Raw genomic sequence first — 57671 nt, 5'->3', positions numbered from 1 at the left:
GTTCGTGAGGTTCGCGATCGCGGACACGTAGGAGTGCGGAAATGCGTACGTGCCTTCGAGATACGTCGTCTGCGTAGCCGCTTGCGGCGCGCTTAAATTGTATTGATACGCGTACACCTGCGTAAACGTCTGGAGCTGCAGGCGGTCGCTCAAGCGATCGTAGAGCTGCAGGTTGTAAAACTTGCCGGCGCGCGTCGCCGGATTGACGGAGAAGATCGCGTACTCGTGATCGCCGACGATATGCTGCTCGAAGGCGGCGTACAGATAGTTTTGCGTGTCGTACCGCAGGTGCATAGCCGAGAGCGTGTTGGTGTTGCCGGCAAAGTTCCAGGTTAGGTCCGCGGTCGCGCCCGATAGCGAGTTCTGCGCGAAGTACTGATTGGGCGAGAAGTTGACGACGTAGGAACCCATCGGAATCGATGCGCCGCCGAATTGGGCCTGCGCGCCGAGAAACCGTACGTAGGTCTTCGTGCCGATGACGGCGCCGGTCGCGGTGAGGCTCGGATACTGCGGAAGCTGCGGAAAGTAAAACGCGTCGCCCGGCATGATCCGACCTTTGACCGGATGCGCGAGATCGCCGCCCAGAAACGTCCAGCGGTCGGGCTCGCTCGCGACCGGCACGAAGTAGATGCGATCGAAGTCCAAAAAGTCGGCGATCGCAGCGCCGCTCGCGCTGCCGCTCGACGTGCTTAGCGTAACGTGTCCCGCAAGTACGTAGCGGTTGAGCTTGAGATCCATCGAAAACGCGTCGCCGGTGGCAACGAAACCGTTACTTGCCTGCACGCGCACGTGTCCGTCGGCTTCGACGAGAAACCGATCGTAATAGAACTGGACGCGGTCGGCGCTCAAGCGGACGAGCACGGGTCCGGCAGCGTACGCCGGCCGTGCGAGCACGACGAAGATCGTAAGGGCAAACAGCGCCCGAAGAAAAATCCGCATGAGCCAGGCGTCGGTTTTCGGCTATGGTCCTTCTATCCTATCTATGCGCGTTCAGGAAGGCGGGTGCCTCATCAAACGCCAATCGCGACGAGGCGTGCGTGTGGTGGCGATCGTCATTGATTCCGGCGGCGTCGGAGCGCTTCCCGATTCCGGCGCCTACGGGGATTCATCAGGTGTTGATACGATCGGAAACGTCGCACGCAGCGTTGGAGCTTTGCGTATGCCGAACTTCGAAAGCTACGGGCTGGGAGCGCTGACGACGATTCGGGGCTTGACGCCGCCGGCTCGGCCGCGGGCCCGCGTTGGGCGCCTTCGCGGCCGCAGCGCCGGCAAAGATACGGTGACGGGCCACTGGGAGATGACCGGGATCCTGACCGCCCAAGCGTTTCCCACCTACCCCAAGGGCTTTCCGCCCGAGGTCATCGAGGGGTTTGCAGCCATCACCGGACGGCAGCCGCTAGGGAACAAGGCCGCCTCCGGGACCGAAATTATCGAGGAACTTGGCCCCGCCCACTTGTCGAGCGGCCGCCCCATCCTCTATACTTCCGCCGATTCGGTCTTTCAGGTTGCCGCCCACGAAGAGGTAGTTCCTCTTTCGACCTTGTACGAGTGGTGTGAACGCGCGCGAGGGATGCTGGTGGCGCCGCATAACGTCAATCGAGTCATCGCGCGTCCGTTCTTAGGTAAGCCGGGGGCTTTCCAGCGAACGCCGAATCGACGCGACTACGCTCTCGAACCGCCCGCGTGCGTGCTCGACGAGCTGGCCGCCGGGGGTGTTGAGGTGCACGCCGTAGGAAAAATCTGCGACATTTATTGCGGACACGGCATCGCCTCGTCGTTACGCGCCGTCGACAATCGCGACGCGATGGAGAAGACGCTGGACTTGCTGCGCACGGTAAACGGGGGCTTCATTTTTACGAATCTGAACGACTTCGACTCCAAGTACGGGCACCGTCGCGACGCACGCGGCTATGCCGCCGCATTGGAAGAGCTCGACGCGATGGCGCCGCAGCTGGAGTCGCTCATGCGCGCCGGCGATGAGGTCGTGTTTACGGCCGATCACGGCTGCGATCCGACCGCACCCGGTACCGACCACACCCGCGAGTACGTGCCCTTCGTCCATTTGAGCGGTTCGGCCGGAGCCGTGCTCGGGGACATCGAGGGGCTCGACATGGTCGGCGCCACCGTCAAAGCGGCGTTTGCGGGACGATAACGAGCATGCAGATCGCCGTCGCCGCGCCGCCGCTCGAACGCACCGTGCCCCAGACGTGGCGCGCGGTCAAACGATTGACCGACGTGGTGCTGGGAATGGTGCTGCTGCTGCTCGTGTCGCCGATCGTCGCAATCGCCGCCATCGGCATCGTCTGCGTCACCGGCGGATCTCCGTTCTACGCGCAGGAGCGCGTCGGTATGGGCGGCCGGCGATTCAAGATGTACAAGCTGCGCACGATGGTCAACGGCGCGCACGCGATGCGTGACGACCTGATGCACCTCAACGAGGCGTCCGGTCCGGTCTTCAAGATTCGCAACGATCCGCGCTTGCATCCATTGGGACGGCTCTTGCGACGATCCTCGATCGACGAGTTCCCAAACTTTCTCAACGTCGTGCTGGGCGACATGTCGCTGGTCGGACCGCGTCCCGCGCTGCCGTGTGAAGTGGCGCACTACGACGCGTTCGCGCGCCGGCGCCTTACCGTTCCGCAAGGCATTACCTGCCTGTGGCAGGTCAACGGCCGCAGCGAGGTTTCATTCGAGCATTGGATGGAGCTGGACAACCACTACGTCGACACGTGGTCGCCGATGGGGGATCTCGTCTTGATCGCACGCACGATTCCGGCCGTCTTGCGTAAGGACGGAGCCCATTAAGCAGCACCTCCGGGTCGTTCCCGAGTCCCATCGTCCGCACCATCCTCGGTTTTCGATTGCGGCTTCGACCATGTTCATCGTCGGCGCCACCTTCGCATCGACGGTGCTCGGCTTCATGCGGGAGGTCGTCAGCGCAAAATATTACGGCACGCGCTGGGAAATGGACACCTTCCTCGCAGCGGCCACCATTCCGACGATTCTCTTCGGCGTCTTCAACGGCGCGCTGGTCAGCGCGCTGCTCCCGACCTTCTCGGAGTATCTCACCCACAAAAAAGAAGATGAAGCGTGGCGCCTGGCAAGCACGGTGCTCAACGTTTTGGCGATCGTATTAACGTTCGGAGCGGTTCTCGGATATTTCTTGGCGCCGTATTACGTGCCGGTGATCGCGCACGGTTTTCCGGCTCCGCAAATGGGCGTCGCGATCCGAATGACGCGTTGGCTGATGCCCAGCATCGTTGCCGTCAGCTTGAGCGGCGTTCTTTCGGCGATGCTCAACGCGTATCACCGGTTCCGCGCGACCGCGATGATCGGCGTCTCGGTCAATATCGTCACCATCGCCTGCGTGCTCGCGCTCAATCACGAGATCGGGATCTACGCGCTCGTCCTGGGAACGACGCTCGGTCTCATCGCGCAAATGGCCGTGCAGCTGCCGTCGTTCTTGGCGATCGGCAAGTACCGTCCGATCATCGATCTCAAGCACCCGGGGCTGGCAAAGATCTGGCTGCTGCTCGGCCCGATCATCGTGGGCTCGGCCGCCGGACAGCTCGCGCTGTTCTTCGACCGTTTCTTCGCCTCGACGCTGGCGCCGGGTTACATCGCCGGCATGAACTATGCCGTCAAGCTCGTGAACTTTCCGCAGCAAATTTTCGCCGCCGCGATCGCCACCGTGATCTTTCCGCTGCTCGCCGCGCAGTTTGCCCAGGAGAACCGCCGCGGCGTCGCGCGCAGCCTCGTTACCGGCCTGCGCTTGGTGAACTTCATTACGATCCCGGCGTGCTGCGCGCTCATCGTGCTCGCGCATCCGATGGTGCAGACGCTCTTCGAGCGTGGGACGTTCCAGGCGACCGCGACCGATCTCACCGCGGGTTTGCTGCCGTACTCGGCCGTTGGATTGATCGCGCTCGCCGCCAACGTCGTCCTGACGCGCTGTTGCTTTGCGTGCAAGGAGTCGCTCTGGCCGGTGACCATCTCGGTCGGAACGGTCGTTCTCAACGTCTTGCTGTCGCTGGTGTGGCTGCAGCCGCTCGGCGCGAAAGGCCTGCTGCTCGCCAATAGCGTCAGCCAGGCCGTGCAGGCTGTGCTGTTGCTGATGCTCGTGGCGCGGCTGGTTTCCGGAATCGATTGGGGCGCGCTAATGATTCCGCTGTGCAAAACGATCGTCGCGTCGCTCGCGATGTTTTCGGCGCTGCACTGGATCGGAACGCTCGGCGTCGTACCCGAAGCGACGCTCGCATCGCGCGCGTGGTTCCTCTTCGGTCAAATCGCTATCGGGGCTGCGGTTTTCGTCGCCGTCGCGCGCCTGCTCGGCATCGAAGAACTCGAGCTGGCTCGGCGCACGATCCTCGCGAAGTTCGAGCGCAATCTCTTTAGCCCGCCGGATGGGCCGCAGGCGCCGATCGCGTGACGGCGATGGTGCCGCTCTTGAAAACGGAGCCGCGCTTTTCGATTATCATCCCGGCCCACAACGAACAGGATCGCATCGAAAGCACGCTCGAGCAGTACGCGCGTGCGTTCGCGGATTCCGAGATCATCGTCGCGCTCAACGGTTGTACCGACGGCACGCTGGCCGCGGTCGAGCGCGTAGAGGCGCGCACCCTCAACGTCCGTCACGTCGAGATTCCGGAAACCATCGGTAAGGGCGGCGCCGTTCGTGCCGGATTCATGCTCGCACGAGCGTCGGTCGTGGGCTACGTCGACGCCGACGGCGCGACGGCGGCCGGCGAAATGCGGCGGCTATGCGAATCGCTCGAGACCGACGACGGCGTGATCGCGTCGCGCTGGGTGCCCGGCGCCGCGATCGACCGCAAGCAGACGCTGCTGCGCCGCGCGGCGAGCCGCACGTTCAATCTCATCGTGCGCGTGCTCTTCGGCTTGCCTTACGCCGACACGCAATGCGGAGCAAAGGTGTTTAGCCGGTCGTCGCTCGAGCTGGCGATGCGTCACGTGGAAACGTCGAACCTCGCGTTCGACGTCGACTTGCTCTTCGTGATGAAAGCGCTCGGCTTGAGCGTGCGCGAGGAGCCCACCTACTGGTCCGACGTCGAAGGTTCGCGGCTGCGTTTGGGACAGGCGTCGCGGCTGATGCTGGCAGCGGTGATCCGGCTAAGGCTGCGTCATTCGATCTTACGCCTGCTCGTGCCGGTGTACGACCGTTTGTTTCCGACCCGGCCGGTGCGCGTCAAGGATCGCTACAACATTCTGGTGATGAACTGGCGCGACCCGAAGCATCCGCAAGCCGGCGGTGCCGAGAAATATTTGTTCGAGCAGGCCAAGCGATGGCTGCGGCGCGGACACTACGTCGAGTGGCTGAGCGGTGGATTCGCCGGCGGCGCGGCACGAGACTCGATCGATTCGATTCCAATTCGCCGGGTCGGAAATGCCGTGACGGTGTACGCCGCGGTTCCGTGGACCTACGTAACGGAGTTTCGCGACCGGTTCGACGTCATTTTGGACGCCGAAAATGGACTACCGTTCTTTTCGCCGCTCTACTCGCTCAAACCGAAACTCTGCATCGTCCACCACGTTCATCTCGAAGTCTTTCGCAAGCATCTCCCGGCGTGGCTCGCCTATCCTCTGATGCTGTGCGAGCGCACGATCGTTCCGCTGGTCTATCGAAACGTGCCGTTCGTTGCCGTTTCCGAGGATACGCGCGCGGAGATGAACGCCATCGGGATGAGCAAACGTCCGGTGTCGATCGTCTACAACGGCGTCGACGGCGACCTCGTGCCCGGGCCGAAAGCACCGCTCCCAACGATACTGTATCTCGGACGGCTGATGCCGTACAAACGCGTGGATCTCCTGATCGACGCGCTGGCCGAGGTGAGGGAGTCGGTGCCGAATGCGAGCCTCGTCGTGGCCGGCGACGGACCCGAACGGCCGGTGCTGGAGAAGCGTGCCGAGCGTCTAGGCCTAACGTCCTGCGTAACGTTCGAAGGCTTCGTCGACGAACGGCGCAAGCGCGAGCTGCTGCAGAAGGCTTGGGTTCTCGTGAATCCCTCGGAAATCGAGGGTTGGGGAGTTTCGGTCATCGAGGCAAACGCGTGCGGGACCGCCGCGGTCGCGTTCGACGTCCCGGGATTGCGTGAATCCGTTCGTCATAACCAGACCGGCCTCGTCGTCCCAAAGGACGCCGAGTTGGCGCCGTCGATACTATCGCTGCTGCGCGATAGCGCGCTGCGAGAGCGCCTGGAGCGAGGGGCGGTGGCCTGGGCACGAAACTTCTCTTGGGACAGATCGGCGGACGGGATGTTAAAAGAAATGGACAAGGCGGTCGTCGGCTTCGATCGGAGTCTCGTGGAAGCGAAACGATAGTGATGAAGGAGTTGCAGTTGGTTCGGAGCGTCGTTCGAGTACTGGCGGTGGTCGCGCTCGTCGCCGCTGCGTCGTGCGGCGGCGCCAAGTCCGATGCGCCGCCTCCGCAGGCTCCGCCGAATCCGTCGGTCGTTGCCGATCTCGCGGCGTTCGATAAGAATCCCAATCAGGCGACGTGGCTGCCGGTCCACGCCGACATCGTGACGCAGCAGCCTAATACCTACGAAGGCTCGGTGGTCAGAACGCTGGGAAGCGGACGCGTTCCGGCGAACATCGTTAACGACGCAATCGTGGACATGGGCGCTATCGATTGGGGCGGCACGATCAAGTGGCTTCGCGACGTCAACATCGGCGCTCGCGCCTCGAACCCCACGATGACGCGCGAAACGGCGAAGTTGACGTGGATGATGTTTTCGCTTCGGTCGAGTTGGGCGAACGATTTCGTGGATTTGACGCGGACGGATTTGCGCGCGCCGAGCCCCTACTTGGCGGCGCAAGCGAACCTGAACAACGTCAATTTTGCCGAGGCCAGGTTGACGGGATCGTCGTGGGTCGGCGTCTCGCTGCTCAACTCTTCGTTCGGTGACGCAGTCGTCGACGGTCCGCTGAACTGCACCGGGTGCAGCTGGGGAAGCGCGATCGTTCCGGCCGCGCTGACGCTCCAGTACGGCAGGTGGGTGGCGAAGTGATCTCGATCGTTTTACCGGCCTATAACGAGGCCGCGCACATCGAGTCGAACGTGCTCGAGGTCGTCGATACGTTTTCGAGCCTCAACTACGACTTCGAGGTGATCGTCGTCGACGACGGCAGCCCCGACAGTACGTATCTGTCGGCGGTGCGCGCAAAATCCAGCCATCCCGAAAAGGTGCGCGTCGTCCGTTACGACGTCAACCGAGGAAAGGGAAACGCGCTCGTCTGCGGCGCCTGTTACGCACGCGGCGATCTGATCGCCTTTCTCGATGCGGATATGGATCTGCACCCCTCGCAGCTTCCCGTATTGATCGAGCAGCTCGAGGCGACCGGCGTCGACGTCGTAATCGGATCGAAGCGCCATCCCGCCTCCAACGTGGACTATCCGCGCCATCGCTGGGTTCTCAGCTGGGGATTCTTCGTCCTCATACGCATGTTTTTCGGGCTGCCGCTTCGCGATACGCAAACCGGCATCAAGGTGTTCCGGCGCGAGGTCGTCGAGGCGGTGTTCCCGCTCATTCTCGCCAAACGGTTCGCGTTCGACGTCGAGGTTTTGGCGGTCGCGCATCATCTGGGCTTCAAGATCAGCGACGCGCCCATCACGCTCCGCTTCGGAAGAAAGTTCAGCCGTATTCGACCGTACGACGTCTTTTACACGATGCGCGACACTCTGGCGATCTTCTACCGGTTACGCCTTCGCCGCTACTACGATCAACGCGGTCGCGAACTTCGCGAGCAAGGCCTCTCGCCATCGCGCGAGGTTCACTCCGCCGACGACGCCCCGGAGGATTCCATCGCGACCTCCAGCCCCTGCTGAAACGCCCGCGTCGTTTTCTCCCACGTGAGCTCGTGCGAGAAGTCGCGCGCCGCTTGCGCGTAACGCTCGAGCCGGCCCGAATCGTCGAGTAGCTCCTTCGCAGCGCGCGCCAGCTGCCGCGCATCCGGCGGAACGACCATACCGGTTTCTCCGTTACGCACCGCGTCGCGCAGCCCCGGGCTATCGTAAACCACCGCCGGCGTCCAATGGCGTCCCGCCTCGCTGACGACCAATCCCCAACCTTCACGCACCGACGTCATCCAAAGCAATGCCGACTGGTCGAGCAATCGTCCGCGCTCGTCGTCGTTCACCTTTCCGTGAAACACCGTCTTTTGATGAAGATCGTACGCGAGCGCCTTGAGATGGTTCAGGTACTCGGGCTTTCCGCCCCCGACGACGTGAAGCGTTCCGTTCCAGCCGAGGCGCCGCAACTCGGCGGCCGCGCGAATCGACTCCTCGATGCGCTTGGAAGGAGCCAGCCGCCCCAGGACGATGACGTCATTGGCACCGCTTTTGATCGGTTCGCTCGGCGGCCCCGGATCGTCGACGCATTCAGGAATCACCGTAACCGGTCCGCGCAACCCGATATGGCGTAAACTCTGCGAGGTGGAATCGGAAACCGTGATGGCGGGTACGTTCCGATAGCAGCGCAGGAGCCACGGCTCCATCGTATATCCGATCGCGCGCAACGCCGCGGGCGCTTCGTAAAACCACACTTCGCGCGCAAGCTGGTGGATGAAGAGCGTCACCGGGCTTTTTGCGTAGAGCGGAGTGAAGAACGGAATCGTATTGGTCTGGTCGACGACGACGTCGAACCGCCTGTTGCGATAGCGTCGATACGCGCACAGATGAACCGTCGCTTGGCTTCCCTCGCGGACGTACAGGATGCCGTCCGCCGTCTCTTGCGATGCCGCTCCGGGATACGCGCCCGAGAACCATTCGACGTCCCAACCGTAGTCGCGCGCGAGGCGCGTCAAAACGCGGTACGTCACGAGCTCGGCGCCGCCGGAGGCGGGATGCCGCTGGTCGCGCCAGTTGAGCATGAGCAGACGGCGTGACACGCTAGGGCTCGACGGTGCGGCGGCGGGAGCGCTCGAACAAGACGAGGAGCGGTATCAAAACGATCAATACGACGGCTTCGATCAGAAGCCACTTCACCACGGCCGTTTGTTCGACGTAATAGAGCTGCACCGGTCCGTCGATCGGCGCGCACGCGTTTTCGAAGGCCCATGCCGGAACCGATTGCATCGTGCGTTTGCCGCTCGCGCAGATCCAAAGCGGATCGTACGATTCGTTAAGGAGCAGACTGTGACTGGCTTCGAACGTTTGCGCGGAGCCGGGTAGAACGGTCGCCAGGGTGCGGGCCGGCGGCCACCGTCGCGGATCGACGCTGCCGGCGGTGAAGATTCTCCCCGCGAAAGCGCGCTGAAGCTCGAGCCGACGCCGCACCAGCGTACCGCGTGGAACGAGTATGGCGCCGCCGAAGATCGAGAGGCCGTAATCGTTTACGATTTGTGCGCCCAGCGGGGCGCCCGCGTCGAAGCCGGCCACCTTGTACCACGTCCATTTCGGCGAAGCCACGTGGGCTTCTTGGTAGAACGTTCCCGACGGCGTTACGACGTGAAACGCCGAAGCGGCTCTCGGCATCGGCGCGTACATGCGCACGTAGAGTTCGGCCGGCCACTGCGCGCGCCCGGAGAGCCGTAACGGGAGCGCCGCCCCGGAGGCGTTGGTGGCAAGCACGCCTCGCTCGCTATCCAACACCCAGCGCTGCGAATTCGTCGCGCGTCGCATGACGTCCCAAAAACCGCCGCCGCTTTCGAAGCGGTAGGCGAGGCGTTCCGCCGCCCAGCTTTGCTGGTAGGTCGTACCGCCGGTCGAGCTCGGATAGGTGACGCCGTAGCGGCCCATCAGCGAATACGCCGCGAGGTCCGTAAGCGTGCGATGGTCCAGAATCAAGAGCGAGGCGCGACGTATCAGATCCTCGGCGTCCTCGGGCAGCGCCTGGTCCAAGAAGAAGAGGTTTCTCGTCGACAAGCCCGTTCCGAACCGGTGCGCGAGCGATAGTACCGCGTTTAAGTCGCCGGCGAGCACGGCATACGGTCCCGATCTCACCTCCGACGGCGCGATCCCCGGAAATTCGAAGATAGCAAAGTCCGCATTTTCCAAGAGAAGCTTTGCGTGCTGACGGATCAGCGCTTGCCGCCACTCTCGGTACCACGCCTCATCTCCGATGACGTCGTGCTCCAATGCGATGTATCGCGTACCGACGACCGATGCGAGCGTTCGCGTGTATTGCGGCCCCGCGAACTTAATAAAACTGTAGAAATACGTGAACGGGTTCGTGAAGTGGTAGACTGCGAAGGTCGGAAGCGGGAACGACTTCGGGGTGACGGAGCCGGCCATATTTTGCGACGCCCATGTAAAGATCGCCTCACCGGAGTTCCATTGGCCGAGTTTCTCGTAATCGGCAATCAGCAGCACTTTCCCCGGCTTATTCTCGAGCTCGTTCGACATTTGCAAATACGCTTGCGGAATCTCGACGGGAACGTAGTGGAACAGGAGCGTCGAATAGATGACCGGGAAAAACGCGACGCCGGTGACGATTGCCGCGCCGCATGCCAGCGCGGTGACGAGCCGCGGACGTGCCAGCGATAAACGGTCCGCTCCGAGCGCGATGGTCCAGGCATAGAAAATCCACAGAAATGCGCCGAACTTCTCGGGGGCGCGGATGATCCATCCGTATCCGGGGACGACGTGGAACACCATGAACTTGTACATCGGCGCGATCGGACCGTGCGCGCCTTGCAGCAGCAGCACCAGCCCGAGGATGATCAGGAAGGCGTAGACGAAGAAGTGCCTTCGCCAGTTGAGCAGCGCTAGACCAATAGCAAAACAAAACGTCGACGGGCGCAGCACGTTTGCGATCGTGTCGAACGGTCCCGAGGCAAAAGGATTGAGAGCTTGCCACCAGACCACCCAGACGTCGAGGCCGGATATGACGTTGAAAAACGTCGAGTTTTGTGAGAATCCGACGACGTCTTCCCAGCGCAGCGTATACCCCGGCGTCAATTGGCTCACGCTGTTGATCTCGAAGAACGCGCCGATCCAATAGAGATTGAGAATGCCGTACCCGGCGAGAATAGCGACGTACCGCGATAAGAGGCGTCCCCACGAAGGGGCTCCGGCACATTGGTGGACCATCGCGAGAAAGACGAGAGACATCAGCGCGCTGAAGATCGTGTATTGCGGGCTCCCGCTGGCCAGCGTCCAACAAACGATGGCCGCGGCGGCGTAGCGCATCGCGCCCGTAAACAAGTAGCGAAGCTGCAGCGCGATAAACGGGGGAGCGAAATTGTACGCCATCTGGTAATAGGGTGCCTGAACGCGAAACAAAGCCCACGGGTTCAGGGAGAAAATGACGACGGCGAGGATCTCGACCGCGAGATTGGGCGGTCCTTCCAGACCCAAGAGAGTCGAGCGCAGGACGCGGACCGAGTAAACGATTCCCAGCGAGCCGCACAACGAGACGAGGAACGGGAACAGGCGTGAAAACGGTCCGACCCCGATGTGTAACAGCTGCGCGATCCACAGCAGCGGCTCGATGATCAGCAGCCGGTCGATCTCGTCGAAGTTCGACATCGACGGGTGCTGGTTCCAAATGGGATAGAAGTCGGCTTTGAGGTTTTCGAGCGTGGTGTTGTACGCCAGGTCGGCGTGCATGATGAAACCGGGGTGGAAGAGCACCGGCGCCCAGGAGCCGACCGTGATCATGACGGCGGCGACGTAACCGCCGTTCTTATTGAGGAAACGCGATAGCGTCATCGGCTTGTCCGTCTTGCAGCGATCGCGTCGGCCATTCCCGAGCGAAGGTCGAAGGCCGCAGACCAGCCGAGTGCTTGAAGTCGCGCGACGTCAGCCGTTACGTCCGGAGCGGGGGGGGCCGTCTCGTGCCGTTCTGGTCCGACGTCGGTTCTCGTCTGCGCTGCAATCTCGGCGGCAACGTCCCAGATCGAGACGTCGCGGCCCGTCGCGAGGTTGTACGCTCCGTTTGCGTTTGCGGATCCCAACGCGACGAACGCGCTCGCCACGTCGTTCGCGTGAACGAAGTCCAATCGGCGATGAGGTTCGCGCAAGACGAGCGGACGCCCGTCGAGCGCTGCATCTATCAACGATGGAATCAACTTCGGCGCCGGTTCTCCGGGACCGTACGCGAAGAACACTCTGCCCCAAGCGCAGCGCGCGTTGCGGTCCAAACACAGGCGCGTAAGCGATGCGTACAGCGCGGCTTTGGCACGGCCATACGGCGTCGCGGGGACGAGCGGCGTCGCGTCTTCGCGACATCGGGAGCCGTTCCACTCGTACTCCGCGCACGAGCCGGCACCGACAATCGCTTCGCCGCCGCCGCGCACGAACGCTTCGGCAAGCGCTTGCGTCGCGAAGAGCCAGTCGTCGTTTGCCGCATCGTTCCAAAACTTACCATGTTCGGTCGTCCACGCCAGCAGCATGAGGTGTGTCGGCTCGGCGCGCTGCAGCACGGAGACCGCCGCCGGCACGTCGAGCAGGTTCGCGTCTTTGCGCCCGATGCCGAGAACCTCGTCTCCGGCCGCTGCGAGCAGTCGCGCGACGCGCGCCCCAATGAAGCCGCTCGCGCCCGTAATCAGCCAGCGTCGCACGTAAAGGCCGGAAATCCGTCGTCCCGCTCCGAAATTTCGCTCACGTCCAGCGGCCACGCAATAGCAAGACGAGGGCTGCGCCAATGGATACCGCGTTGTAAATCGGGTACGAACCGTGCCGAGATCAAATAATCGACGATGCTGCGATCGTCGAGCGTCTGATACCCATGCGCTACGCCGGGCGGTGCGTAGAGCATGATGCCGGATTCGGAATCGAGCTCGAAACTTTCCCATTGCCCGTACGCCGGCGAGTCCGCGCGCAAGTCGACGAGAACGTCATAGATACGGCCGCGACTGCAGCGAACGACCTTTGCTTCCTCGCACGGATTCGCTTGGTAATGCAGGCCGCGCACCGTACCCGCGCGTTCGTTCTCCGCCCACGCGGCTTGCGCGAACGCATCGCAGAGGCCGGCGTTGCGGAAGAGCTCCGCATCGAAGTATTTAACGAACGCACCGCGCGCATCGGTCGACCGGCGGCATTGTAAGCGAAACGCGCCGGGAAGGGTCGTCCTTTCAGTCTGCATCTTCCGTCGGTTTCTCGAATGCTGGTGTGCGGCCTCCTCAAAGCGAACCGGAGTACGACCGAGGTCGTCGAAAAGCGTGAGACTCATGGGCGACCCCGCCGTTACCACGGTAATTGCGACCTATAACCGCGCCGCGCTGGTAACGCGGGCGATTCGCAGCGTTCAAGCTCAATCGTACGAGAACGTCGTGATCGCCGTGTACGACAACGCCTCTACCGACGAAACGCAGGCGGTCGTCGAGACGCTCGCGCGCGACGATCGAAGAATTCGCTATCATCGTCGAGCGAGCAACGTCGGAGCGGCAAATAACTTCTTGTTCGCGCTGCGCGACGTCGCCACGCCTTTCTTCCATATGCTCTCCGACGACGACGTGATCTTTCCCGACTTCATTTCCGAGGCCGTTTCGTGGCTGGAGCGTTTCCCGGACGCGCGATTCGCTGCGGGCGGAACGCTCGAGGTGTTCGATAACGGCGCGCTGTTGTTTGCGCCGCAGGCGTTTTGGCCCCGCGACGGGTGTTACGTGACACCGGACGGATTGACGCACATGTTGCAAGGATTTCATCCGTCCTGGACGACCGTATTGTTTCGCCGGCAGGTCCTCGAAGAAGCCGGAGAGTTCGATCCCGCGCTCGGCAACGTCGTCGACCTCGAGTATACGCTGCGCGTTGCCGCTCAATATCCGTACGTCGTCTTCCGGAAACCTTCGGGCGTTTTTAGCCGGCACTCGGCGGCCGGCGGGGAGTTCACCAGCGCCGCGATCGTCGATCAGTTCGAAGATATGACGCAGCGCCTTCTCGCGCTGCCCACGCTCGACCAGCCGACGAAGGCGATCGTCGAGTCCGAGCTCGCCGGGATGCGTCACAAGCGCGCGATGCAAGTCGCGGTCAAAGAACTGCTGCGCGCGCAACCGGTGCGTGCCGCCGAGACGCTGCGCTACTATCACCAGCGATATCCCAGGACCAACCTATCGCGCTTTTTGTCTTTGGTGTCCGCCGCGGGCGCCGTCTGTCCGCCGCTGCTGGCGACGATGCGGCCTCTGGAAGCCTTACGCCGCAGCGTTGTTGCGCGGAAATCGCGTATGGCGGCGCGCAAGCACGGAGTCGATCTGGGTCCAGGAGAGGCTTCGGCCCCGCTCGAAAGAGCCGAGCCGCACGCCAGTCGATAGAAACCAGAGGCCATACCGTGACGAACCGAACCGAAGCGACGCCCGGTGACGAAGCCACCATCCACGCTATGTCCGAAGATCCGGCTCTCAAGAGTGTCGCCCAGCAGTTTTTCGAGCAAACGATTCGCTTCAATTACTCCTACAATTTTACGTGGCTCGGACTGCCGATCATTCAATATCCTCAAGACGTGCTGGCCCTTCAAGAAATTATCTGGAAGACGAAACCGGATCTGATCGTGGAGACCGGGATTGCCCGCGGCGGCTCGATCGTTTTTTCGGCTTCGATGCTGCAGCTGCTCGGCGAAGGCAAGGTGATCGGTATCGACATCGACATCCGCGAGCACAACCGTACCGCCATAGAACGGCACCCCCTCTTCTCGCGTATCGAGATGATCCAAGGATCGTCCGTCGATCCAACGGTCGTCGCTGAAGTGAAGAAACGAACGCAGGGTGCTCGGCGCATCATGGTGATTCTCGATTCGAATCACTCGGCCGCTCACGTGACCGCCGAGTTGGAAGCTTATGCGCAGCTGGTCACACCGGGATGCTATCTCTCCGTAATGGATACCGTCGTAGAGCGGCTTCCGCAAGAACTGTCGTTTGGGCGTCCGTGGGGTCCCGGGGATAGTCCGATGACGGCGGTCGACAGCTTCCTCGCCGAGAATAAGCACTTCGCCATCGACGCGTCGTACGACCGAAAGCTTCTTATTTCGGTCGCGCCGCGCGGCTATCTCATCCGCACGCAATGAACTGTAAAGTGTGTGGGTCGGCCCACACCCTTCCCTTCCTCGAACGACTCGGCGTACCGGCCGGCCAGAACGAGGTGCTTCGCGACGAGCGTTCCGCGAAGGCCGTCGTTCTAGGCGACTTGCGCATGTTCGTTTGCCGCGACTGCGGCTTCGTCTTCAACGCCGCCTTCGATCCGAAAAAGGCGCCGTACGGCCCCACCTACGATAATAACCAACTCTGTTCGGGCGTCGTTAGCGGCTACGTGGGTGAACTGGTACGCCATATCGTCGAAGACCGCAAGGTTAAGGGCTGCCGCGTCGTCGAGGTCGGTTGCGGAAGCGGCGCCTTCATCCGGCAGCTCGTCGCCGATCCGGCTTACGGAAACACGGGAATCGGTTTCGATCCGAGCTACCAAGGACCCGATGCCGATCTCGACGGTAGGCTGCGATTCGAGCGCCGCTATTACGGAGAATCGGAATCGGAATACCCGGCCGACGTGGTTCTTTGCAGGCACGTCATCGAGCACGTCGCGGAGCCGATGCAGCTTTTGGACGGCGTACGCAGAGCGTTGAAATCCGCCGCGGAGCCGCGCGTATTTTTTGAAACGCCCTGCGTGGAGTGGATCCTGCGCAACGGCGTCGTCTGGGATTTTTTCTACGAGCACTGCAGCCTATTCTCGGCGGATTCGCTGGCGACGGCCTTCGAGCTCAACGGCTTTAACGTCGATCGCGTCGGCCACCTATTTAACGGACAATATTTGTTGCTGGAGGCGACTCTCGGCGCGAGCGAAGGCAAGCGCAGCGCGAGCGGCGGCGCCGTTGCCCGCCTGGCCGTAGATTACCAGCGTGAAGAGCCGCGGCTGCTCGGTGAAGTGGAGCAGCGCATCCGATCGTTGGCCGCCGGATCGAAACTGGCCTTATGGGGCGCCGGAGCGAAAGGCGTAACGCTTGCAAACCTTATCGATCCGGAGCGAAAACTCGTCGATTGTGTCGTAGACATCAATCCCAACAAGGTCGGTGCGTTCATTCCCAAGACCGGCCATCCGATCGTGTCCTACGAGCAACTGCCTTCAAGAGGCGTTACGCGCGCTTTACTCATGAATCCAAATTACGCCGGCGAATGCCGCGACTTGGTGGCTAAAGCCGGCGTCGACGTGGAGCTCTACGTCTAGTTAGAAGACCTCGATCGCAGGAATCGGCACGACGAACTTTCCGCCCCACTTGCGAATGTGGGCCATCTGCCCGGCGATCTCTTCGCGCAAGTTCCACGGCAAGACCAAAAGAAAGTCCGGCCGCGTCTGCTTCACGCGCTCGACGTCGTAGATGGGAACGTGGCATCCCGGCATGAATTTGTTCTGCTTGTGCGGATTGCGGTCGACGACGAAATCGACGAGGTCCGTACCGATCCCACAGTAGTTGAAGAGCGTCGTGCCTTTGGCGGCCGCCCCGTACGCGGCCACGCGCTTGCCGTCGTCGCGGGCTTGGATGAGAAACTCGAGAAGCCGGCGCTTGACGAACTCGACGCGCTCGGGGAACCTTTGGTACGTTTCGAGACGATCGAGTCCGCCCGCACGTTCCTCACGAAGCACGTCATCGACGCTCGATTCCGGTTCGATTCCCTCGGCCTCGTGCGCTACCCACACGCGCAGCGAACCGCCGTGCGTGGGCAGGTGCTGCACGCGAACGATCTTCAATGCGTGCTTTCGAAAGATTTGCGACGCCGTAAGCGCGGAGAGGTACGAGAAGTGCTCGTGATAGATCGTATCGAACTGGTTGAACTCCATCAGCCGCAGCAAATGCGGAAACTCGAACGTCGCGCGTCCGCCGGGGGCTAAGAGAATCCTCACGCCTTCGACGAAGTCGTTGACGTCGGGTACGTGCGCGAGAACGTTATTGGCGGCGACGAGGTTGGCGGAGCCGTGCGAAGCTGATAATCGTCGCGCGGTCTGCGTGCCGAAGAAGTCGACCTCGGTTGGAATGCCCTTGGCTACTGCGGTCGCGGCGACGTTGGCGGCGGGCTCGACGCCTAAGACCGGCACGCCGCGTTCGACGAAATACTGCAGCAGATAACCGTCGTTACTGGCTATCTCGACGACCCGGTGCCCGGCGCCGAGGCGCAGCTCGTCGGTCGCTTCGTTTGCGTAGCGCTTGCAGTGTTCCAGCCACGTCGTCGAATACGACGAGAAATAGGCGTAGTCCGAAAAGATCTCTTGCGGCGATTCGAACTCTTCGAGCTGCACTAAAAAGCAGTTGGAGCATACGAACGCTTTGAGGGGATAAAAGCGCTCCATCTGCGTGAGGCGCTCTGCCGTGAGCAGTGCGTTCGAAGGCGGCGACATGCCCAGATCCACGAAGACTTGATCGAGCGAACTCGCGCAGAAGCGGCAGACGGGCGCGATCACCGGCGTTCCGTCGCCAGTGCCGCGAAGCGGTCGATGGCGCGTTGCGTGAGCTCGCGTGCCCCGGTGCCGCCGTAATACCCGGTATACCAGCCTGCGAGTTCCTCGATCGCCTCGGGGGTCGCGAAACGATCCGTCCAACCTAAACGGCTGCGCGCCTTCGAGCTGTCGAGTTTGAGCAGTGCGGCTTCTTTACGAAAATCCTCGCGCGAGACCGCAACCCAACGCGCACCGTTACCCCAGGCGTCGCGGAAACGATCGGCAATCGTGCCGACGCGATACTCCGACGTGGGGCCGAAGTTCCACGCTTGCGAATACTCGCGCGGACGTTCGTAAAGACGTTCCGCGAGCGTGAGATAGCCGTCGAGCGCGTCGAGCACGAACTGCCAGGGCCGCACCGCATCCGGATTGCGGATTTCGGCCGGAACGCCGGAACGAAACGCGCGCACCATATCGGGAACGATCCGGTCTACCGACCAATCGCCGCCGCCGATAACGTTTCCGCCGCGCGCGGTCGCGAGTCCCGGACTGGAATCGCCCGAGAAGAAGCTTCTCGAGTAAGCCGAAGCGACGATTTCGGCGCAGGCTTTACTGCTCGAGTAGGGATCGCGACCTCCCAGCGCGTCGGACTCGCGGTACGGCCACACCCATTCGCGATTCTCGTAGCATTTGTCGGTGGTGACGCAAACGATCGCGCGCAGCGCATCGTTGTGCCGGGCCGCCTCCAGCACGTTCGCGGTGCCCATCACGTTCACGGAGTAGGTGTATAACGGGTCGTCGTAAGACGCGCGCACGAGCGGCTGTGCGGCCAAATGGAAAACGACGTCACAGCGCGAGGCCAGTAGGGCTTTGCCGACGGCTTCGCGATCGCGGACGTCGTCGATGTCGTTCGCGACGAGTTCTTCTAGGGCAAGCGCTTTATAGAGGTTCGGGTTTCCTTCCGGCGCGAGCGCGAAGCCGCGAACGTCGGCGCCCGCGCTGTGAAGCCAATAGCAGAGCCACGCGCCTTTGAAGCCGGTGCTGCCGGTGACGAAAACGCGCTTGCCGCGCCAAAAGTTCGGATTCAATCCCAAACCTTCCACGGCGCTTTGTTCGCATTCCACATCTCTTCGAGCGCGATTTTGTCGCGCAGCGTATCCATCGGCTGCCAAAAGCCGCGATGCACGAACGCAGAAAGGTTGCCTTCGGCGGCGAGCCGCTCGACCGGCTCGCGCTCCCAGGAAGCATCGTCTCCGCTAATATAGTCGAGCACTTTGGGTGAAAGCACGAAGTACCCGCCGTTGACCCAAGCGCCGTCGCCCTGCGGCTTCTCGTTGAACGACGTAATCTTTTGCTGGTCGAGTTTGAGCTGACCGAATCGTCCGGGCGGCTGCACCGCGGTGACGGTAGCGAGCGTGCCGTGACGTTGATGAAAAGCGATGAGATCGGCTACGTTGACGTCGCTGAGGCCGTCGCCGTACGTAAAGCAGAAGTCCTGCCCGTCGAGGTATTCGGCTACGCGCTTGAGGCGGCCGCCGGTTTGCGTGGCGTCGCCGGTATCCACCAGCGTAACGCTCCAAGGCTCGACGTTCGACTGATGCACTCGCAGAGCGTTCTTCGCCAAATCGATCGTGATGTCGGACGAGTGGAGCGAGTAGTTTGCGAAGTATTCTTTGATCATGTAGCCCTTATAGCCGCAGCAGACGATGAATTCGTGCACGCCGTGCGCGGAATACGTCTTCATGATGTGCCAAAGAATCGGCCGGCCGCCGATCTCGATCATCGGTTTTGGTCGCACGAGGGTTTCCTCGCTGATCCGTGTGCCGAGACCGCCGGCCAAAATAACGGCCTTCAACGCGTAAACTCCATAGCGGGAAAGAGCTTATAAAGGCATCCAATTGACTCCTGGCGTAGGGGAAGGGATGCCTGACCTGCAGGACACTTCGAAATCCAAGGTTTGGGATTTTGGAGCGGTCGTATTAGGCCTTTGCGCGTTGTTCATCGTTGGCGCGTTTTGCGCCCTCGTGATCGTCAACGGCCTCACGGCATCCCACGTCACGACGACGATCGTCGACGCGAAGACCACGCCCAGCCCGTCGCCCCATCCTGCGGCCCTCGCCGATCTTTCGGCATTCGAGGCTCGTCCGGATGCCGCGCATTGGACGCCGCTGCATCAGGACTTCGTCGTCGGGCCGTTTACGCCGATCATGGGCTCGCGGCTGGTCAACGTGCTGGTATCGCGCGATCTTCCGCGCCCGCTCGTCAACGCCGTTGCCGAAGATCTCTCGTCTTTCGACGAAGGGAACGCTATCCACGACCTGCGTCTGATCAACATCGCCTCGCGCGTCGATGGCGACCCCGGTACGGCAGCCGAGGTGCGCCGCTCCTCGCTGTTTATCTGGCTCATTCTCGCGCTGCGATCGAGCTACGATTCGGGCGGAGTCGATCTCACCCGTACCGATCTGCGCACGGGCGGCAACTTCGTCGGACAGGGAATGAATCTGCAAAGCGTCGATTTCACCGGCGCGATGATGGGCGGCGGTGAATGGCACGGTTCCAATCTCACGTTTGCGCAGTTCACGGGCGTGCAGCTCGAAAAACCGTTGACGTGTACCGGCTGCAGCTGGGGCAACATACGCGTTGCCGGACGCGCGAAACTCGCGGATAACGGGTGGGTGCTTCCGTAGAGCGGTTTTTCGCCGGCCGCGTGTGCGGCGCGGCGATCGTGCTGCTGCTCCTGGCCGAGCTCTGCTTCATGCCGTTCACCGGGCATCTCTTCGATACCGGCGTGTTTTTGACGCTTGCCGACTACGTGTTCTTCGCGCACACGCCGCTGGCCGGAAACTGGTCGTTCGGATCGTTGTCGTTGTTGGCCGTGCTGCTTTCGCAGGTTCCGGTGCTCATCCATCCGGCATTAGCGACGGCGTATCGCACGCGCCTCTTCCTATTGAAGATGCCGAGTTGGTTTGCCGATCTGGGAACGGCCGCGATCGTCGCCCGCTGCGCGGGCGATCCGGCGTACCGGTATTATTGGGCGCTGCGCTATTTGGCCGACCCCGCCGTCGTTTTCACGACGGTGTTCCACGGCCAGTGGGACGCGCTGCCGAACCTCGGAGCGGTCGCGGGCATCGCGTTAACGGCGTTCGGCAGATACGATCTTGCCGCCGTCGCGCTCGGTTTGGGAGCGGGAACGAAGTTCTATCCGGCGGCGTTCGTGCCGCTGCTGTTCGCCTCGGCATTCCGCGGCGCGTCGCCGCGCGCGGCCCTTCGATCGATTGCGGTCTTTGCGGTGACGGCGGTCGTCACGCTCGCACCGGTGTTCTGGGGACGGTTCGATTACGTCGTCCACTCCTACACGTTCAACAGTTTCGGACCCGGGCTGGGCGTCTTTACGACCTCCGTTTGGTCGTTGTTGCCGCCGCAAGCGTGGTTATCGACGCGCATCGAACAGTTGACCGCCGTTGCAGTGACGCTTGCGCTGGCCGCGGCCGCGCTGAAAACCGCTCCCACGCCGGTTACGGTCGCGCGTAAAGCGATGTTCTCCGCGATGGCGATCGTTTTTCTGAATCCGGGCGGGCATCCGCCGTTTTACCTTTGGGTCGCGGGACCGATCGTGTTGTACGCGGCGATTGCAAACGACGGGTTGGTGAGCTTGCTCGGCGTCGTCCTTTCGCTTGCCGGCGTATTGACGCAGTTCTGTCTCGAAGGATCCGACGAGTACTTTCTCGTGAGCATCGGCATCGCGCCGCGAACCCACGCCCTGGCGTGCGCCGGTTCGACGACATCGCTTCAGGGCGTCGTGCTGGTGGCGAGCATCGTGCTCGCGTTCGTTGCGTACCGGCCGCGCAACGGCGCGTGGTCGACCTGGTGGCGCGCGGCGGCGCAAGCCGCCGTCATCGCGTGTACGTGCGTCTTCTTCGCGCACGTGAGCACCGACGCGATTTCCGCGGCGCGCCGTCCGCATCCGGCGAACGCCGCAAATCGCCTGTCGCGGCTGTTCGATACGCTTGCGATCGTGCCGGCGGTCAAACTCGCGCGCGACGGCAGCTGCCGGCTCTATTTCAATTCCTACGGCGCCGCCTCGTTCGCGAACGATCCTTTTGCGGAGCGCTTCGTCAAGGCATCGCTCGGCTATTCGCTGTTCTCACCGGAAACGATCGACGTTCGGGGCAGCGTCGTAAGCGTGCAATCGCTGCCCGCGCGTCGTGAAGGCGTCGAGATTATGGCGTATGACGAGGGACCCGTGCGCGTTACGCGAGAGTTCGACGTTACGCCGCTTCTCAAACCGATCGTGCCCGGCGAGACGATGATCGAACGTCCGTGCGCGCTGGTCGCAAAGAACCCGCTGTTGATATATAGGTTCGACCTGGAGGCCGCGCGCGCGGCCGCGGCCCGGGAGCCGCTCCTGCAGCGCCTCGACGTCTTCAGCCAGGAAACGCCGGGGCAGGCGTCGATTAAGGCGGGATATCATGCCTGACGCGCCTGGACGCCCGACCAGCGTCGCGGTTGTTCCATGCTATAACGAAGACCGCAACCCCGCTAATCTCGTTTCCGTCCTGCTCTCCGTACCGGACCTGCACGTTCACTTTCTCGACGATGCCAGCGACGGCGCAAGCAGCGCGGTGCTGCGCGATTTGGCGCGTTCGAGCGATCGCGTCACGGTCGAGCGCAACGAGACGCGTCAAGGCAAGGCAGCGTCGCTCGTCGGAGCCATGCGCCGGCTCGATCCCTGGGTGCAACGGCTGCTGCTCGTCGATTGCGACGTGCAGCTGAGCGAACGAGCCCTCCCGGCCGTTCTCGACGAACTGCAGCGCAGCGACCTCGTCTTGGCAAATCCGAAGGCGCTCGCGCGCGCGGGAAGCTTTTGGGAGCGGGGCGCCGTGTTTAGCGCCAATCGTCACGATCGTCTGAGAGACGCGCTGGTCGATCGTTATCCGGCGCGGTGTGCGAACGGCCGTCTCTTCGGCATGTCACGACGGCTCGCCGGCGCAATCGCCGAAAGCGACGTGCCTCGACATACCGAAGACTCACATTTCATGTTGGTGTGTTTGAGCCGCGATTTTCGCTACGCATACCGGCGCGACGCAGTGCTGCACTACCGCGCACCCCAAACCTTGGGCGACTATTTGCGTCAGTCGAACCGCTTCAGCGAGGGGCGAGCGCTGTTGCGCGAGCGCTGGCCGGAAGAGATGCTGGAGCGCTACTACGATCTTGCCGGCGCCGACGTGGCACGCACGTTCGCGGCGCAAGCCTTTGCCGATCCGCTGGGAGCGTGTGCGTTCCTGACGATGCTCGTCGCCAAAGCCGTGCAGCGGCCGGGTTCGCGAACGCAGGGCGCCGCCTGGGCCGTCGCCGGAAGCACGAAGGCGCTCCAATGAAGATCGGCGTCGTCACGTCGTTTCCCGAAGCGGGAGCGAATAAGAGCGGTATCGCGTACTTTGCCAAGACCGTGCTCGATCCGTTGATCGGAAACGGCGACGATTTCGTCATCCTCGCCGACGCCAGCACCGGCAAGCGCGGTGCGACGGAGCGGTATGCTTCCAACATGACGATCCGCCGCTGCTGGACGTTCGGCTATTTCGCGCCTTTTCAGATTTTTCGCGAGGCCCTGCGCCACCGGTTCGACGTGCTGCACTTCGAGTACGACGTCTATCTCTACGGCGGCGTCGTGGCGGCCCTCATTCTGCCGTTTCTCATGCAAATTCTCCGCATGCGCGGCACGAAGATCGTCACGACCCTGCACGGCGTCGTCTCGCAGCGCGTCGTTACGCGCGAGATGCTCCGCGAGAACGGGTTCGTGCTGCCCTATTCGCGCATCGGCAAAGCCGGCTTTTACACGATCTACTCGCTCTTCAACTGGGCCAGCGACCGAATCATCGTTCTCGAGCTCAAGCTGGGCGACATTTTGGAAACCGAATACGGCGTTCCGCGGCGCAAGCTCTTCGTCTGCCCGCATCCGCTCATGTACGAGAGCGCGCGGCCGTCGCAGCCGCAGGCGCGAGCCCGATGCGGAATCGGCCCCGGCAAGGTCGCGCTGTTCTTCGGTTACGCCTCCTATTATAAGGGTCTCGATGTGCTGCTCGACGCGATTGCGATCGCGCGCAGGTCCGAGCCGGATCTCGCGCTGCACCTCGTCGCCAGCCGCCACCCGCGCTTGGCGGGCAACGATCGGTATGAAGAGTTTTACGACGCTTTCAAAGCGAAAGCGGCTTCGGTCGGCGCGACGCTTTACGACTTCGTTCCCGAGGAGAAGCTCGTCGACTTGCTGGCGGCCGCCGACGTCGTCGTGCTGCCGTACACGTCGGCATACGGAGCCAGCGGCGCGCTCAACGCGGTCTTTGCGGCGCGCCGTCCCGTGCTCGTTTCACATTACGTGCGCTTCGACGGCGCGATCGATAGCCAGGTATTCGATCCAACGCCGGAAGACTGCGCGCGCGCGATCGTCAGCTTTTTCGAAACCAGTGAGGATCTGCTCGAGGCGAAAGTCGAGGAGATCGCCGCGCTTCGCGGCGTGAACGTCATCGCGGCGCAGATGCAAGACGTGCGCTGCGGGCGCACGCCGGTAGAGATGCGCGCCCCGGCAGCTATCGCATCGTGATGAAGGCCTGGAACTCGTTGAGCCGGCTGCGTTTGTACGGCCTGCTGGTTGCGGCATGGCGCGCGATCTACCGGTATCCGTGGTTACTGTTGCTGCTGCCCCTGGCGATATTCTTCCCGCTGCTCGATAACCGCGGCCTTTACGAGTTCGGCGATGCCAACTTTCCACTCAACCCGTTCTGGCTCGACTACATGCTTCCGTGGAGCGGCGCGGCTTCGGCCGGCGCCGACAACACGTTCATCGGGGTTCCGCGTCTCGCGTATCACGTCATCATCAACGTGCTGATCGCGTCGACGCACAATCTGCAGGTCTCGCAGTGGATCTGGTACTCCGGCATGACCGCACTGGGATTGGGCGGAGCGTATTTGCTGGCGCGGCGATTGGGTGCCGGAATCTACGCGATCCCGCTCGCGATTTTCTACGCCTGCAATATCTGGTCGTACGACCGGATCGCTCAGGGCTGCATTTACCTTTCGTACCAAGCCCTTCCGCTGGCCATTTACCTGTTCTTGCGGTATCTGGGCCGCCCGACGGTCGCGCGCGCGCTGTACTTCGCTTGTGCGCTGCTGTTCATCATCCCCGCGCTGCAGATTAGCTATCTGGCCGCGCTCATCTGCGGGTTGATCGCGGTACGGCAGCTCGTCATCGGCGGATGGCGCGTGTTGCTGCACCTGGCGGGGATCGCCGCAGCGGTCGTCGCCGCCAACGCGTTCTACGTCTTTTCGATGGTCGCCGACGCGGTGCTCAACTCCGGCGGCAACATCGCGCTGGTCAACTCCCGGTTCAACCTCGGCGTTTTCGAACATTACGCGGCTCGCGTTACGATTCCCAATACGCTCGCGATGGCGAGTTTCTATTACTCCTCGATCGACCAGCAATGGCGGATCGTAGCGATAGCGTCGACGCTCGTTCCTATCTTGCTGATCGGCTTGCTCTTGCTCGCGCGGCGCCCGACCCTGCGTTCGAAGTTCTACGCCGGTCTCGGGCTGACGCTGCTGGGCGTTTGGCTCGTCGACGGCATCGTCATCAATCCCGGACTCTACGATTGGTTCCGCACCGTCGTACCGGGATTGCGGTCGTTCGTGGAACCCGATTACTTCTCGCCGGTGTATATCTTCGGAGCGTTCGTCATGCTAGCGGCTTGGGCGCGGCTGGGCGCGCGGGCGTACGCGCCGCTGTGGAACGCAGCGGTGTGGATCGTGGCGTTGGGCGGCGTCGTGGCGTTCCTTCCGATCAACGGCCCGAGCTCGGGCATGCCGCAAACGGGGCAACCGCGACAATATACGGAGTTCTCGCGCGCGCACGTGCCCGGCTATACGTTATGGATGCCGCCCGACCGCGGCGTGAAGTATCGCTGGTCGCCGTACGTGATCAACGGATTTACGTCGTTGAACTCGCCGACGGACGCGCTGGGCCCCTCGATGGCGGAATCGCTCGCGCCGGGAACCGGCCGCATCGAGGGACGCCTTTCGCAGGCGTTTCTCAACACCGAAGTGCGCACCGTCAAACGTTTGGCTCCAATCATGAACGTTGGAACCGTCGCGATCTCCGCCGACTCACTCAGCCCGTTCTTCGAATGGCCGAACTACGAGGTCGTCGGCTCGCTGGACACGCTGTCGCGTTTGGAAGCTTCGGGTTTCTTCAAACCGCGTTCCGACGAAAGCGACGTCGGCGTTCACTTGGTCACCGCGACGTCAAACCACGACGTTCCCGAACTTGGCGTCTACGACGCGCCCGTTGCGATCGACGGCTTCGACGACTTCATGTGGCGTTCGGCGGTCGACACCAACGACGACTATCGCCCGATCGTCATGGACCTTTCGCCGGCGGACGCCGCCAAGCTCGGGCTAAGAACGCTCGAAGCTCCGAACGTTTCGTCCCGTTACGTTCCGATCACGCAGTTCGACGGCACGACGCATTGCTCGGGGAGCGATCCGCTTACGCCCCTCGACAAGCCGGCGCAGCCGATGAAAGCCGAGACGTCGAGATTGCAGCTCTGCTTCGTGCTGAAGCTTCGCGATATTCGGCACATCGCCGCGCTGCAAATTCTGCCGCGCGGAGCCGGACAGTTTTTCCCGCAGCTGCGCTATCAAGGCAACCACCGGCACGACTGGGACGTCGACCCGACGGTGCCGGCACTCGAGATGCCGCCGTGGCCCGATACCGCGTGGGTTCAGCTTCGCCTACCCGAGTTTTCCAGCGCGCTGCTCGACGGCGTCGAATATAAGTGGGTCGCCACATCCCAGATGCGCCGTCTGCCGCTACCCGCGGGAACGTGTCGCGCAAGCGACGTGACCAGCAGTGAATCGAATCCGATGTCGTATGCCGTGAGTGCGAATCTCTCCGGGCGCTGTACGGTGATCTTCCGCCAGTCGTTCTCGCCGATCTGGTCGATATCGGTAGCGAGCGGAAATGCGAAGATCGGCGGCCACCTGCAGGTCGACGGTTTTGCCAACGGCTGGCTCGTCGACGGTTCGGGCCCGGCAACGTTCCGCATCGTCAATCGCGCGCTCTATCCATACGTTTGGGGAATGGCGATTACGATCGCTTCGTTGCTGCTCGCGCTCGGATTCGCGATCCGATCGTGGCTGCGCGCGGCCGCCGCCAAACGCCGCGCTACCGTACCTTCCCCGGCGTAAGATGCGCTTCGCTCCCGTTGGTCGCACGACGGTGGCGTATTTTTTGTTGCTGCTGGCCGCGTGCGTAGCCGCCGTATGGCCGGTTTTATGGTCGGGAACGATACCGGCGTTCCAACAGGATTGGACGTGGCCGCTCGCACGTCCGCAGGCGCTGCAGTGGCTGCATTCGTTCGCCGGCTTGTGGGACGATCGCTCGTTGGGGCACGCCAACGCGCTTCCGTGGCAAAGCTACGCAGTCGTTACTCAAGCCGTAAGCATTCTCGTTTTCGGACCCTCGGCCGGTCTGGCGGTGTGGCTGTGCGCGGTGCTCTTTGCGGCCGCGTGCACGTGCACGTGGATGCTTGGATCGCTCGGCGTGCGTTCTCGGCTTGCCGCATTCGCGGGCGCGCTGTTTTACGCGACGACGCCGGTCGTGTTCACGCGGGTTGCCGCCGGGCATCTCGCGTATCTGTTGGCGTACGCCCTGTTGCCGGCGGTCGTGGTGCTGGCGCGCCGCACGCTCGAGCAACGGCGCTGGTCTGCGGCGATCTTGCTCGGTCTCGCGATCGGTTTTGCCGCCAGTCAGATCCAGTTTTTAGCGATCGTATGGCTTGCCATCGTGCCGCTCGCGTTCTTCGCGACGCGCGCGGAAGGCTGGTTCGCTCGACTGGCGGCCGCACTCGGCATCGCGATTGCCGTGCAGCTCCAGTGTCTGCTGCCGCTCGCCCTGGGTTCGACGGCGAATCCGTACGCAGCGCAGCGCGCGCTGCTCAGCTTCGAATATAATAACAGCTCGCCGTTTGCCGACGCCGTCGTCATGCTCGGCTACTTCACGCACTACTACGAAACTGCGGCGCCGCCGTGGGCGTACGCCGTTCTCTACGGTATCGTCGCAGTCGCGATCGTGCTGGGCATCGCTGCGGCGCGCCGCTTCGGTTCGTACGCGGTCGTGCTCTTCGCGATCGGCGTCGTCCTGACCGCGGGCCTCTACGGTCCGCTCAGTGCGCCGCTTGCCTTTGCTTTCGGTCGCTCCGCGCTCTTTACGGTCTTTCGCGACCTGCATTACTTCGCAGCGATAACGGCGATCGGCGTCGCTTTGGCGATCGGTCTCGCGCTCGAACGCTTTCGTCTCGCGGCGCTGCCGCTGCTGCTCGCGATCGTTTGGACGGCAGTGCCGGTACTGGCCGGAAAGGATCTTCGCGGACTGCTCGTGCCGCGACACGACGTTGCGGAGACAGTCGACCAGATGCAGTTCGTGCACGCGCGCGGTGCAGGCCGCGTGCTGTGGCTGCCGGCGGAGGAACCGCTCGGAATCAAAGGCGCCCCCAACGTTGGACGAGACTTCTCGGCGTACGGTCTTGCCGGAAATCCGTCGGTAAGCGACGACCTCGACAATCCGCAGCTCGCGTACGCGTTGGCGACGTTGCGCGACGGGCGCCCGAACTGGAAGGCCTTTGCCTCGGTGGGCGTTCGCTACGTCGTGTATCGGTCGTACGTGCGATCCGCTCGCGAGCTGGATAATCTCGGTACCGGTTTTAGGCTCGCATACGGTACGGTGGACGACGCCGCGCTGGGCAGATTGCTGGGCGGCGCCCGGCGCCTGATTCCGATTCGTCGCGACGACGATGCAGTCGTTTACGAGCTAACCGGCGCGCTGCCGGTTGCGCGCCCCGCGAGTGCGGACTCCGGCGCGCTGCTGTATTCCGAACTCGGCGCGGATGACGTCGCGGTCGCGCGCACGCCGGCGAACGTTCTGAGCGTGGCGCCGTCGCTCATGACGGCCGATCCGCGGCTCGATTGGGTCGAGGGCCGGTTAGGATGGCGTTATCGCGCGTGGCTGCCCGACAGCATCTATCCGTTCGTGTGGACGGTTTCTAAGCAAACGCTCGCGTTCGCCGTCCCGCCTGCGGCGAAGTGCGTCCTGGCGGCATCGATACCGTATGCCTTTTTGCAAGTGGCCAACGCGACGGACATCGTTGACGGACCGTGGCAGCGCGTCTCGGTTTTAGGCAAACCCGCAACCGTGGGGGCACGCGTGACCGCGTCGGGCGGCGTGACGGCGATCGGTTCGCGCGGATGTCTTCAGAACGCGGCTTCCGACCCGGTGTTCGTGATGGCGAGCGGATACGACACGGGGTGGCGGGCTCTGGACGGTACGTCGTTGGTCGCACCGGCAATCGCCAACGGCTGGATGATGGCGTGGCCCGCGAGCCTCGCGAGCAGCCCCAAGATCTATCTGCCGGCGATCGCGCAGGTAATTGGAACGATCGCCGGGTGGGCGGCGATCGTTGCGAGTTATCTAGCGGCGCGTCGTCGCGACAGGGTCAGTCCAGAGGCGATCAGTATTGACGAACGTTCCGCAGTCCCGCAGCTTTGAACTTCGCCGCGACGTCGCCATCGGCGTCGGAATACAGAATGACCGCACGGCCTTCGTCGACTGCGCCGTTGAAGTTGTCGACCTCATCTTCGGGAATGGCCCACGCGGCGAAATAGCTCGGACGGGAACTATGCCGAAACGCTGCTAGCGTCGGACCGCGGCCGCCTACGCCGGGGACCTCGGTTCCGCCCGAGTCGCCCATGATGCCTTTGCCCTTGGTCATGTCGTCGGAGAGGCTGTTGTGCTCCATCGCTTCCTCGACGTCCATAAAGTGTAGGGCCGAGTCGTCCCGCTGTTCGGTTCTAGCGCGGCTCACGACTTTGACCTTGGCGAGGTCGAGCTGCTGCCCGGAGAGCGCGCTTTCGATCTCCGTGGGATCGGAGCCGGGGAAGATGCCAACGACCAGAGCTTGTGACACGCGGGACTCCTCCTAATTACCTATGATTTGGCGGAAATGAGGTGATGGCGTGGCCGAGACGTTCGATGCCCACCTTGATCATCTCTTCCGACGCATTCGAAAAGTTCAGACGCATACCGTCGTGAACGTCACGCGCCGGGTAGAAACTCACGCCGGGCACGAAGACGACCTTCAGTTCGGCGGCGCGGCGCAGCAGTTCGGCCGTATCGACGCCGGGCAGCTGAGCCCACAGAAACATGCCGCCGGCCGGGCGCGAGAAATCCAATCCCGGGAAATCCACGTTCGCTAACGCCGCGCTCATGACGTGACGCCGGCGGCCGTACGTGTGCGCGATCGCGCGCACGTGTTCGAGGAACGCCTGGTCGTCGCTGACGTACTCGTGGAAGACGTACTGCGCGAACGTGCCGCTGTGAAGATCCGCACCTTGCTTGGCAAGAACGATCTTCTCCCGTATATCGTGATTCCGAATGACCAGCCAAGCGACGCGCATCCCGGGGGCCATGATCTTGCTGCCCGTTCCCGAGTAAATAACGGGTGCCTTGCTCTCGAACGAGACCAGCGAAGGCAAATCCTTTCCTTCGAATCGGAGCTCGCCGTACGGATCGTCTTCGAAGATCGGAAGATCGAAATGCTCGCAGATGCGCACGATGCGCTCGCGCCGGTCGGCGGCCAACGTGCGCCCCGTCGGATTTTGAAAGTTCGGAACCAAATAGAGAAACTTCGGAAACGGATCGGCGTGCTCGAGCACGCGCTCCAGCGACGCCGGAACGATGCCGTCGTCGTCGGTTTCCACCGTCAGATAGCGCGCTTGATAGGCGTCGAAGGCTTGAATCGCGCCGAGATACGACGGATTCTCGAGCACGACGTGATCGCCGGGATCGAGAAAGATCTTGCCGACCAGATCGAGGCCTTGCTGCGATCCGTTGACGATCGTGACGGTCTCGGCATCAAAAGCTTTTCCGGTGCGCTTGGTCAGCCGTTGCGCCACCCAACTCCGCATCTCCGGAATGCCTTCGGTGACGCTGTACTGCAGTGCCGCGGCGCCGCGGCGCTCCATCACGCGCTTGGTGGCTTCGGCGATTGCATCGGTAGGAAAATGTTCGGGGGCGGGAAGTCCGCCGCCGAAGGAGATCACGTCGGGTTGCTGCGTGACCTTGAGCATCTCGCGAATCGTCGAGGCGCGTAGATGCGCGGTTCGCTCGGCGAACTTGGCGAGACGGGAGACGGTGGTCATCCCGTCTCCTTAGCCGACAACCATCGGGGGTCCGCTCAGCGGGGGCCGCGACCTGCTCGACCCGGGCGGTCCAACCAAGGTATCGCCCGTAAAGGCCAAGATGCTCGCACCGAGACCGATCATCGCGACGAAAACCATCACCACCGTTCCGATGATGGGGACGAGCTCGGCCGCGGTAATCAACGCGAGCCCGACGATCAGCGCCGCAAACGGCGACGGCGTGGTTCGCGGGCTGAGCACTTCCCACAAGCGGCGGCCGACCAGCAGCGCCAGCGCCGCCTTTCCGAGGAAGAGCCCGGCGATGACCGCGACGGCTTCGACCGCGATGAACGGAATCAACAGGATCGTGCAAAGCAGCAGAATCGCAAGCGGGATGACCGCGACCCACCCCACCAAGCCGATCGCAGCGCAGAGTCCGGGATGGTTCTCCAACCGGTCGATGGCCATGCGCGCGCGCATCGGAAAGATGAGGAAGAAGAGCACCGCGACCAGATCCCACACGATGCGCCAGATCAAGCGGTAGTCGCCCGAGGTATCGCGATACGATGCGGTGCCGGCCCACGGTACGACGGCGCTGGCGACGTCGCCCCCGACCATGTTGACCTGTCCGGTGATGGTCGCCCCGGGCCGAACGAACGCCGTGCCTCCGACGACGTTGACGTCGCCGTCGACCGCGCCTTCGATCGTAGCGTCGCCCGCGATCACCGTGAGATCGCCCCGAACGACTTGTCCGGGCTCGACGATTACCGAACCGACGTAGGTTCCGCCGTGATACACGCTTTGCACGCTAGCCAAGATGAGGACTGCGAGAATATGAGCGATCACGATACGCTTTCCGAAGCTGCGAGATGGTCGTTGAGGCGCGGCCGGATCGTGCGGTAGAAGACGTAAATACCGGCCAACAGCAACGCGTCGACGGCGAGCACGCTCACCACGATCGAGAACGCGATCGGCGCCACGGGCGACATCGCGTGGACGCCGTGCGCGATCGCCTGCCATCCACTCGAGCCGGCGGCGGCGATGACGTTCGTCGCGAGGTGCGCGCGCGGCCACGCGAACGCCAGCGTGATTGCGGCCGTCCACGCGCATATTAAATAGAAGAGCGCGACGATCCACAGGGAGCGGTGCGGCGCGTGGGGGACCGGCATGATACGGACCTGCGCCATGACCGACTTGCTGAAATCGGGTTCGACGTCGAGCATCTTGCGCGTATGGAGCAAACCGTCGACGATGCGCAGCTGCCGATGGAGCGCTTCGCAGTCCGGGCACTGCTGCAGATGGCGTGCCACCGCCAGCATCTTGCGCGGCGGCAGGGTCGCGTCGACGTATTCGTCGAGGACGGCTTCACACCACGAGCAGCGCACGGTGGCCCCCCTTGACGGCGCCGTGGAACGCGCCGCGCTCTTCGCGTTCGCGCATTTTCTTCGCCAGCGCGAGCTTGCCGCGATGGATCAGCGTCTTCACGTTGCCAAGCGAAAGTCCGAGCGTGCTGGCTATCGTCGCGTATTCCATATTATCGAAGTACCGCAGCGCCAGGACGGTGCGCGAGCGCTCCGGCAGCTCGGCGAGCGCCTCACGCAGTTCGCGCTCCGCTTCTTCACGCAACACGCCGCCCGAGGGGTCGCCCTCGCGCGAAGGATCGGGAAGCGCGTTTTCCAGCGTTTGATCTTCGGGGAACTGCTGGGCTTGCGGGCGCCGCAGGGATCGTCCGAGGTGCGTGCGCACCACGTTGCGCGCGATCTGGTAAATCCACGTCGAGAACTTGCCCAACTGCGGGTTGAAGGTTCCCAAATGCGCGTAGGCACGCATGAACGTCTCTTGCGTGAGGTCCGCGGCCTCGTTGGCGTCGCGCAACCCCGCGCTCACGAAGTTGGCGATACCCCGGCGGTAGCGTTCGACGAGCACTTCGAACGCTTCGGTTTGGCCTTCGCGCACTCGGCGAACTACCTCCTCATCGCTTAGATGTTGTAATGCCACCGGCTTACAGCATTTCTCTTAGCATGACGTACCGCCCCGAGGCGGCTTTGTTACGCCTTGTGGGCGATGAGGTCCGCAAGCGGCGGGTTGGCCGCGTCCCGCTCGGAGAGGATCGGCGAGCGTCCTTCGAGGGGCCACCGGATTGCCAGGTCGGGGTCGTCCCACCTCACCCCGAACTCGGCGGCAGGATCGTACAGCGCGCTCTGCTTGTAAAGGAAGACGACCTCTTCGGAAACGGCGAGAAACCCGTGAAGGCACCCCTTCGGTACGTAAACCTGCTGCCGCTCGCTCGCCTTGAGCAGCGTCCCGAACCAGCGGCGGTACGTCGTCGAGTCCTCACGCGCGTCGGCGATCACGTCGTACGCCTCCCCCGCGAGAACTTGCACCAGCTTGCTCATGCGCGGGTCGCCGTGCAGGCCGCGCAGCACTCCCCGGCGCGAGATCGAAAGATTGTCCTGCACGAACGCATCGTCGATGCCCGCGTCCGTATAGCGCGCGCTCGCGAAAATCTCAGCAAAACTTCCGCGAAGGTCCGTATATACTTTAGGTGTGACCAGCAGTGCGCCGGCAATTGGGAGGGGCTCTACGGTCATAGGTCCCAGTGCGTTCAAGAGGAGGCCGAGCGGCCCTCCCCGCAATTTGAGGTGCCCATGAATCGACGACTGCTCTCGGCGACAGCTTTTGCCGTCGCCCTTTCGCTCGCTGCCGGCTGCGGCGGCGTTCGTTCCGCATCGCCGCTGCCGTACGCGCCCACCTCGACCTTCGATTCCAACGCCGCATCGCCCAACGGTGCGGGACAGTACATCAAACACGTGATCGTCGTCATTCAAGAGAATCGATCGTTCGATAGTTTGTTTGCGACGTTTCCCAACGCGGCCGGTACGACGATCGGCAAAACGCCGCACGGCACGATCAAACTTCATTCCGTTCCGCTCGCGAGCCCGAAGTTTACGCCGCACAATGCGTATTCGGACTTCAAGAGAGAATGGGACGGCGGCAACATGGACGGCTTTTGGAACGAAGCCATTGCCGAAGGCAAGCCCGGTTCGTACCTCTACCAATACGTCGCTCCGAAAGACGTCGTGCCCTACTGGACGCTGGCGAAGCAGTACGTGCTCGCGGATCACATGTTCCAAACGCAGGGGAGCAGCAGCTTCACCGGCCACCAAGACCTGATTCGCGGCGATACGGCGGTCGGCAAGACCCAGAGCGCGATCGACAATCCGAGCAATACGCCGTGGGGTTGTAACGCGGCGACGGGAACGACCACGGGCCTCCTCACGCTTTCCGGGAAGTACTCGTCCGCGGGGACGGCCGGCAATCCATATCCGTGCTTCGGTTCGACGTACGAAACGCTGCGCGATACGCTCGACGCCAAACATATTGGTTGGAAGTATTACGAGCCGCAATACGGCGGTGCGTTCTTTTCGGCCATTTGGAGTGCGTTTGCGGCGGTCAAGGTTGTCTACAGCGGACCGGAATGGAACGCGAACGTCTCGTCTCCGGAAACGAATATCTTTACCGACATCAAGAACGGCAGGCTGCCGTCGATGTCGTGGATCGTTCCCGACGCCAATAACTCCGACCATCCCGGGACGTCGGGCGATACGGGACCTTCGTGGGTCGCATCGATCGTGAACGCCGTTGGGAAGAGCCAATACTGGAAATCGACGGCGATCGTCGTCGTGTGGGACGACTGGGGCGGCTTTTACGACCACGTGCTTCCGCCGGTGCCGGGCAAGGTGACCGTTTCGAATCTCGGTGGGCCGGGTTTCCGCGTTCCGATGATCGTCGTGTCCGCATATGCGAAGAAAGGCTACATCTCGCACAAGCAGTACGAGTTCGGCAGCGTTGTGAAGTTCGTCGAGACCGTCTTCGGTCTGCCGAGCTTGCACACGACCGACGCGACGACGGCCGGATTCGTGACCGATTTCTTCGACTTCGCGTCCCCGCGCGGCTTCACGCCGGTTCCCGCGAAATATTCGCAGTCGTTCTTCGAGCATCAAGCACCGTCGAATCAGCCGGTCGACACGGAGTAGCATTATGAAGCGTTTGCTCGCATCAGTGGCTTTGATCTCGCTCGCCGCGTGTAACGGAGGTTCGTCGCCGAGCACGAGCGCCGGAATGCTGCCGATGGCCGCCGATGCGGCGTCGCCCGGCTCGGTGCCGCCCGGCAAACGCATCAAGCACATCGTGATCATGGTTCAGGAGAACCGGTCGTTCGATAATCTGTTCGCGACCTTTCCCGGGGCGACCGATGCGCCCGTGACGTGCGGAAAGATCTCGAGCGGTGAGTGCATTCCGCTCAAGAAAGTTTCGCTCTACAATCCGCTCTTTTTGAACTACGCACACCAGTACTTCGTCGCCGATTATGACGGCGGCAAAATGGACGGGTTCGGTGCATCCAGCGGACAGGGCGCTTATCAGTACGTCGATCCCGCCCAGATCGCGCCGTATTGGACGTTGGCAAAGCAGTACGTACTCGCGGATCATCTGTTCACCACTCAGGGCAGCGAGAGCTACACCGCGCACCAAGCACTGATTCGCGGCGGTACGCGCCTCGATGCGAGACGGACGCTCGTCGATATCCCGAGCGACGGTTCGGACGGCGCGTGGGGCTGCGACGCGCCAAAGTTCAAGGGAGATAAAACTTCGGTTCCATTTCTCACCAATAGCGGGCAGCTGGTCGTAAACGGCCCGTTCCCCTGTTTCGGCGCAGCGTACCCGACGCTCCGCGATACGCTCGACGCGAAAAGCTTGAGCTGGAAATACTACGTTCCCGGGAAAATCAAAAGCAACTTAGACGCCAACGCTTGGAACGCGTTCGATTCGATAAGAGCCGTACGTCGCGGTCCGGAGTGGGGCACGAAGGTCGTTTGGCCATCGACCAGCGGGGGGACCAGCCTCATCTTCAACGACATCAGCACCGGTCAACTTGCAGCGGTTTCGTGGGTCATTCCCGACGCCTGCAACTCCGACCACCCAGGTAACTTCGTATCGGAGAATTGCGGCGGAAGAGTCGACACCGGTCCGTCGTGGGTTGCTTCAGTCGTCAATGCGATAGGGAAGAGCCAATACTGGGATTCGACTGCCATCGTCGTCGTGTGGGACGACTGGGGCGGTTTATACGATCACATTCCCCCGCCGCAGACCAACTCGCAGGCAGAAGTCGGCGGTCCCGGTTTCCGGGTGCCGATGATCGTCGTCTCCGCCTACGCGCATCATAGCGTCGTGCTGCATCACGTGTACGGGTTCGGCAGCATCGTACGGTTCGTCGAAGATACGTTCGGATTGCCGAGCCTCAACACGACCGACGCGATCTCGCGCGACTTCGCCGCCGACGCGTTCGACTTCAAACACAAGCCGCGCGCGTTCGTGCCGATCGCAGCGAAATACTCGCAGAGTTTCTTCGAGCATCAAGCGCCTTCGGGCTTGCCGGTGGACACGGAGTAACGGCTTGATCAAACGTTTAGCCGCCGCAGCCGCGTCGTTCGCGCTCGCGGCGTGCGGCGCAAGAGCGACGACGGGTGGCGCAGGCGGATTGCTTCCGGCGCAAGACGCAGTTGCCCCCGGACACTACGTCAGCCACGTCGTGATCATGGTTCAAGAGAACCGGTCGTTCGATAACTTCTTCGCGACGTATCCGGGTGCCGATGGACCGCCGGTCAAGGGTGGAACGCCGGTCGGAAACACGCCGCCGCGGAAAACCGCGCACGGAACGTCGACGACGTATCCCTTGAAGAAGGTCGATTTGCCCGAGCACTTGCAGCCGGTGTACCGCTACGCGAACTATCGCGCCGATTACGACGGCGGCAAGATGGATGGTTTTTGGAATCAGAAAGTTCAGGGCCGTCCCGGTTCGGTGCTCTACCAGTACGTCGATCCCAAGCAAATCGCGCCGTATTGGTCGATGGCCGACCAGTACGTGTTGGGCGATCACATGTTCCAGACCGTCGGCAGTTCGAGCTTTCCATCGCATCAAGATCTGATCGCCGGATCGACGTCGATCGACAAGACCAAAGAGGTCGTCGACCCGCCCGACAACATGCCGTGGGGGTGCGACGCACCGTACGGGACGACGACGACCTTGCTGAGCACGTCGGGTAAGTATCCGCTGCCGGGTCCGTCACCGTGCTTTCAGTACCGCACCCTGCGCGATGTGCTCGATGAAAAGGGCGTGAGCTGGAAGTACTACGTACCGGCGCTGCATGGGCCGGGCGGCCAGGTATGGAGCGCGTTCGACGCCATTCGCGCGGTCCGTTACGGTCCGGAATGGACGACCAACGTCTCGAGCCCGCAAACCAACGTGTATGCAGATATCAGCAAAGGCACGCTCCCGGCGGTGTCGTGGGTGATTCCGGATTTCTATAACTCCGATCATTCCGATACGACCAAAGATACCGGTCCGTCGTGGGTCGCTTCGGTCGTCAATGCAATCGGCGAGAGCCAATATTGGTCGAGCACCGTCATCATCGTCGTCTGGGACGACTGGGGCGGCTTCTACGATCACGTTCCGCCGCCGCAGTACGGCCCGGGAAGCCTCGGCTTCCGCGTTCCGATGCTGATCGTTTCGCCGTACGCAAAAAAGGGTTACGTCGCGCACCACGTCTACGAGTTCGGAAGCATCCTGAAGTTCGTCGAAAGCACGTTCGGCCTGGAGAGCTTGGGCACGACCGACGTTCGGGCGCGCAACTTCGCCGGAGACGTCTTTCAGTTCTCCAAGCCGCGTAAGTTCGTTCCGATCGCGGTGAAGTATTCGAAGGCGTTCTTCGAGCATCAAGCACCATCCAATCTGCCGGTCGACACGGAGTAGCACTGGTGAAACGCTTTCTCGCGATTGCCGCCCTCGTCTCGCTCGCCGCGTGCGGTGCGTCCGGGTCACCGAGCGCGGGCGTCGGCGTGCTGCCCGCGCCGAACGCGCCGGTGTCGCCCGGCAAGTACATCAAGCACGTCGTCATCATGATTCAGGAGAACCGGTCGTACGACAATTTCTTCGCGACGTATCCCGGCGCGAACGGAGCGACGATCGGCAAAACGCCGCCGCGCAAAACCGCAAAGGGTACCGTCTCGACCTATCCGCTCAAGAAAGTCGGGCTCGCCGAGCACATTCAGCCCAACTACCGCTATTCCGATTATCTGATCGATTACGACGGCGGCAAGATGGACGGATTCTGGAATCAGAAGGTCGAGGGACGTCCCGGCTCGTTGCTCTATCAGTACGTCGATCCGGCGCAGATCGCGCCGTATTGGTCGATAGCCCATCAGTACGTGCTCGCGGACCGCATGTTCCAAACCGTCGGCAGCAATAGCTTTCCGGCGCATCAGGATTTGATCGCGGGAGCGACGACGGTCAGTCGCGGCAAAGAAGTCGTCGATCAGCCGACCGGCTTTCCATGGGGATGCGACGCGGCGCTCGGTACGGTGACCAACCTGTTGACGTCGTCGGGGAAATACGTCATCGGCGGCGGTCCGTTTCCCTGTTTTACGTACCGCACGATGCGCGACGTGCTCGACGAAAAGGGCATCAGCTGGAAATATTACGTTCCCGCCGTGACCAGTAACCAGGACGGCGCCGTGTGGAGCGCATTCGACGCGATCAAAGCGGTGCGCAGCGGCCCGGAGTGGACCACCAACGTTTCGACGCCGGAGAAGAACGTGTACGACGACATCGGCAAAGCGACGCTGCCGGCGGTGTCGTGGGTCATTCCCGACTTCGTCAACTCCGACCACTCCGATACGACGACCGACACCGGACCGTCGTGGGTGGCATCGGTCGTCAACGCGATCGGCAAGAGCCAATATTGGAATAGCACCGCGATCGTCGTCGTATGGGACGACTGGGGCGGTTTCTACGATCACGTCGCGCCGCCGCAGTACGGCCCGGGCAGCCTCGGCTTCCGCGTTCCGATGCTGATCGTTTCGCCCTATGCCAAGAAAGGCTACGTCGCGGATAACGTTTACGAATTCGCAAGCATCTTGAAGTTCGTTGAGAGCACGTTCGGCCTGGCGAGTCTCGGAACCACCGACGTGCGAGCGCGGAACTTCGCGGGCGACGTGTTCGACTTCTCGAAACCGCCGCGAAAGTTTACGCCGATAGCCGCCAAATATTCGAAGGGATTCTTCGAGCACCAAGCTCCGTCGAACATGCCCGTGGATAGCGAGTGAAAAACGGCGTCGATAGGTTTGATTTGTCGCGGAAGCCGCGGGCGTTCGTGCCGGTCGCGGCGAAATACGCAAAAACGGAGTGAATGCAATGAAGAGTTGGCTCGGCCTAGTGATATTGCTCGCCGCCCTCGCGGCGTGCGGGGGTTCGCATCCGTCAATGGACGGGGCGAACGCCGGTATGCTGCCGCAACGGATACCCGACGCGAGCGCCGCGCCGAAGTTCGCGCACGTCATCGTGATGATTCAAGAAAACCGGAGCTTCGATAACTTCTTTGCGACCTACGGTCACGGAGCCGATGGAGCGACGTCGGGCCCGATGATCGACCCGACCACCGGCAAGCTCGAGACCGTACAACTCACGATGCATCCACTGCTCGGCCGCGACATCGGACACACGTGGCAAATCTACGTGAAGGAGTACCATCAGGGGAAGATGGACGGCTTCGGCTATGACGGCTGGGGCGGTTGGGGTGGCGGCGGGGCCATCGGCGCGTACGGATATCAGTACGTGGATCCGTCGCAGATCGCACCCTACTGGACGATGGCAAACCAGTACGTGCTCGCCGATCATTTCTTCGAAACCCAGGCTGCAGGGAGTTTTATCGGCCATCAAGATCTCATAGCCGCCGGCACTCCGCTCAGTCCGTGGGAGAGTCTAACGAACTACCCGAGTAATCACCCGTGGGGTTGTGACGCCCCCCTCGGCACTGTCACGACGGTGCTAACGAATAAGGAGCAACTGCATAAAGGGCCGTTCCCCTGCATGGGCTACTCGACTTTGCGCGATCTCCTCGATGCGAAAGGGGTTTCTTGGAAGTACTACGCGCCGCCGTTGAAGTCGCATGCCGGCGACTTATGGTCCGCGTTCGACGCGATCAAAACGGTGCGCTATAGTTCTGAATGGCATACGAACGTCGTTCATCCGAATACGGCGATCTATGACGACATTCGCAACGGCTCGCTGCCGCAGTTCGCGTGGGTGTTGCCCGATCACGACGATTCCGACCACCCCGGCTCGCCCAAGGATACCGGTCCCTCGTGGATCGCGTCGGTCGTCAATGCCGTCGGCAAAAGCAAGTACTGGGACTCGACCGTCATTCTCGTGACGTGGGACGATTGGGGCGGATTCTACGACCACGTCAAGCCGCCGCATCTCGACTATCAAGGGCTAGGCTTTCGTGTCCCGCTATTGGCCATCTCCGCGTATGCGAAGAAAGGTTACGTGGCGCACGACCAGTATGAGTTCGGCAGCGTCCTGAAGTTCGCCGAGGACAATTGGGGATTGGGGACGCTGCACCACACCGACGAGCGCGCCGCCGATTTCGTCAACGACTTCTTCTCATTCTCACAGAAGCCGCGTACGTTCGTTCCGATCTCGGCGAAGTATTCGCAGAGCTACTTCGAGCATCGTCCGCCGTCGTACCAACCGGTTGACGATCAATAAGAACGTGGCCGCTTCGAAGGCCATCGATCGCGGACTAGCGCGCCTGCAGGGCAGCATCATGCTGCGTCAGGGGGCGCTGGTCTTCTTTGCGATGATGGTGCTCAACGTCGGCGGATTCGTGTTCCATGCCGTCGCGAGCCGCCGTCTGGGCGTCGCGGAGTACGGCGTGCTGTACACGCTGATCTCCGGCTGCACCATCGCGGCCGTTCCGGCGGCCCTTGCGGTTCCGGTCATCGCGCGGTTCGCGGCGGAGTTTCGCGTGCTGCACGACGACCGGCACGTGCGCCGCCTAATCGTCGACGTGGTGCGGCTCTTCGGAGCGCTGGCGCTGCTCTATCTGGTGCTGGCGTTTGCGACGATGAATCAGGTCGGCGCGTTCCTGCACGTGCCCGCGTGGACGGTGCCCTTCGTCGCGCTCATGGGCGGCGGCTTGCTCTTTAGCTCGGTCCTGCGCGCCGTCGCGCAGGGAACGCAAGATTACCGCGCGTTCACGATATCGTGCGTGACCGACGGCTTCTCGAAGGTCGTGGCACTGGTCGTTTTCATGGTGCTCGTGCTGGGATTGCTCGGCGGGGTGCTCGGGTTCACCGCGGGGATCTTCGGCGGCGCGGTCGCGGTGGGCATCGCGCTCTCGCAGCGGTACCGCTCGGTGGGCGACTGCGAGATTCGTTACGACTGGCGGCGTATCGTCCTCAGCGGCGTCGGCTCGGCGGCGATTACGATTGCGGGCGCGCTCATGGGATCGATGGACGTCGTGCTCGTGAAGCATTTCTTCGACGCGAATCAGGCTGGTATCTATTCGGCGGCGTCGCTGGGCGGGAAGGTGCTGCTGTATTTCGTGGGCTTCATTCCGACGATTTTGCTGCCGCAGGCGACGGAGCGCCACGTGCGGGGCGAGCGTACGCGCTACGCGCTGGCCGCGTGCGTTACGGTTTTGGTGGCGATCGGCATCGCCGGTGTTATCGCCCTGAAGTTCTTCGGCATCGTGCTGCTGCACGCGCTGGTCGGCCACGCGTTCGATGCGGCCGCGAGCCTGTTGCTGCCGTACGGAACCGCAATGGTGTGCTTGGCGCTCGCCGGTATGCTGGGCTCGTATGGAATCGCGACGCACCGTATCGCCTTTGCGGTGCCGCTGGTCTTTTGTGTGCTCGGTACGCTGCTGAGCATCGCGCTCTTCCATCAAACGCTTGCGCAAGTCGTGACCGCCGTCGCGATCGGAAACGCGGTGACCGTCTGTGCCGTTGCGATAACCATCGGCGTGCAGGCGGCCTTGGGCGAACGCTCGGCCAAAGCCGCGTGAGCCGAGCGCTCCTCATCGGCGGTTCGGGACAGCTCGGCACGGAAATCCGTCGCAGCTGGACGCGATGGGAGATCGTCGCACCGTCGCACGCCGACCTCGACATCGAAGACGGCAACGCGGTCGATGCGTTCGTCGCGCACGAAAAACCCGACGCCGTCGTTAACTGCGCGGCGTTTCACAACGTCGATCGATGCGAAGCCGAACCCGAACGCGCGTTGGCCGTCAACGCGATTGCGGTCGAACGCCTCGCGCGCAGCGCGCGGGATCGCAATGCGATCTTCGTGACGATCAGCACCGACTACGTGTTCGACGGAACGGCGACCGTGCCGTACACGGAGCGCGACTGTCCGCGACCGCTCTCGGCGTACGCGGTTTCAAAACTCGCGGGCGAACAGCTGGTCGCGCGTCTGGATTCGCGTGCGCTCGTCGTGCGCACGTGCGGGGTATACGGCGTTCGGCCGTCGGCCGGCAAAGGGCATACGTTCGTCGATCGCGTGATCGCGCAAGGCCGCGCGAAGGAGACGATCCGCATCGTCAACGACGTGACCGCGTCGCCGACGTTCGCCGGGCATCTCGCCGAAGCGCTGTTGTCGCTAGTCGAGTCGGGAGCGACAGGTCTTTTTCACGCCGCCGACGTCGGCCCGGTCACCTGGTACGACTTTGCGGTCGAGGCACTGCGCCAGGCCGGCGTCGATCACCCCGTCGAGCCGATTGCGGCCGCGTCGTGGAAGGCGCCGGCGCGGCGCCCGGCGTTTTCGGCGCTGGACAGCGGCAAGCTGCGTACCTTAGGGATCGAGATGCCGGGTTGGCGCGAGGGGATCGCCGCCTACCTGCGCCTGAAAAACCAAGCTTAGGGCTTGAGGCCCCGCGCGGCGAAAGAAGCCTCCACCATGGAGTTAAGGGTGGATCGCTCCCGGATCGATCGTTGCCGGGAGCTGGCGCAAGCCATCGTCTCGCCGGTCGAAGAGTTCATTGCGGCCCACTCGACGGTTTCGGTCGAGCGCGCCGTCGTACGCCTGTTGGGCGTCGACGGCATCGGCGCCGACGAGGTACCGGTTCCCAACCTCATCGTCGACGCGCTGTCGCCGGCTCAGCGCCGCGACGGGGTCGCGCTCGCGTTCGGTAAGGCGCTGGCCGAAACCGGTCTCGAGCCGCGCGCGCTGGGCGAAGCGATCGCAGCCGGTAAGCATCGTCTCGACGAGTTTTCGCAGACGCCCGACGCGGCCGCGCGCGGCGCCTTACGGCCGTACGTCGAGAAGGCGATGACGCAGATTCGCGGCCGGCGTGACGAGCGAACCGAACGGCTCCAGCGCTTTGCGCAGTTGCCGCCCCCGCTGCTCTACGTGATCGTCGCCAGCGGCAACATCTACGAAGATCGCACCGCGGCGGTTGCCGCGGCCGAAGCCGGCGCGCAAATCATCGCGGTCATCCGCTCGACGGGTCAATCGCTGCTCGATTTCGTTCCGTTCGGGCCGACGACCGAAGGTTTCGGCGGCACGTACGCGACGCAAGCCAACTTCCAAATCATGCGTGCCGCGCTCGATGAAGTTTCCGAGCGCCTGGGACGCTACGTGATGCTAACCAACTATGCGAGCGGCCTGTGCATGCCGGAGATTGCCACGATGGCGGCGATCGAACGTTTGGACATGCTGCTCAACGACTCGATGTACGGCATTCTCTTCCGCGACATCAACATGAAGCGGACGTTCGTCGATCAGCATTTCAGCCGGATGCTCAACGCCTACTCCGGCATCATCATCAACACGGGTGAGGACAACTATCTCACGACGGCCGACGCCGTCGAGCAAGCCCCCGCCGTGCTCGCCTCGCAGTTCATCAACGAGGAGTTCGCGCACCGCGCCGGCATGCCGGACCGCCAAATCGGTTTGGGGGACGCGTACGAAATCAACCCCGACCTCGAAGACGGGTTCCTCTATCAAGTCGCGCAGGCGCAACTCGCGCGCCAGATTTTCCCGAACGCTCCGCTCAAATATATGCCGCCGACCAAACACATGACGGGCGACATCTTCAAAGGGCATTTGATCGACGCGCTGTTCAATCTGACGTCGGTCATGACGCAGCAGACGATTCATCTCTGCGGAATGCTGACCGAGGCGATTCACACGCCGTTTTTGGGCGACCGCGTGCTCTCGCTCGAAAACGCGCGCTACATCATGAGTACGGCGCGGCACTTCGGCGACGAGATTTCGTTCAAGCCGGGCGGCATCGTCGAGCGGCGCGCGCAGGACGTCCTCGAGGGATGCGAGCAGCAGCTCGAACGCGTGGCGTCGATGGGACTGATGCACGCGATCGATGCGGCCGTCTTTGCCGACGTTACACGCCACCCCGACGGCGGACGCGGATTCGACGGCGTCTTCGAGCGCTCGGCCGCGTACTACAATCCATTCGAAGAATCGCTGCGGGGAGTGCCCGCATGACTAAGTTAGTGAAGCCGTACGGCGATACGATGAACGACGGCAAGATTCAGCTGTCGTTTACCTTGCCCGTCGAATGGAGCGAAGCCGCCGACGAAGCGGCGCGGCAACTCGTCACCAAGATGGGATTCACCGACGCCGCGGTTGCCGAAGGGCGCCGCATCGCCGCCGGTTTTTCCTTTTTCGTGGTGTACGCCTCGACGCCGCAGGCGGTCGACGTCGAGAGCATCAAGGCGCCGTCGGCGCGCGAGCACGCGATGACGATGGAACAAGTCGACGACTTCGTCATGACGCAGATCGGCCGGAAGATTCGCATTGCCGGGGCCTGCATCGGGACCGACGCCCACACCGTGGGCATTGACGCTATTCTGAACATGAAGGGGTACAAGGGCGATTACGGGCTCGAGCGCTATCACTCGTTCGAGACGTACAATCTCGGCAGCCAAATCGCTCCGGAAGATCTCGTTCGCTACGCTAGGGAGAACCGCATCGACGCCATTTTGGCCTCGCAGGTCGTCACGCAAAAAGGCAGCGACGTCAAGAATTTCACCGAGCTCGTCGAGCTGCTCGAGGCCGAGGGCTTGCGCGACGCCGTCGTGGCCATTTGCGGCGGTCCGCGCGTGACCAACCTGATGGCCAGCGAGCTCGGCTACGACGCCGGCTTCGGCCGCGGGACGCTGCCCAGCGAGGTCGCGGCGTTCGTGGCCGTCACCTTAGCCGAACGTTTGAAGCGACAAGAAAAAGTAACCGGGCGGGCGGGCGTCTAAGTTCACGGACCCCGATGCTCGACGAACTTCTCGGCTGGTTCACCGGCAAGGAGCCGAATCGCCGTAAATATCCCCGCAAGCGCAAGCCGTACCGGGCGACCGTGTCGGTCGACGGCGGCGTTTCGCAGCGCCCGGCCATCGGCTTGGACATCAGCGGCGGCGGCCTCTGCCTGCTGACTCAGGAGCCCACGGGTTTGGAAGAGTTCGAGGTGCGCGCTACGATCGATACGCGCGTCCTGCGCCTGCGCGCCAGATCCGTGTGGCAAGACACGGTGACGCACCAAGGCAAATCGGTCTGGCGCTACGGCATGCGGTTCACCGGCATCTCGGCCGACGATTGGGACTCGATCATCCGCTATACCACCGATAAGCCCGTACAAGAAGTCAACAAGGCGCAAGAGGAGCTCGTCTCCGTTCGCATGACGCCCGACGATGCGAACCGCCTGCTGCCGATCCAGCTGCAGCGCCGGCTTCTGGCGATGCTCGTCGAGCGCCGCCGGCTCGCGCCGATTCAGGAGAGCGTGACGCCGCTGGTTCAGTATTTTTACTCCGGCGTCGTTCGCTACAACAACGAGCTGATGCATCGCTTGACGATCCAATCGAAAGTCGTTGGAACCGAGGGCGCGGAAATGTACGAAACGCGGTTCGTGTTCGACGATCAAGGCACGAAAATAGAAATGTTGAACTAACTTGGCAGTGAAGAAAACTGCGCTTATTACCGGTATCACCGGCCAGGATGGTTCCTACCTGGCCGAGTTGCTTTTGACGCAGGGTTACCGCGTCGTCGGAATGACGCGCCGTACGAGCACCGAGGTGCACGAACGCATCGAGCACATCGTCGATAACATCGAAATCGTGTCGGGCGATCTGCTCGATCAAAGCTCGATCCAGTCGATCATCGCTCAGTTCCAACCCGACGAAGTGTACAACCTCGCCGCGCAGTCGTTCGTTCCCGCATCGTGGGAGCAGCCCGTGCTCACGGGCGAGTTCACCGCGCTCGGCGTGACGCGTATGCTCGACGCGATCCGCCACGTCGATCCGAAGATCAAGTTCTATCAGGCGTCGAGCTCCGAGATGTTCGGCAAAGTCGTCGAGGTTCCGCAAAAGGAAACGACGCCGTTCTATCCGCGCAGCCCGTACGGCGTCGCAAAAGTCTACGGCCACTGGATCACCGTGAACTATCGCGAGTCGTACGGCATGTTCGCATGTAGCGGCATGCTGTTTAATCACGAAAGTTTGGTAGGCCAAGCACCCGTTATTATTCGCCGAAACGGTGAAATAGACGTTCTTCCGATTAAGGAAGTCGTTCCGGTTCAACCAAACGGTAGCGTTTACCAAAGCTTCGGGCCGGAACCCGGATTGGAAGTCTGGGACGGTGAGCGATTTGTTGACGTGCTAGGGTCCACGGCATACAAACACCGCCCTGTTGTCGACAATAAGGGAGTTCGCCGTATTGAGGCGCGCTGCGGCGCAGCGAGTGTAACGGCGGATCACGTGGTGTTTATGAACGACGGCGAACGCTCCGCTCGCGATGTGTCGATCGGACAGCGCGTTCTAAGAGCAAAGCTTCCAGAGGTCCCGAACGCGACCGACTGTTCTATTGAGTTGGCGTGGATGTTGGGCGCTTTCGTGGGCGATGGTAACGCTTCAATAAGCCCGAGTGGTCAGGTCCACGGGCGTTTTATAAACTCAGATGCGGGCCTACGGGAGCAGTTTTCGAAGCTTTGGAAGTCGGAGACTTCAGGATACACGACCTACGCGCCGGTGCAATCCGGGTTTGTCCCCGGTAAAGTAACTGGAGCTCTCGCCTTGAATGGTGCTCCGCGTTTTATTGAGTGGCTGCGCGCGGAGTGCTATACAAGCGAAGGCCATAAGCGCGTGCCGCGATTGATCCTCAATGGTGACGAACTGCTGTGGCGAGCGTTTCTGGAAGGTTACAACGCGACGGACGGCCTCAAGGCCAATCCAAAGATAAAACACCGCTACAAAAACTTCAAGACGAATTCGCCGACGTTGGCAATGGGGCTCTGGTGGATGGCGCGCAAGGCCCTCAACCAGGAGTGCGTTCTCAACGTCGACGTGGGGCCTCCCGACCGCCCGGGGCCGTTTTATTCCATCAATCTTCGTTCGCCGAATAGAGTTGGCGATAAGGGCGCGCACTTGCGCAAAGAGCTTGGCGAAGTCAAGCGGATCGTGGAGCAACCGCATTACGATGGCTGGCTGTACGATCTGACGACCGAAAGCGAGCGATTTCATGCCGGTGTCGGCGAGCTCATCATCCACAATTCGCCGCGCCGAGGAAAAGAGTTCGTCACGCGTAAGATCACTTACGGCGTGGCGCGTATCAAGATGGGACTCGCCAAAGATCTGCGCTTAGGAAATCTCGAAGCGCAGCGCGACTGGGGATACGCGGGTGACTACGTGCGGGCGATGTGGATGATGCTGCAAGCGCCCGAACCTGACGATTATGTAATCGCAACGGGCCGCACCCACAGCGTACGCGAGTTCGTTCGCATCGCGTTCGAATCTGCCGGGCTGGGTTCATATGAACCGTACGTCATCGTCGATCCACGGTTCGTTCGACCCGCGGAGGTGGACGTGCTCGTTGGCGATCCCGCCAAAGCGAAGGCAAAACTCGGCTGGGAGCCGCAGGTGAGCTTTGAAGAGCTCGTCGAGATGATGGTCAAAGCCGACATCGACCGCCTCGCCGAAAACGCGCGCGTTTAGGATAAGCAACGTGCGCGCGCTCGTTACCGGAGCGTCGGGATTCGTCGGGCGTCACCTGATAACGGCGCTGCGCGACGCCGGCGACGAGAGCTTTTCGCCGGCGTTCGACGTCACCGACGGTGCGGCAATCCGCGACGCGCTCGACGCAACCCGTCCGACGCACGTCTTTCACCTCGCGGCCCAGACGTTCGTTCCCGATTCGCTCGCGTCGCCTGAAGCGACGTATCGTACGAACGTCATCGGTACCGCACGCGTCGCACAAGCGATTCGCGAATACGCGCAAACGAACGGAACGATGCCGCGGCTGATCTTTACGAGCTCGGCCGAAATCTACGGCCCGCGAGAGGCGCGCGAGTTTCCGCTGCGGGAGTCGCTCGATCCTCGGCCGGCCAATCCCTACGCCGCCAGCAAGGCCGCCGCCGAGGCCCTTCTCTTAGGCGAAGCGCGCAGCCTAAAACTCGACGTCGTCGTCGCGCGGGCGTTCAATCACATCGGGCCGGGTCAGAGCGATCGCTTCGTCGTGCCGTCGTTTGCGTCGCAGCTCGCGCGGATCGCGCGTGGTGCTCCGCCGGTACTCTTGGTCGGGAATCTCGAAGCGGCGCGCGACTTTCTCGACGTACGCGACGTCGTGCGCGCCTACGTGTCGCTGGCACGCGACGGAGAGCGAAGCGGAATCTATAACGTCTGCAGCGGTAACGCCGTGACGATCCGCGACGTTTTGCGCGAGCTCGTCACGATCGCTCACGTCCCCGTCGAGATCCGAGAGGATCCCGCGCGGATGCGGCCCAGCGACGTACCGCTGCTGGTCGGAAGCGCTGAGAAACTGCGGGAACGCACGGGCTGGGAACCTGAGATTATGCTTGGACGCTCGCTGGGCGACGTCTACGAGGCGGCGTACGCCGTCGCGTCGTAAGCCACGGCGATGGACGATTCGGAGAGCCTCGAAGCTTTCGTTTTTAAGAATCGCGGCGCGTTGCTCGCCGTGCCGGCGGTCGCGCTCGCCGCACTGGGGAAACCGAGTGCGTTCAGCATCACCGTCGGTCTGCCGATCGCCATCGCCGGCGAGCTGCTGCGCTGTTGGGCGGTCGGGTATTCGGGCGTGACCACGCGCGGCGACGCCGTCGAGGCGCCAAAGCTCGTGACCGCGGGACCGTATGCGTACGTGCGCAATCCGCTCTACGTCGGCAACTTCATCACCGCCGCCGGTTTTGCGATCGCGTTTACCGGCAAGAACTCGGCTCTCGCGCGGCTCGGTCTCATCGCCGGCGCGCTGGGCTCGATGATCGGCGTCTACGCGACGATCGTTCCGCACGAAGAGCAGTTCTTGCGCGAAAAATTCGGTGAGAAGTTCGAGCGCTATTGCGAACGCGTTCCACCGGTGGTGCCGCAACTCGAGCCGATGCCCGACGGCGCGGGCGAGTGGCGCGCCGACGTGATCGCCAAGGCGGAAAGCAACACATTCGCCACGTTCGGAGCGATGCTGGCAACGCTCGCGCTCAAAGCGCTGCGCGCCTAAAAGCGGTGCTTCGGTGACGGTCCGCCGCAGTCTCAGTCTCGCAATCGCCGTTACCGCCTTCGTCGCGCTACTCGAGTTTTGGGGCGGCTATGCGTCGCGCAGCCTGGCTTTAACCGGCGACGCGGTTCACGTAACGATGGATCTGTTCGCGCTTGGATTGGCACTGCTGGCGGCAATCGGTGCGGAGCGGCCAGCCGATCGAAAGCGAACCTACGGCTACGGACGGATCGAAGTCCTAGGCGCGCTCCTCAACGGTACGATCCTGCTCGTCGCTACGATCGCGATCGTTTACTTCGCCGCGCGCCGATTCTCCGAGCCGGTTCAGCCGGAGCCCGCGATCATGTCAGCGGTCGCCGGAGTGGGCCTCTTCTGCAATGCCGTCGTGGGTTTCGTCCTCAACGGAGCGCATCGCGACCTCAACGTGCGCGCCGCGCTCTTTCACGTGCTCGGCGATGCGTTGGGCGCCGTGGCCGTGATCGCCGGCGGCATCGCGATCGCGCTCACGCACCACGCCTGGATCGATCCGGCGCTGTCGCTCTTCGTCGCGGTCATTATCGTGGTCGGCGTGCTGCGCGTGATGCGCGATGCAACCAGCGTGCTGCTCGAAAGCACGCCGCGCGGCCTCGACGACGTCGCGGTCTCCAAGCACATCTCGGAGATTGCCGGCGTCACGGGAGTGCACGACTTGCACGTCTGGTCGATCGGCAGCGGCTCGCACGCGCTTTCGGCGCACGTACTGCTCGACGACCGCCGGCTCAGCGAAGCGAACGCCATCCTACGCGCGATCGACGAGTGCTTGCGCGAGCACTTCGGCATAGCGCACGTGACGATTCAGTTCGAATGCGAAAGCTGTCCCGTCGTGGTGAGTCACGGATGACTACCGTACGTTGGTGTGCGCTTGCCGCGCTTGTCGCTTTTACCGGCGGCTGCGCGTCGGCGCCTTTCGTGCCGGTACAGCCCTCGGCGGCAAATGGCGCGCGCTCGCCGGCGGCGCCCCCAAAGAAGATCCAGCACGTCTTGATCCTCATTCAAGAGAACCGCAGTTTCGACAACTTCTTCGCAACGTTCCCACGTGCCGAGGGCACGATGCAGGGGCGGCTGCGCACCGGCACTACCGTCACAACGGTTCCATTGACGAAGGCCGGCCTGCTCGCCGCTGCCGACGTTCCGCACAACTATAACTCCTATCGTATTGATTACGACGGCGGCAAGATGGACGGGTTCGGTATCGTCGCGAGCAACTATGGAAAACCGCAGCTAGCACCGTATCAATATGTGGATCCAAAGCAGATCGCCGTGTATTGGACGTTGGCCAAGCGGTACGTATTGGCCGACCACATGTTTATGACCGCCGGCAGCGACAGTACCATCGCGCATCAAGATCTGATCGCCGGCGGCACGCAAATCAACACCAACGACGCGATCGTCGACAGCCCGATCGGAGGCGGCCCCCCGGGATGCGACGCCTCCAAGAACACGATAACGTCGCTCGTGACTCGCGCCGGCGCCTTCCTGAAATACGGCGGTCCGTTTCCGTGCTACAGCTATGCGACCTTGCGCGATCTCCTCGATCGCAAACACGTGAGCTGGCGCTACTATCACAGCACGCCGTACGATCCCTGGAACCCGTTTGAAGCGATTCGCGCGGTGCGTTACGGCGACGAGTGGGGTACCAAAGTCGTAGATCCACAGACCAAACTCTTCGGCGACATCAAAAATCAAAAACTTCCCAGCGTGTCGTGGGTGATTCCGACTGGGGACTACTCGGACCATCCCGGAATACCGCACGACTACGGGCCCGACTGGATCGGCAGCATCGTCAACGCCATCGGCGAAAGCTCGTACTGGCAGTCGACCGCCATCTTTATCATTTGGGACGATTGGGGAGGGCTCTACGACCACGTGCCCCCACGTCAATTCGATTTTGGCCAACTCGGTTTTCGCGTGCCGGCAATCGTGGTATCGCCCTATGCGCGCAGCGGCTACGTGGCGCACACGCAGTACGAGTTCGGCAGCATTCTGCGTTTCGTCGAAGATAACTGGCAACTAGGGAGGCTCGGTACCAGCGACGTTCGCGCAGCCAGCGTCGGCGACGTTTTCGATTTCTCACAACAACCGCGACGGTACGTTCCCGTCCGCGTCACGCATCCGCCCAGTTTCTTCATCGCGCTTCCACCCTCGAATCTGCCGTTGGACACCGAATGACGTTGCGCAAACTGCTCGCGCTCCTTTGCGTGGCGGCGTTCGCAAGTTCGTGCAGCGCGACGCCGGTAGCACCGGTCGTTGCGCCGGTCTCGACCGTTGCTTCCGGCTCGGTCCTCGGTCCCGGGAAGTATCTCAAGCACATCGTCATCATCGTTCAGGAGAACCGCACGTTCGACAATCTCTTTTACGGTTTTCCGAACTCGGAGTTCGCGAGGTACGGGCGCACGCACGACGGTAGGAAGGTGATGCTGCACCCGGTCGGACTCGTTGGACCTTGCCTGACGAACCAATGGTCGGAGGCGCTGGCAGATTATGACGGCGGCCGCATGGACGGCTTCGATCGAAACCACTACGACTGTACGCGTCACGACGCCGTCGGCGACTACGTGTATTCGTACGTGAATCCCAGCGAAGTGGCGCCGTATTGGGCGATGGCCAAAAGCTACGTCTTGGCCGACCACATGTTTCCGACGATGTTCGGCAACAGCTTCACCGCGCATCTCGACCTCATCGCCGGGACCGCGAGTCTTTCGCCGTCGATCTCCGAAGTCGATACGCCGTTCGCGCAGCCTTGGGGCTGCGATGCGCCGGCCGGCACGAAGACGTCGATTCTCAACTCGGCGCGTCACGAAAGCGTGGGCGGCGGACCGTTTCCATGCTTTACGCAGTTCCGTACGCTGGCCGACACACTCGATGCCGCCGGAGTCTCGTGGAAGTATTATGCACCCGCGGTATCGGTGTTCGGCGGGAACATTTGGTCTGAGTTCAGTGCGATCAAAAACGTGCGCTACGGCCCGGATTGGTCGCGTAACGTCAGCTCACCGCAGACCCGCGCGATCTACGACGCGCGCGACGGGCATTTACCATCAGTTTCGTGGGTGATTCCCGACGCAATCGATTCCGACCATCCCGGATTTGGACAAACGGGCCCGTCGTGGGTGGCTGCGGTCGTCAACACGATCGGCAAGAGCCCCGATTGGAAGAGTACGGCTATCGTCGTGCTGTGGGATGATTGGGGCGGATGGTACGACGACCTGCCGCCTCCGCACCGCGACTACCGCGGGCTGGGCATACGCGTTCCGTGCATCGTCATCTCGCCGTACGCCAGAGCCGGTTACGTCGCGCACACGCAATACGAATTCGGCAGCGTCGTGAAGCTCGTAGAAGAGGTCTTCGGTCTACCCGTACTCGGTTCTACCGCCGGTGGCTACACGGACCAGCGCGCCAACAGCATGCTCGACGTCTTCGACTTCCATCAGACGCCGCGCGCGTTCGTGACGATTCCCGCGAAGAAACCGGCGTCGTACTTCCTCACGCGACCGCCTTCGAATCTGCCTCCGGACGACGACTAACGCCGCAACCGTTTGGGGGGCCAAGCGCCTTTCATTAGAGAAGGACAAAACGCTATGACTCAGATCCATTCCAAGGCCGTCGTGCTGTCGACGGCCCGCACCCCGTTCGGTAAGCTCGGGGGCGCACTCGCACCGTTAGGCGCAACAAGCTTGGGCGCGGTCGCACTTGCCGCCGCCATCGAACGCTCCGGCGTCGATCCCTCCGACGTCGAACACGCCATCTTCGGCGAAGTGCTTCAGGCCGGCGTCGGCCAAAATCCCGCGCGCCAAGTCGTGTTCAAAGCGAACCTCGCGAAGACCGTGACCGCCGAAACCGTGAACAAGGTGTGCGCTTCGGGGCTGCTCGCGGTCGTCGGTGCGATGCGGTCGATCAATGCGGGCGCCAACAACGTCGTTGCCGCCGGCGGAATGGAATCGATGTCGAACGCCCCTTATCTCTTGCGCGACGCTCGGTTCGGCTATCGGTTCGGCGACGGCGCGCTCGTCGATGCAATGATCTACGACGGGTTATGGGATCAATATTTCCCGATGGCGATGTCGACGCAGGGCAGCAGGGTCGCCGGTGAAATGGGCATGACGCGCGACGAGCAAGATCGCTTCGCGTACGAAAGCCACCGGCGCGCGCACGAATCGCACTCGAAAGGCCACTTCGCCGACGAGATCGTTCCGGTGCGCGTCGCCTCGAAGGCAAAAGGCAAAGTCGTCGTCGACAAACTGCCGCAGCGAGGCGACGTTCGCGTTCCCGCTTCGGTCGGTGCCGCCAACCGCATCTGGGATCACGAGCCGTCGGCGCAGTTTACCATGCAGTACGAGCAGTACGCGCCGTTCGTCACGGGCGACGTTCCGAATACCGTCGTCGATCGTGACGAATCCGTTCGCGGCGACGCAAGCCTCGAAGCGATGGGCAAACTCAAGCCCCTGGAAAAGGACGGAACGATTACCGCCGCCAACGCGCCTGGCGTTAACGACGGTGCCGCAGCGTTGATTCTCGCCGACGCGCAGTGGGCCGCACAGCGCGGCCACGAAGCCCTCGCCACGATCGTCGAGCACGCTACCGTCGCGTGGGATTCGCCCTACATCTGTCTCACGCCGGCGATGGCGGCCTCGAAGCTGCTCGATCGCGTCGGGCTTCGTCACGAAGACATCGCGGTCTGGGAGATCAACGAAGCGTTCTCCGCGGTCGCCATCACGTCGGCGCGCAACTTGGGGCTCGATGAAACCGAGATCAACAAGTTCGGTGGCGCGGTCGCAATGGGACATCCGATCGGCGCGTCGGGCGCGCGCATCATCGGGACGGTCATCAATCAGCTGCGCAAGCGCGGCGGCGGTTACGGCATTGCGACGATCTGTTCGGGCGGCGGCCAAGGGGATGCCGTCCTGATTCGCGTCGGCTAAAACGTGCTCAGCGCCGAGCGAACTCAGTTCGAGCTTACCGACGAACAGCGACAGATCGGCGCGCTGGCAGCCGAGATCGCGCAGCGCGAGATTGCTCCGCATATCGCGCAGTGGGATCGCGAGCGCGTCTTCCCGCGCGCGTTGTACGCCAAACTGACCGAAGCCGGCATCATGGGCATCATCATTCCCGAAGAGTTCGGGGGCGCCGGCGCCGACTACGTTTCGTATGCGCTAGCGATCGAAGAACTCGCGCGCGTCGACGCGGGCACGGCCGTTACGGTGTCGGTGCACGCGATGATTTGCTCGGCGGTGGTGCGTCTTGGGAGCGACGAGCAGAAACGTCACTGGCTTCCGCAGTTTGCCGGCCGCGACGTTATTGCGGGGTTCGCGCTCACCGAGCCCGACGCCGGCTCCGACGCGGCGAACATTCGCGGATCTGCGAAACGCGCCGCCGCCGGATACCTGCTCAACGGTCGCAAGCAGTGGTGCACGAACGGGAGCCACGCCGGCGGGATCATGGCTATGTTTCGCACCGGCGGTCCCGGCGCAAAAGGTGTGAGTGCGTTTATCGTCGACGCGCAATCGCCGGGCATCGTCGTCGAAAAAGTGACGGAGAAACTCGGCATCCACACGAGCAATACGGTAGATCTCGCATTTGACGACGTGAGCGTCCCCGGTAACGCGCTGCTCGGAAACGAAGGCGACGGCTTCGGTAACGCGATGCAGGCGCTGACTGCCGGTCGCATCGGCATCGCGGCGCAAGCGACCGGAATACTCGCGGCGTGTTTGGACGAATCGGTGCAGTTTGCAAAAGAACGGACCGCGTTCGGGAAGCCGATCGGCGGTTTCGAAGGCGTTTCGTTCAAGATCGCGCAGATGGCAACGGATCTCGACGCAGCGCGGCTGTTGGTCTATCGAGCCGCGTCGCTGGCCGATGCCGGTAAACCGTTTGCGGTTGAAGCAAGCAAAGCCAAGCTCTTCGCTTCGACTGCGGCGCGCAAGCACGCGGCCGAAGCGCTGCAGATTCACGGCGGCTACGGCTATACGACAGAGTTTCCGGTCGAGCGCCACTATCGCGACGCCAAGATAACCGAAATCTACGAAGGGACCTCGGAGATCCAGCAGCTCATCATCTCGCGGTCGCTGCTGGGCAAGCTAGACTAGCAACTGCGACTAAAGCTACAAGGGGCACCGCGACGGCCTAATCGAATCGAGGGCGGCTATGAATTTGATGGAGTACCAGGGCAAAGAGCTCTTTAAGCGGGCCGGCATTCCCGTGCCGCGGAGCGGGCACGCGCTTACGCCGAACGAGGTTGCGGAGCATATCGAAAAGACCGTGGGCGAATGGGTCGTCAAAGCTCAGGTGCTCATGGGCGGCCGCGGTAAGGCCGGTAAGATCAAGTTTGCCAATACCGCCGACGAAGGGCGCGCCGTCGCGACGGACATCCTCGCGACGCCGATGCCGGGTAATCGCCAAAACCCGCAAGGCGAAGAAATCAAATCGCTGCTGGTTGAAGAGAAGCTGCCGATCGCCAAAGAGGCGTACTGCGCGATCGCCATCGACCGCACGCAGAAGAAGCCCGTGATCATGGTCAGCCGTTTCGGCGGCATGGACATCGAAGAAGTCGCCGAGAAGCATCCCGACTCCATTGCAAAGTTCTACGTCGATACCGCGATCGGGTACTCGCCGTTTATCGGCCGCGAGCTCGCGTTCGAATCGGAGCTCGATCCGGGGTATCGCAAGCAGCTGCCGGCGATCGTCGGCGCGCTCTACGACCTGTTCTTCCGTTACGGCGCGAAGCTCGTGGAGATCAATCCGCTCGTGCTGACATCCGAGGGCCGCGTCTTCGCATCCGATGCAAAGGTCGAGCTGGACGACGACGCGTTGTTCCGCAATCCGGAGTTTGCGGAGTGGCAAAAGCACCTTCCGCTCGACGAAGACGAACAACTCGCCGTCAAAGCGGGATTAGGAATCCGTAACTTCCGCCGCTTCGACGGCAACGTCGGCACGATGGCCAACGGCGCAGGTTTGGCGATGGCCACCATGGATGCCGTGACGAACGCCGGCGGCAAGATCGCCAACTTCCTCGATGTCGGCGGTGGTGCAAACGCCGAGCGCGTGCGCAACTGCTACGAGCTCGTGGTGAACAATACCGGGGCGAAGTCGTTCTTCGTGAACATCTTCGGCGGCATCACGCGCGGCGACGAAGTTGCCAAAGGCATCGTTGCGGCTATGAAGGAGACGACGTCGCGGAAGATTCCGCTCGTCATCCGCTTGACCGGCACGAACGAGGCCGAAGGGCGAAAGATTCTCGCCGACAACAACATGACGCCGGTCGAGACGATGGACGAAGGCGCTAAGAAAGCCGTGGAGCTAGCACAGTAATGTCGATTTTTTTAGATAAGAACAGTAAGGTCATCGTTCAAGGCATCACCGGATCGGAAGGGTCGTATCACACCGACCGCATGGTGAAGTACGGAACCAACATCGTCGGCGGCGTGACCCCCGGCAAAGGCGGCCAAAAGACGCCTCACGGCCTGCCCGTCTTCGATACCGTAAAGGACGCGGTCGAAGCGACCGGCGCGACGCATACGTGTATCTTCGTGCCGCCGCCCTTTGCCGCCGATGCGCTCTACGAGGCCTACGAAGCCGGCATCACGTTTGCGGTTTGCATCACCGAAGGCGTTCCCGTTCACGACATGCTCAAGGTCGTGGGCACGACGCCCGGCATGCGAATCATCGGCCCGAACTGCCCGGGCTTGGTCTCCCCCGGAAAAGCCTCGATCGGCATCATGCCGGGTCACGTCTTCACCCCGGGCAACGTCGGTCTGATCTCCCGCTCGGGCACGCTGACCTACGAGGTCGTCGACCTTCTCACGCGAGCCGGCATCGGCCAGTCGACCTGCATCGGCATCGGCGGCGACCCGATCATCGGGACGACGTTCGTTGACTGTCTGCGCGAGTTTAAGAACGACTCTGAAACCACGGCCGTGGTCGTCTGCGGCGAGATCGGCGGCTCCGACGAGGAGGATGCGGCGGCATTCATTCGCGAGCACATGCCGGGAACGCCGATTGTGGCCTTCATCGGCGGCCGAAACGCGCCTCCGGGCAAGTCCCTGGGGCACGCCGGAGCCATCATCTCGGGCAACTTCGGTACGCCCCAGAGTAAAATCGCGGCATTCGAGGCCGCCGGGGTTCCCGTCGCCGACCGGCCGTCGGAGATCCCGCGCTTGCTTTCGGAACGCCTCGCCGTTACGGCTTAACGGCCCTTTGAGATTTCGTGAATATCTCCATAAAGCTAAGCTAATAGAACTTAAAGGAGCGGACCTTTGTCTCAGGAAAGTGCCGCAATTGCGTCACCCTGAGTTTTGCCTGAGGTAAAGTCTGCCTCCGGCCAGCCCCGGCGTGGCGCAATATCACACGTCACGACCGAGGGTAAAAAATTGAAGAACATTGGATCCCTCCGTCGACCGTTGGTCGCCGTACTGGTGTTGGTGACTATGCTTGTCCAGGGAACATGGGCACTGGCAGGCGTCACCGGCAACATCTCCGGCACCGTGCGCGACAACACTGGGGCACCCGTAGCAGGAGCTAAGGTGCAGGCGGTGTCGCCGTCGCAATCGGCAACAACGACGACGGATACAACCGGTCATTTCATCATGCTCTCGCTGGCCCCCGACACGTATACGGTCAGCGTTTCAAAGGACGGCTATCAGCAGACGTCCTTCCCCGGCGAAGTCGTCTTCGCCGACCAAACACAGCAAGCGACGTACACGATCGGCAAAGCGCTGAAGACGATCGCGCACGTCACGTCCGCCAGTGCCGGAA

Annotated in this window: 50 protein-coding genes (1 of these 50 running past the window's edge); 36 read left to right on the top strand and 14 right to left on the bottom strand. The window is 62.4% G+C overall.

The window, feature by feature from the left end:
• On the bottom strand, positions 1-939 hold the beginning of the coding sequence (locus tag VGG89_13250; protein HEY1977515.1) for a hypothetical protein. 981 nt of this gene lie to the left of the window's left edge; 939 of the gene's 1920 nt are visible here — the first part of the coding sequence; it begins with the start codon at positions 937-939; the stop codon falls past the left edge of the window.
• A 103-nt stretch (positions 940-1042) separates the two neighbouring features.
• Between VGG89_13250 and VGG89_13245 the strand changes: the two genes are divergently transcribed.
• Genes VGG89_13245 through VGG89_13220 form a run of 6 tightly spaced genes read left to right on the top strand, consistent with a single transcriptional unit; the run spans position 1043 to position 7843 of the window.
• Positions 1043-2152, top strand: coding sequence for a phosphopentomutase (locus tag VGG89_13245; protein ID HEY1977514.1), 1110 nt, complete (start codon positions 1043-1045; stop codon positions 2150-2152).
• A gap of 5 nt (positions 2153-2157) precedes the next feature.
• A complete protein-coding gene (locus VGG89_13240; protein HEY1977513.1) occupies positions 2158-2805 on the top strand; it encodes a sugar transferase in 648 nt (215 codons plus the stop codon).
• Positions 2801-4429, top strand: a complete 1629-nt coding sequence (gene murJ / locus VGG89_13235; GenBank protein ID HEY1977512.1) for a murein biosynthesis integral membrane protein MurJ — start codon at positions 2801-2803, stop codon at positions 4427-4429. The genes VGG89_13240 and murJ overlap by 5 nt, the downstream gene beginning before the upstream one ends.
• Positions 4430-4434: 5 nt before the next feature.
• Positions 4435-6336, top strand: a complete 1902-nt coding sequence (locus VGG89_13230) for a glycosyltransferase (protein HEY1977511.1) — start codon at positions 4435-4437, stop codon at positions 6334-6336.
• Positions 6336-7025 (top strand): hypothetical protein, encoded by a 690-nt coding sequence (locus tag VGG89_13225; protein ID HEY1977510.1) that lies wholly within the window; start codon positions 6336-6338, stop codon positions 7023-7025. The genes VGG89_13230 and VGG89_13225 overlap by 1 nt, the downstream gene beginning before the upstream one ends.
• The gene (locus tag VGG89_13220) at positions 7022-7843 is read left to right on the top strand and encodes a glycosyltransferase (protein HEY1977509.1); all 822 of its coding nucleotides are present in this window, start codon (positions 7022-7024) and stop codon (positions 7841-7843) included. Before VGG89_13225 ends, VGG89_13220 begins: the two co-directional genes overlap by 4 nt.
• On the opposite strand, the gene VGG89_13215 is transcribed toward VGG89_13220, so the two are convergent.
• From VGG89_13215 to VGG89_13200, 4 genes are read right to left on the bottom strand one after another with little or no spacing between them, the layout of a single operon-like run.
• On the bottom strand, positions 7789-8904 hold the full coding sequence (locus VGG89_13215; GenBank protein ID HEY1977508.1) for a glycosyltransferase family 4 protein: 1116 nt from the start codon (positions 8902-8904) through the stop codon (positions 7789-7791). The two genes, VGG89_13220 and VGG89_13215, sit on opposite strands and share 55 nt — an antisense overlap.
• Before the next feature lies 1 nt (position 8905).
• A complete protein-coding gene (locus tag VGG89_13210; GenBank protein HEY1977507.1) occupies positions 8906-11668 on the bottom strand; it encodes a hypothetical protein in 2763 nt (920 codons plus the stop codon).
• On the bottom strand, positions 11665-12519 hold the full coding sequence (locus VGG89_13205) for an NAD(P)-dependent oxidoreductase (GenBank protein HEY1977506.1): 855 nt from the start codon (positions 12517-12519) through the stop codon (positions 11665-11667). Before VGG89_13205 ends, VGG89_13210 begins: the two co-directional genes overlap by 4 nt.
• Entirely contained in the window at positions 12504-13043 is a 540-nt protein-coding gene (locus tag VGG89_13200; protein HEY1977505.1) for a dTDP-4-dehydrorhamnose 3,5-epimerase family protein, read from the bottom strand. Before VGG89_13200 ends, VGG89_13205 begins: the two co-directional genes overlap by 16 nt.
• Positions 13044-13128: 85 nt before the next feature.
• Between VGG89_13200 and VGG89_13195 the strand changes: the two genes are divergently transcribed.
• The 3 genes from VGG89_13195 to VGG89_13185 are packed head-to-tail and all read left to right on the top strand — an operon-like array spanning position 13129 to position 16108.
• Positions 13129-14208, top strand: coding sequence for a glycosyltransferase family A protein (locus tag VGG89_13195; protein ID HEY1977504.1), 1080 nt, complete (start codon positions 13129-13131; stop codon positions 14206-14208).
• A 17-nt stretch (positions 14209-14225) separates the two neighbouring features.
• Positions 14226-14957, top strand: coding sequence for a cephalosporin hydroxylase family protein (locus tag VGG89_13190; protein ID HEY1977503.1), 732 nt, complete (start codon positions 14226-14228; stop codon positions 14955-14957).
• Positions 14954-16108: a methyltransferase domain-containing protein gene (locus tag VGG89_13185; protein HEY1977502.1), complete on the top strand. Its 1155-nt coding sequence runs from the start codon at positions 14954-14956 to the stop codon at positions 16106-16108. Before VGG89_13190 ends, VGG89_13185 begins: the two co-directional genes overlap by 4 nt.
• Here VGG89_13185 and VGG89_13180 read toward each other — a convergent pair whose 3' ends face one another.
• From VGG89_13180 to rfbF, 3 genes are read right to left on the bottom strand one after another with little or no spacing between them, the layout of a single operon-like run.
• Complete coding sequence (locus VGG89_13180) at positions 16109-17338, bottom strand: class I SAM-dependent methyltransferase (protein HEY1977501.1); 1230 nt, start codon at positions 17336-17338, stop codon at positions 16109-16111.
• Positions 17335-18438, bottom strand: coding sequence for a CDP-glucose 4,6-dehydratase (gene rfbG, locus VGG89_13175; protein ID HEY1977500.1), 1104 nt, complete (start codon positions 18436-18438; stop codon positions 17335-17337). Before rfbG ends, VGG89_13180 begins: the two co-directional genes overlap by 4 nt.
• Positions 18399-19169 (bottom strand): glucose-1-phosphate cytidylyltransferase, encoded by a 771-nt coding sequence (rfbF, locus tag VGG89_13170; GenBank protein HEY1977499.1) that lies wholly within the window; start codon positions 19167-19169, stop codon positions 18399-18401. The genes rfbG and rfbF overlap by 40 nt, the downstream gene beginning before the upstream one ends.
• A gap of 67 nt (positions 19170-19236) precedes the next feature.
• On the opposite strand from rfbF, the gene VGG89_13165 reads away from it, so the two are divergent.
• Genes VGG89_13165 through VGG89_13140 form a run of 6 tightly spaced genes read left to right on the top strand, consistent with a single transcriptional unit; the run spans position 19237 to position 28907 of the window.
• A complete protein-coding gene (locus tag VGG89_13165) occupies positions 19237-20001 on the top strand; it encodes a pentapeptide repeat-containing protein (GenBank protein ID HEY1977498.1) in 765 nt (254 codons plus the stop codon).
• Positions 19986-21791, top strand: coding sequence for a glycosyltransferase family 87 protein (locus VGG89_13160; protein HEY1977497.1), 1806 nt, complete (start codon positions 19986-19988; stop codon positions 21789-21791). Before VGG89_13165 ends, VGG89_13160 begins: the two co-directional genes overlap by 16 nt.
• Positions 21784-22692: a glycosyltransferase gene (locus tag VGG89_13155; protein HEY1977496.1), complete on the top strand. Its 909-nt coding sequence runs from the start codon at positions 21784-21786 to the stop codon at positions 22690-22692. Before VGG89_13160 ends, VGG89_13155 begins: the two co-directional genes overlap by 8 nt.
• On the top strand, positions 22689-23912 hold the full coding sequence (locus tag VGG89_13150) for a glycosyltransferase (protein ID HEY1977495.1): 1224 nt from the start codon (positions 22689-22691) through the stop codon (positions 23910-23912). Before VGG89_13155 ends, VGG89_13150 begins: the two co-directional genes overlap by 4 nt.
• Positions 23909-26551: a hypothetical protein gene (locus tag VGG89_13145; protein ID HEY1977494.1), complete on the top strand. Its 2643-nt coding sequence runs from the start codon at positions 23909-23911 to the stop codon at positions 26549-26551. Before VGG89_13150 ends, VGG89_13145 begins: the two co-directional genes overlap by 4 nt.
• A 31-nt stretch (positions 26552-26582) precedes the next feature.
• Positions 26583-28907 (top strand): hypothetical protein, encoded by a 2325-nt coding sequence (locus VGG89_13140; GenBank protein HEY1977493.1) that lies wholly within the window; start codon positions 26583-26585, stop codon positions 28905-28907.
• On the opposite strand, the gene VGG89_13135 is transcribed toward VGG89_13140, so the two are convergent.
• From VGG89_13135 to rfbC, 6 genes are all read right to left on the bottom strand, one after another.
• The gene (locus VGG89_13135) at positions 28870-29325 is read right to left on the bottom strand and encodes a hypothetical protein (protein ID HEY1977492.1); all 456 of its coding nucleotides are present in this window, start codon (positions 29323-29325) and stop codon (positions 28870-28872) included. The two genes, VGG89_13140 and VGG89_13135, sit on opposite strands and share 38 nt — an antisense overlap.
• Positions 29326-29341: 16 nt before the next feature.
• Positions 29342-30559 (bottom strand): PLP-dependent aminotransferase family protein, encoded by a 1218-nt coding sequence (locus tag VGG89_13130; protein ID HEY1977491.1) that lies wholly within the window; start codon positions 30557-30559, stop codon positions 29342-29344.
• A 9-nt stretch (positions 30560-30568) separates the two neighbouring features.
• Positions 30569-31384 carry a polymer-forming cytoskeletal protein gene (locus VGG89_13125; GenBank protein ID HEY1977490.1) on the bottom strand — a complete coding sequence of 272 codons (816 nt, stop codon included), beginning with the start codon at positions 31382-31384 and terminating at the stop codon, positions 30569-30571.
• On the bottom strand, positions 31381-31923 hold the full coding sequence (locus VGG89_13120; protein ID HEY1977489.1) for a zf-HC2 domain-containing protein: 543 nt from the start codon (positions 31921-31923) through the stop codon (positions 31381-31383). The genes VGG89_13125 and VGG89_13120 overlap by 4 nt, the downstream gene beginning before the upstream one ends.
• Positions 31904-32494, bottom strand: coding sequence for an RNA polymerase sigma factor (locus tag VGG89_13115; protein HEY1977488.1), 591 nt, complete (start codon positions 32492-32494; stop codon positions 31904-31906). The genes VGG89_13120 and VGG89_13115 overlap by 20 nt, the downstream gene beginning before the upstream one ends.
• Before the next feature lie 92 nt (positions 32495-32586).
• A complete protein-coding gene (gene rfbC / locus VGG89_13110; GenBank protein ID HEY1977487.1) occupies positions 32587-33129 on the bottom strand; it encodes a dTDP-4-dehydrorhamnose 3,5-epimerase in 543 nt (180 codons plus the stop codon).
• A 57-nt stretch (positions 33130-33186) separates the two neighbouring features.
• Between rfbC and VGG89_13105 the strand changes: the two genes are divergently transcribed.
• The 21 genes from VGG89_13105 to VGG89_13005 form a co-directional block, all read left to right on the top strand.
• Positions 33187-34575 (top strand): alkaline phosphatase family protein, encoded by a 1389-nt coding sequence (locus tag VGG89_13105; protein HEY1977486.1) that lies wholly within the window; start codon positions 33187-33189, stop codon positions 34573-34575.
• A gap of 4 nt (positions 34576-34579) precedes the next feature.
• A complete protein-coding gene (locus tag VGG89_13100) occupies positions 34580-35989 on the top strand; it encodes an alkaline phosphatase family protein (GenBank protein HEY1977485.1) in 1410 nt (469 codons plus the stop codon).
• Positions 35990-35993: 4 nt separating this feature from the next.
• Positions 35994-37349 (top strand): alkaline phosphatase family protein, encoded by a 1356-nt coding sequence (locus VGG89_13095; GenBank protein HEY1977484.1) that lies wholly within the window; start codon positions 35994-35996, stop codon positions 37347-37349.
• 5 nt (positions 37350-37354) lie between these two features.
• Positions 37355-38701, top strand: a complete 1347-nt coding sequence (locus tag VGG89_13090) for an alkaline phosphatase family protein (protein ID HEY1977483.1) — start codon at positions 37355-37357, stop codon at positions 38699-38701.
• 88 nt (positions 38702-38789) lie between these two features.
• Complete coding sequence (locus tag VGG89_13085; protein ID HEY1977482.1) at positions 38790-40145, top strand: alkaline phosphatase family protein; 1356 nt, start codon at positions 38790-38792, stop codon at positions 40143-40145.
• Positions 40132-41445 (top strand): hypothetical protein, encoded by a 1314-nt coding sequence (locus VGG89_13080; protein ID HEY1977481.1) that lies wholly within the window; start codon positions 40132-40134, stop codon positions 41443-41445. Before VGG89_13085 ends, VGG89_13080 begins: the two co-directional genes overlap by 14 nt.
• Positions 41442-42299, top strand: a complete 858-nt coding sequence (rfbD, locus tag VGG89_13075) for a dTDP-4-dehydrorhamnose reductase (GenBank protein ID HEY1977480.1) — start codon at positions 41442-41444, stop codon at positions 42297-42299. Before VGG89_13080 ends, rfbD begins: the two co-directional genes overlap by 4 nt.
• 36 nt (positions 42300-42335) lie before the next feature.
• Positions 42336-43883: a lysine 5,6-aminomutase subunit alpha gene (locus VGG89_13070; protein ID HEY1977479.1), complete on the top strand. Its 1548-nt coding sequence runs from the start codon at positions 42336-42338 to the stop codon at positions 43881-43883.
• Positions 43880-44647 carry an OAM dimerization domain-containing protein gene (locus VGG89_13065; GenBank protein HEY1977478.1) on the top strand — a complete coding sequence of 256 codons (768 nt, stop codon included), beginning with the start codon at positions 43880-43882 and terminating at the stop codon, positions 44645-44647. Before VGG89_13070 ends, VGG89_13065 begins: the two co-directional genes overlap by 4 nt.
• Positions 44648-44661: 14 nt before the next feature.
• The gene (locus VGG89_13060) at positions 44662-45336 is read left to right on the top strand and encodes a PilZ domain-containing protein (GenBank protein HEY1977477.1); all 675 of its coding nucleotides are present in this window, start codon (positions 44662-44664) and stop codon (positions 45334-45336) included.
• A 7-nt stretch (positions 45337-45343) separates the two neighbouring features.
• Positions 45344-47374: a GDP-mannose 4,6-dehydratase gene (locus VGG89_13055; protein HEY1977476.1), complete on the top strand. Its 2031-nt coding sequence runs from the start codon at positions 45344-45346 to the stop codon at positions 47372-47374.
• 10 nt (positions 47375-47384) lie between these two features.
• Positions 47385-48287 carry a GDP-mannose 4,6-dehydratase gene (locus VGG89_13050; GenBank protein HEY1977475.1) on the top strand — a complete coding sequence of 301 codons (903 nt, stop codon included), beginning with the start codon at positions 47385-47387 and terminating at the stop codon, positions 48285-48287.
• A 9-nt stretch (positions 48288-48296) separates the two neighbouring features.
• Positions 48297-48890, top strand: a complete 594-nt coding sequence (locus tag VGG89_13045; protein HEY1977474.1) for an isoprenylcysteine carboxylmethyltransferase family protein — start codon at positions 48297-48299, stop codon at positions 48888-48890.
• A 13-nt stretch (positions 48891-48903) separates the two neighbouring features.
• On the top strand, positions 48904-49767 hold the full coding sequence (locus tag VGG89_13040) for a cation diffusion facilitator family transporter (GenBank protein HEY1977473.1): 864 nt from the start codon (positions 48904-48906) through the stop codon (positions 49765-49767).
• Positions 49764-51095, top strand: coding sequence for an alkaline phosphatase family protein (locus VGG89_13035; GenBank protein HEY1977472.1), 1332 nt, complete (start codon positions 49764-49766; stop codon positions 51093-51095). Before VGG89_13040 ends, VGG89_13035 begins: the two co-directional genes overlap by 4 nt.
• Positions 51092-52447, top strand: a complete 1356-nt coding sequence (locus VGG89_13030; protein ID HEY1977471.1) for an alkaline phosphatase family protein — start codon at positions 51092-51094, stop codon at positions 52445-52447. Before VGG89_13035 ends, VGG89_13030 begins: the two co-directional genes overlap by 4 nt.
• A gap of 54 nt (positions 52448-52501) precedes the next feature.
• Positions 52502-53842, top strand: coding sequence for a hypothetical protein (locus VGG89_13025; GenBank protein HEY1977470.1), 1341 nt, complete (start codon positions 52502-52504; stop codon positions 53840-53842).
• A gap of 3 nt (positions 53843-53845) precedes the next feature.
• Positions 53846-55006: an acyl-CoA dehydrogenase family protein gene (locus tag VGG89_13020; protein ID HEY1977469.1), complete on the top strand. Its 1161-nt coding sequence runs from the start codon at positions 53846-53848 to the stop codon at positions 55004-55006.
• Between the two features lie 58 nt (positions 55007-55064).
• Positions 55065-56228 (top strand): ADP-forming succinate--CoA ligase subunit beta, encoded by a 1164-nt coding sequence (sucC, locus tag VGG89_13015; protein HEY1977468.1) that lies wholly within the window; start codon positions 55065-55067, stop codon positions 56226-56228.
• Positions 56228-57106, top strand: a complete 879-nt coding sequence (gene sucD / locus VGG89_13010; GenBank protein ID HEY1977467.1) for a succinate--CoA ligase subunit alpha — start codon at positions 56228-56230, stop codon at positions 57104-57106. The genes sucC and sucD overlap by 1 nt, the downstream gene beginning before the upstream one ends.
• A 237-nt stretch (positions 57107-57343) precedes the next feature.
• Positions 57344-57671 (top strand): carboxypeptidase-like regulatory domain-containing protein (locus VGG89_13005; protein HEY1977466.1); only part of this gene is annotated, 328 nt, incomplete at its 3' end.

The sequence above is a fragment of the Candidatus Baltobacteraceae bacterium genome, from assembly GCA_036488875.1.
GTDB lineage: Bacteria > Vulcanimicrobiota > Vulcanimicrobiia > Vulcanimicrobiales > Vulcanimicrobiaceae > JAFAHZ01.
This window is presented reverse-complemented; position numbering and strand designations above follow the sequence as displayed.

Coding starts and splice junctions, on each gene's coding strand:
- VGG89_13065 (HEY1977478.1), top strand. CDS start 43,880: ATGACTAAGTTAGTGAAGCCGTACGGCGATACGATGAACGACGGCAAG.
- VGG89_13195 (HEY1977504.1), top strand. CDS start 13,129: ATGGGCGACCCCGCCGTTACCACGGTAATTGCGACCTATAACCGCGCC.
- VGG89_13130 (HEY1977491.1), bottom strand. CDS start 30,559: ATGACCACCGTCTCCCGTCTCGCCAAGTTCGCCGAGCGAACCGCGCAT.
- VGG89_13045 (HEY1977474.1), top strand. CDS start 48,297: ATGGACGATTCGGAGAGCCTCGAAGCTTTCGTTTTTAAGAATCGCGGC.
- sucC (HEY1977468.1), top strand. CDS start 55,065: ATGAATTTGATGGAGTACCAGGGCAAAGAGCTCTTTAAGCGGGCCGGC.
- VGG89_13025 (HEY1977470.1), top strand. CDS start 52,502: ATGACTCAGATCCATTCCAAGGCCGTCGTGCTGTCGACGGCCCGCACC.
- VGG89_13240 (HEY1977513.1), top strand. CDS start 2,158: ATGCAGATCGCCGTCGCCGCGCCGCCGCTCGAACGCACCGTGCCCCAG.
- VGG89_13210 (HEY1977507.1), bottom strand. CDS start 11,668: ATGACGCTATCGCGTTTCCTCAATAAGAACGGCGGTTACGTCGCCGCC.
- VGG89_13085 (HEY1977482.1), top strand. CDS start 38,790: ATGAAGAGTTGGCTCGGCCTAGTGATATTGCTCGCCGCCCTCGCGGCG.
- VGG89_13100 (HEY1977485.1), top strand. CDS start 34,580: ATGAAGCGTTTGCTCGCATCAGTGGCTTTGATCTCGCTCGCCGCGTGT.
- VGG89_13150 (HEY1977495.1), top strand. CDS start 22,689: ATGAAGATCGGCGTCGTCACGTCGTTTCCCGAAGCGGGAGCGAATAAG.
- VGG89_13070 (HEY1977479.1), top strand. CDS start 42,336: ATGGAGTTAAGGGTGGATCGCTCCCGGATCGATCGTTGCCGGGAGCTG.
- VGG89_13230 (HEY1977511.1), top strand. CDS start 4,435: ATGGTGCCGCTCTTGAAAACGGAGCCGCGCTTTTCGATTATCATCCCG.
- VGG89_13155 (HEY1977496.1), top strand. CDS start 21,784: ATGCCTGACGCGCCTGGACGCCCGACCAGCGTCGCGGTTGTTCCATGC.
- VGG89_13165 (HEY1977498.1), top strand. CDS start 19,237: ATGCCTGACCTGCAGGACACTTCGAAATCCAAGGTTTGGGATTTTGGA.
- VGG89_13030 (HEY1977471.1), top strand. CDS start 51,092: ATGACGTTGCGCAAACTGCTCGCGCTCCTTTGCGTGGCGGCGTTCGCA.
- VGG89_13105 (HEY1977486.1), top strand. CDS start 33,187: ATGAATCGACGACTGCTCTCGGCGACAGCTTTTGCCGTCGCCCTTTCG.
- VGG89_13185 (HEY1977502.1), top strand. CDS start 14,954: ATGAACTGTAAAGTGTGTGGGTCGGCCCACACCCTTCCCTTCCTCGAA.
- VGG89_13035 (HEY1977472.1), top strand. CDS start 49,764: ATGACTACCGTACGTTGGTGTGCGCTTGCCGCGCTTGTCGCTTTTACC.
- VGG89_13200 (HEY1977505.1), bottom strand. CDS start 13,043: ATGCAGACTGAAAGGACGACCCTTCCCGGCGCGTTTCGCTTACAATGC.
- sucD (HEY1977467.1), top strand. CDS start 56,228: ATGTCGATTTTTTTAGATAAGAACAGTAAGGTCATCGTTCAAGGCATC.
- VGG89_13060 (HEY1977477.1), top strand. CDS start 44,662: ATGCTCGACGAACTTCTCGGCTGGTTCACCGGCAAGGAGCCGAATCGC.
- rfbC (HEY1977487.1), bottom strand. CDS start 33,129: ATGACCGTAGAGCCCCTCCCAATTGCCGGCGCACTGCTGGTCACACCT.